The organism is Pseudomonas sp. BP01 (assembly GCF_022760795.1).
Classification (GTDB): Bacteria; Pseudomonadota; Gammaproteobacteria; order Pseudomonadales; family Pseudomonadaceae; genus Aquipseudomonas; species Aquipseudomonas putida_Q.
The window spans coordinates 1-56803 of record NZ_JAFBKA010000014.1; the positions used below are offsets into that span (position 1 = coordinate 1).

Annotated in this window: 51 protein-coding genes and 1 pseudogene (1 of these 52 cut by a window edge); 26 read left to right on the forward strand and 26 right to left on the reverse strand. The window is 62.9% G+C overall.

Going from position 1 to position 56803, the window contains the following annotated elements; all coding sequences use genetic code 11:
* Positions 1-165: 165 nt before the first annotated feature.
* The 4 genes from JOY50_RS14205 to JOY50_RS14220 all read right to left on the reverse strand — a co-directional run bounded on the left by JOY50_RS14205 (position 166) and on the right by JOY50_RS14220 (position 5480).
* The gene (locus JOY50_RS14205; RefSeq protein WP_132842347.1) at positions 166-1503 is read right to left on the reverse strand and encodes an imelysin family protein; all 1338 of its coding nucleotides are present in this window, start codon (positions 1501-1503) and stop codon (positions 166-168) included.
* 158 nt (positions 1504-1661) lie between these two features.
* Positions 1662-3716, reverse strand: coding sequence for a bifunctional diguanylate cyclase/phosphodiesterase (locus JOY50_RS14210; RefSeq protein ID WP_019473880.1), 2055 nt, complete (start codon positions 3714-3716; stop codon positions 1662-1664).
* 329 nt (positions 3717-4045) lie between these two features.
* Positions 4046-4642 (reverse strand): superoxide dismutase, encoded by a 597-nt coding sequence (locus JOY50_RS14215; RefSeq protein ID WP_019473881.1) that lies wholly within the window; start codon positions 4640-4642, stop codon positions 4046-4048.
* 238 nt (positions 4643-4880) lie between these two features.
* Positions 4881-5480, reverse strand: coding sequence for a LysE/ArgO family amino acid transporter (locus tag JOY50_RS14220; RefSeq protein ID WP_132842342.1), 600 nt, complete (start codon positions 5478-5480; stop codon positions 4881-4883).
* 100 nt (positions 5481-5580) lie between these two features.
* On the opposite strand from JOY50_RS14220, the gene JOY50_RS14225 reads away from it, so the two are divergent.
* The 3 genes from JOY50_RS14225 (at position 5581) to JOY50_RS14235 (ending at position 8473) form a co-directional block, all read left to right on the forward strand.
* Positions 5581-6471 carry a LysR family transcriptional regulator ArgP gene (locus JOY50_RS14225; RefSeq protein WP_132842340.1) on the forward strand — a complete coding sequence of 297 codons (891 nt, stop codon included), beginning with the start codon at positions 5581-5583 and terminating at the stop codon, positions 6469-6471.
* Positions 6472-6520: 49 nt separating this feature from the next.
* Positions 6521-7516 (forward strand): NAD(P)-dependent oxidoreductase, encoded by a 996-nt coding sequence (locus tag JOY50_RS14230; RefSeq protein ID WP_243055442.1) that lies wholly within the window; start codon positions 6521-6523, stop codon positions 7514-7516.
* Positions 7517-7603: 87 nt separating this feature from the next.
* Entirely contained in the window at positions 7604-8473 is an 870-nt protein-coding gene (locus tag JOY50_RS14235) for an ATPase (protein ID WP_132842336.1), read from the forward strand.
* A 130-nt stretch (positions 8474-8603) separates the two neighbouring features.
* Here JOY50_RS14235 and JOY50_RS14240 read toward each other — a convergent pair whose 3' ends face one another.
* Entirely contained in the window at positions 8604-9653 is a 1050-nt protein-coding gene (locus JOY50_RS14240) for an alkene reductase (protein ID WP_132842334.1), read from the reverse strand.
* 17 nt (positions 9654-9670) lie between these two features.
* Positions 9671-9973 carry a helix-turn-helix transcriptional regulator gene (locus JOY50_RS14245; protein ID WP_016488913.1) on the reverse strand — a complete coding sequence of 101 codons (303 nt, stop codon included), beginning with the start codon at positions 9971-9973 and terminating at the stop codon, positions 9671-9673.
* Positions 9974-10123: 150 nt separating this feature from the next.
* Between JOY50_RS14245 and JOY50_RS14250 the strand changes: the two genes are divergently transcribed.
* On the forward strand, positions 10124-10705 hold the full coding sequence (locus JOY50_RS14250; protein ID WP_132842331.1) for an ACP phosphodiesterase: 582 nt from the start codon (positions 10124-10126) through the stop codon (positions 10703-10705).
* 132 nt (positions 10706-10837) lie between these two features.
* Here JOY50_RS14250 and JOY50_RS14255 read toward each other — a convergent pair whose 3' ends face one another.
* Positions 10838-11626: a lysophospholipid acyltransferase family protein gene (locus tag JOY50_RS14255; protein WP_132842327.1), complete on the reverse strand. Its 789-nt coding sequence runs from the start codon at positions 11624-11626 to the stop codon at positions 10838-10840.
* Positions 11626-12381: an L-ornithine N(alpha)-acyltransferase gene (gene olsB / locus JOY50_RS14260; RefSeq protein WP_016488910.1), complete on the reverse strand. Its 756-nt coding sequence runs from the start codon at positions 12379-12381 to the stop codon at positions 11626-11628. The genes JOY50_RS14255 and olsB overlap by 1 nt, the downstream gene beginning before the upstream one ends.
* 161 nt (positions 12382-12542) lie before the next feature.
* Here olsB and JOY50_RS14265 point away from each other — a divergent pair, with 161 nt between their 5' ends.
* From JOY50_RS14265 to JOY50_RS14290, 6 genes are all read left to right on the forward strand, one after another.
* A complete protein-coding gene (locus JOY50_RS14265) occupies positions 12543-13430 on the forward strand; it encodes an acyl-CoA dehydrogenase (protein WP_138737415.1) in 888 nt (295 codons plus the stop codon).
* A 425-nt stretch (positions 13431-13855) separates the two neighbouring features.
* Entirely contained in the window at positions 13856-14938 is a 1083-nt protein-coding gene (locus tag JOY50_RS14270; protein ID WP_132842323.1) for a serine hydrolase, read from the forward strand.
* Positions 14935-15231, forward strand: a complete 297-nt coding sequence (locus JOY50_RS14275) for an amidase (protein ID WP_132842321.1) — start codon at positions 14935-14937, stop codon at positions 15229-15231. The genes JOY50_RS14270 and JOY50_RS14275 overlap by 4 nt, the downstream gene beginning before the upstream one ends.
* A 44-nt stretch (positions 15232-15275) precedes the next feature.
* On the forward strand, positions 15276-15857 hold the full coding sequence (locus tag JOY50_RS14280) for a YceI family protein (RefSeq protein ID WP_019471184.1): 582 nt from the start codon (positions 15276-15278) through the stop codon (positions 15855-15857).
* Position 15858: 1 nt separating this feature from the next.
* Positions 15859-17016 (forward strand): phosphatidylserine/phosphatidylglycerophosphate/cardiolipin synthase family protein, encoded by a 1158-nt coding sequence (locus JOY50_RS14285; protein ID WP_132842319.1) that lies wholly within the window; start codon positions 15859-15861, stop codon positions 17014-17016.
* Between the two features lie 44 nt (positions 17017-17060).
* Positions 17061-17639: a DJ-1/PfpI family protein gene (locus JOY50_RS14290; RefSeq protein ID WP_132842316.1), complete on the forward strand. Its 579-nt coding sequence runs from the start codon at positions 17061-17063 to the stop codon at positions 17637-17639.
* Positions 17640-17678: 39 nt separating this feature from the next.
* Here the strand turns inward: JOY50_RS14290 and JOY50_RS14295 are convergent, their stop codons facing one another.
* Positions 17679-18077, reverse strand: coding sequence for a nuclear transport factor 2 family protein (locus JOY50_RS14295; RefSeq protein ID WP_019471181.1), 399 nt, complete (start codon positions 18075-18077; stop codon positions 17679-17681).
* A 115-nt stretch (positions 18078-18192) separates the two neighbouring features.
* Here JOY50_RS14295 and JOY50_RS14300 point away from each other — a divergent pair, with 115 nt between their 5' ends.
* Both JOY50_RS14300 and JOY50_RS14305 read left to right on the forward strand, forming a co-directional pair.
* Entirely contained in the window at positions 18193-18783 is a 591-nt protein-coding gene (locus JOY50_RS14300) for a GNAT family N-acetyltransferase (RefSeq protein WP_243055443.1), read from the forward strand.
* Positions 18780-19652 (forward strand): carbon-nitrogen hydrolase family protein, encoded by an 873-nt coding sequence (locus tag JOY50_RS14305; RefSeq protein ID WP_243055444.1) that lies wholly within the window; start codon positions 18780-18782, stop codon positions 19650-19652. Before JOY50_RS14300 ends, JOY50_RS14305 begins: the two co-directional genes overlap by 4 nt.
* Before the next feature lie 43 nt (positions 19653-19695).
* Here JOY50_RS14305 and JOY50_RS14310 read toward each other — a convergent pair whose 3' ends face one another.
* On the reverse strand, positions 19696-21219 hold the full coding sequence (locus tag JOY50_RS14310; protein ID WP_016498103.1) for a fumarate hydratase: 1524 nt from the start codon (positions 21217-21219) through the stop codon (positions 19696-19698).
* 373 nt (positions 21220-21592) lie between these two features.
* Between JOY50_RS14310 and JOY50_RS14315 the strand changes: the two genes are divergently transcribed.
* Positions 21593-22513, forward strand: coding sequence for an iron-sulfur-binding ferredoxin reductase (locus JOY50_RS14315; protein WP_132842312.1), 921 nt, complete (start codon positions 21593-21595; stop codon positions 22511-22513).
* A gap of 35 nt (positions 22514-22548) precedes the next feature.
* Here the strand turns inward: JOY50_RS14315 and pyk are convergent, their stop codons facing one another.
* Positions 22549-24003 carry a pyruvate kinase gene (gene pyk, locus JOY50_RS14320; protein ID WP_019471177.1) on the reverse strand — a complete coding sequence of 485 codons (1455 nt, stop codon included), beginning with the start codon at positions 24001-24003 and terminating at the stop codon, positions 22549-22551.
* Positions 24004-24182: 179 nt separating this feature from the next.
* On the opposite strand from pyk, the gene JOY50_RS14325 reads away from it, so the two are divergent.
* The 3 genes from JOY50_RS14325 to sbcB all read left to right on the forward strand — a co-directional run bounded on the left by JOY50_RS14325 (position 24183) and on the right by sbcB (position 26528).
* Positions 24183-24569, forward strand: coding sequence for a tol-pal system YbgF family protein (locus tag JOY50_RS14325; RefSeq protein ID WP_132842310.1), 387 nt, complete (start codon positions 24183-24185; stop codon positions 24567-24569).
* A 123-nt stretch (positions 24570-24692) separates the two neighbouring features.
* The gene (locus JOY50_RS14330; RefSeq protein WP_016498107.1) at positions 24693-25052 is read left to right on the forward strand and encodes a PilZ domain-containing protein; all 360 of its coding nucleotides are present in this window, start codon (positions 24693-24695) and stop codon (positions 25050-25052) included.
* A 42-nt stretch (positions 25053-25094) separates the two neighbouring features.
* A complete protein-coding gene (gene sbcB, locus JOY50_RS14335) occupies positions 25095-26528 on the forward strand; it encodes an exodeoxyribonuclease I (protein ID WP_132842305.1) in 1434 nt (477 codons plus the stop codon).
* A gap of 73 nt (positions 26529-26601) precedes the next feature.
* Here sbcB and mvaT read toward each other — a convergent pair whose 3' ends face one another.
* Positions 26602-26979, reverse strand: a complete 378-nt coding sequence (mvaT, locus tag JOY50_RS14340) for a histone-like nucleoid-structuring protein MvaT (protein ID WP_012273998.1) — start codon at positions 26977-26979, stop codon at positions 26602-26604.
* A gap of 284 nt (positions 26980-27263) precedes the next feature.
* On the opposite strand from mvaT, the gene purU reads away from it, so the two are divergent.
* Positions 27264-28115: a formyltetrahydrofolate deformylase gene (gene purU, locus JOY50_RS14345; protein WP_016488894.1), complete on the forward strand. Its 852-nt coding sequence runs from the start codon at positions 27264-27266 to the stop codon at positions 28113-28115.
* 187 nt (positions 28116-28302) lie between these two features.
* Here the strand turns inward: purU and JOY50_RS14355 are convergent, their stop codons facing one another.
* From JOY50_RS14355 to JOY50_RS29285, 5 genes and pseudogenes are all read right to left on the reverse strand, one after another.
* Complete coding sequence (locus JOY50_RS14355; RefSeq protein WP_019471173.1) at positions 28303-29295, reverse strand: lysylphosphatidylglycerol synthase transmembrane domain-containing protein; 993 nt, start codon at positions 29293-29295, stop codon at positions 28303-28305.
* On the reverse strand, positions 29292-30056 hold the full coding sequence (locus JOY50_RS14360; RefSeq protein ID WP_019471172.1) for a DUF2334 domain-containing protein: 765 nt from the start codon (positions 30054-30056) through the stop codon (positions 29292-29294). The genes JOY50_RS14355 and JOY50_RS14360 overlap by 4 nt, the downstream gene beginning before the upstream one ends.
* Positions 30049-31170, reverse strand: a complete 1122-nt coding sequence (locus JOY50_RS14365) for a glycosyltransferase family 1 protein (RefSeq protein WP_132842301.1) — start codon at positions 31168-31170, stop codon at positions 30049-30051. Before JOY50_RS14365 ends, JOY50_RS14360 begins: the two co-directional genes overlap by 8 nt.
* Before the next feature lie 225 nt (positions 31171-31395).
* Entirely contained in the window at positions 31396-32160 is a 765-nt protein-coding gene (locus JOY50_RS29280) for a methyl-accepting chemotaxis protein (RefSeq protein WP_371262295.1), read from the reverse strand.
* A 93-nt stretch (positions 32161-32253) separates the two neighbouring features.
* Positions 32254-33270 (reverse strand): annotated as a pseudogene (locus tag JOY50_RS29285) (cache domain-containing protein); the annotation flags it as partial.
* Positions 33271-33440: 170 nt separating this feature from the next.
* On the opposite strand from JOY50_RS29285, the gene JOY50_RS14375 reads away from it, so the two are divergent.
* The gene (locus JOY50_RS14375; protein WP_243055446.1) at positions 33441-34916 is read left to right on the forward strand and encodes a helicase HerA-like domain-containing protein; all 1476 of its coding nucleotides are present in this window, start codon (positions 33441-33443) and stop codon (positions 34914-34916) included.
* Between the two features lie 169 nt (positions 34917-35085).
* Here the strand turns inward: JOY50_RS14375 and JOY50_RS14380 are convergent, their stop codons facing one another.
* Together JOY50_RS14380 and JOY50_RS14385 are read right to left on the reverse strand one after the other, a co-directional pair.
* Positions 35086-36558, reverse strand: coding sequence for an inorganic phosphate transporter (locus JOY50_RS14380; RefSeq protein WP_026034661.1), 1473 nt, complete (start codon positions 36556-36558; stop codon positions 35086-35088).
* Positions 36559-36869: 311 nt separating this feature from the next.
* Positions 36870-37070, reverse strand: a complete 201-nt coding sequence (locus tag JOY50_RS14385; protein WP_016488886.1) for a hypothetical protein — start codon at positions 37068-37070, stop codon at positions 36870-36872.
* Positions 37071-37612: 542 nt separating this feature from the next.
* On the opposite strand from JOY50_RS14385, the gene pcaR reads away from it, so the two are divergent.
* The 7 genes from pcaR (at position 37613) to pcaC (ending at position 45703) form a co-directional block, all read left to right on the forward strand.
* Positions 37613-38422 (forward strand): pca regulon transcriptional regulator PcaR, encoded by an 810-nt coding sequence (gene pcaR, locus JOY50_RS14390; protein WP_033732052.1) that lies wholly within the window; start codon positions 37613-37615, stop codon positions 38420-38422.
* Between the two features lie 424 nt (positions 38423-38846).
* Complete coding sequence (locus tag JOY50_RS14395; RefSeq protein WP_016498119.1) at positions 38847-40193, forward strand: MFS transporter; 1347 nt, start codon at positions 38847-38849, stop codon at positions 40191-40193.
* A gap of 261 nt (positions 40194-40454) precedes the next feature.
* Positions 40455-41657 (forward strand): 3-oxoadipyl-CoA thiolase, encoded by a 1203-nt coding sequence (gene pcaF, locus JOY50_RS14400; protein WP_019473392.1) that lies wholly within the window; start codon positions 40455-40457, stop codon positions 41655-41657.
* A gap of 185 nt (positions 41658-41842) precedes the next feature.
* Entirely contained in the window at positions 41843-43132 is a 1290-nt protein-coding gene (locus JOY50_RS14405) for an MFS family transporter (RefSeq protein WP_243055447.1), read from the forward strand.
* A gap of 9 nt (positions 43133-43141) precedes the next feature.
* The gene (locus JOY50_RS14410) at positions 43142-44494 is read left to right on the forward strand and encodes a 3-carboxy-cis,cis-muconate cycloisomerase (RefSeq protein ID WP_243055448.1); all 1353 of its coding nucleotides are present in this window, start codon (positions 43142-43144) and stop codon (positions 44492-44494) included.
* Positions 44495-44505: 11 nt separating this feature from the next.
* The gene (gene pcaD, locus JOY50_RS14415; RefSeq protein ID WP_243055449.1) at positions 44506-45297 is read left to right on the forward strand and encodes a 3-oxoadipate enol-lactonase; all 792 of its coding nucleotides are present in this window, start codon (positions 44506-44508) and stop codon (positions 45295-45297) included.
* A gap of 10 nt (positions 45298-45307) precedes the next feature.
* A complete protein-coding gene (gene pcaC / locus JOY50_RS14420; RefSeq protein WP_019473386.1) occupies positions 45308-45703 on the forward strand; it encodes a 4-carboxymuconolactone decarboxylase in 396 nt (131 codons plus the stop codon).
* A gap of 113 nt (positions 45704-45816) precedes the next feature.
* Here the strand turns inward: pcaC and JOY50_RS14425 are convergent, their stop codons facing one another.
* From JOY50_RS14425 to ttgA, 6 genes are all read right to left on the reverse strand, one after another.
* On the reverse strand, positions 45817-46341 hold the full coding sequence (locus JOY50_RS14425; RefSeq protein ID WP_132842285.1) for a DUF962 domain-containing protein: 525 nt from the start codon (positions 46339-46341) through the stop codon (positions 45817-45819).
* Positions 46342-46517: 176 nt separating this feature from the next.
* Positions 46518-47441, reverse strand: coding sequence for a LysR family transcriptional regulator (locus JOY50_RS14430; RefSeq protein WP_243055450.1), 924 nt, complete (start codon positions 47439-47441; stop codon positions 46518-46520).
* A 202-nt stretch (positions 47442-47643) separates the two neighbouring features.
* The gene (locus JOY50_RS14435; protein ID WP_243055451.1) at positions 47644-48900 is read right to left on the reverse strand and encodes an OprD family porin; all 1257 of its coding nucleotides are present in this window, start codon (positions 48898-48900) and stop codon (positions 47644-47646) included.
* A gap of 317 nt (positions 48901-49217) precedes the next feature.
* Positions 49218-50672, reverse strand: coding sequence for an AdeC/AdeK/OprM family multidrug efflux complex outer membrane factor (locus JOY50_RS14440; RefSeq protein ID WP_243055452.1), 1455 nt, complete (start codon positions 50670-50672; stop codon positions 49218-49220).
* Complete coding sequence (ttgB, locus tag JOY50_RS14445; protein ID WP_016498129.1) at positions 50669-53821, reverse strand: multidrug efflux RND transporter permease subunit TtgB; 3153 nt, start codon at positions 53819-53821, stop codon at positions 50669-50671. The genes JOY50_RS14440 and ttgB overlap by 4 nt, the downstream gene beginning before the upstream one ends.
* A 3-nt stretch (positions 53822-53824) precedes the next feature.
* Positions 53825-54979, reverse strand: a complete 1155-nt coding sequence (ttgA, locus tag JOY50_RS14450; RefSeq protein WP_132842277.1) for a toluene efflux RND transporter periplasmic adaptor subunit TtgA — start codon at positions 54977-54979, stop codon at positions 53825-53827.
* 258 nt (positions 54980-55237) lie between these two features.
* On the opposite strand from ttgA, the gene ttgR reads away from it, so the two are divergent.
* A complete protein-coding gene (gene ttgR / locus JOY50_RS14455; RefSeq protein WP_016488872.1) occupies positions 55238-55870 on the forward strand; it encodes an efflux transport transcriptional regulator TtgR in 633 nt (210 codons plus the stop codon).
* 74 nt (positions 55871-55944) lie between these two features.
* On the opposite strand, the gene JOY50_RS14460 is transcribed toward ttgR, so the two are convergent.
* A protein-coding gene (locus JOY50_RS14460) for an MDR family MFS transporter (protein ID WP_243055453.1) crosses the window boundary here: on the reverse strand, positions 55945-56803 show its 3' portion. Its footprint extends 593 nt past the window's final position; the window shows 859 of its 1452 coding nt (coding positions 594-1452); its start codon lies beyond the right edge, outside the window; it ends in the stop codon at positions 55945-55947.

Genomic DNA, 56803 nt, shown 5'->3' on the forward strand with positions numbered 1-56803 from the left:
TCGGCGGCGCAGTATGTTCTACCGCATCGGCGACCGGATCGATGGTTTCCGCGGGTGGTGAAACAGCGACCAGCAAAATACCCGACCCGAAAATAAAAATGCCAGTCAGCTTAACTGACTGGCATTAACCCGAAGGCCGCCTTGTTCAGCACCGCTACAGCAGGATCAGAATTCGTGATCTGCGGTGTCCGGGTTCAGGTTGGCAATGCCCAGCTTGCCTGCAGCCTGCTCGATCGAACCGGTCTGCTTGACCAGGGCGGCGATGGCGTCACGCACGATCTGGTTGCCGGCTGCGTTGTCGGCAGCGATCAGCTGGTCGTAGTGCTCGCCTTTGAGGGCGTGGTCGACGATCACCTGAATCTTGGCTTCGGTGGCTTCCAGGTCGGCCTTGAGGGTGGCGTCGGCGGCCGGGTCTGCCTTGGCTACCAGCGACGACAGGCTCGGCCCGCTTACCTTGGTGCCGTCCGGGCGGGTGTACTCGCCCAGGTAGACGTTGCGGATGCCCTTGGCGTCGTAGAAGTGCGAGTAGTGAGTGTTGTCGCTGAAGCAGTCCTGCTCGTCTTCCGGCGAGTTGGCTTCCAGCGAAACCTTCATGCGCTCACCCGCCAGTTCGCCCAGCGACAGGCTGCCCATGCCGAACAGCATCTTGCGCAGGCCGTCGTTGACAGGCTCGGCTTCCAGCTTGGCGCGGTAGTTGTCGGCGACGTTCGGCGCCCAGTTGCCGACCATCTCTTCGAGGTCGGTGACCAGCAGGTCGGTGACCGCTTTCAGGTAGGCACGGCGGCGGTCGTTGTGGCCGCCGGTGGCGCCTTGGCCCTCCAGGTAGTCGGATGCCGGGCGGTTGCCAGCGCCCGGGCCGGTGCCGTTCAGGTCCTGGCCCCAAAGCAGGAACTCGATGGCGTGGTAGCCCGTGGCAACGTTGGCCTCGGAGCCCGCCAGTTCGTTCAGGCTGGCCAGTTTTTCAGGGGTGATGTCTTTGACGTCGACCTTTTCTTCGCCCACCTGGATCTCGGTGTTGGCGATGATGTTGGCACCAGCAGCCGGGTTACCCAAGGCGTGCTCGTAGCTCTTGTCGACGTAGTCGATCAGGCCCTCGTCCAGCGGCCAGGCGTTCACCTGGCCTTCCCAGTCGTCGATGATGGTGTTGCCGAAGCGGAAGGCCTCGGTCTGCAGGTACGGTACGCGCGCGGCGACCCAGGCTTGCTTGGCGGCTTTCAGGGTTTCGTCATTGGGCTTGGCCAAGAACGCATCGACTGCGGTCTGCAGGGTCTTGGCGGTGCTCAGCGAGTCGCTGTACACGGCATGGACCATTTCGGCGTAGTGCTTGACCACGGCTTTGCCGGCAGCTTCGTCGACAACCCCTGGCGCAGCAGCAGTGGTGCTGGCAGCAGCAGGTGCCTGGGCTTGCGGCGCGGCGGCTTTGTCGTCCTTGCCTTCACCGCAACCGGCGAGAGCGATGGCAATGGCCAGCAGACTGGCGGAGGCCAGAGGCATTCGAATCATTGTTGGTTTTCCTGCGTCGTGTGGTTGGACCAAGGGGTAGACCGTGCGCCGGGGCACGCGAAACCGCAACATCATGCGAAAGATTTGCATTTGCTGTAAAGGGGCGGGTGCGCAATTCATGTAAATGCCGGTCACAGCCTGTAACCGGGCCAATCGGCTCAGAGCATCGAAACCTGGTTACGCTGCGCCTGCTTGAGGAAACTGGTCAGCTCACGGGCCGACAGCGGCTTGCTGTAGTGATAGCCCTGGCCCTCGTGGCAGCCCTGGGCAACGATGTAGGTTTCCTGTTCGGCGGTTTCCACGCCTTCGGCGATCACCTGCATGCCCAGGCTCTTGCCCAGCTGAATGATGGCGCGAACGATGGTGGCGTCGTCATCGTCGTCCAGCAGGTCCTGGACGAAGCTCTTGTCGATCTTGATCTTGTCCAGCGGCAGCGATTTCAGGTAGCTGAGCGACGAATAGCCAGTGCCGAAGTCGTCGATGGCAATCAGCGCCCCAGAGCGGCGCAGGCTCAGCAGGTGCTGGGCGGCAGTGCTGATGTCTTCCATCAGGCCGGTTTCGGTGACTTCCAGCTCCAGGCTGCGTGGCGGCAGGCGGTAGGCCTGCAGCAGGTTGTTGACCACCCGTGGCAGTTCACTGTGGTGCAGCTGCACGGTGGACAGGTTGACCGCCATGCGCAGCTCGCTGAAACCTTGGTCGTGCCATTCGCGCAGTTGCCGGCAAGCCTGGTCCAGTACCCATTCGCCGATGCTGATGATGCTGCCGTTCTGTTCGGCCAGCGGAATGAACTGGTCCGGCGGCACCATGCCCAGCTCTGGATGCTGCCAGCGCAGCAGCGCCTCGACGCCGACCACGCGGTGGTCGCGGTAGCTGATCTGTGGTTGGTACACCAGGTACAGCTGGTTGCGCGGCAGGGCTTCGCGCAGGTCCTTTTCCAGCTCGCGGCGGCGGCGCATCTCGCTGTCGACGCTGGCGATGTAGAACTGGTAGCGGTTGCGCGAACGGGCCTTGGCCAGGGTCATGGTCTGTTCGGCTTTCTGCAGCAGCTTCTCGGTGCTGTCGCCGTCTTCGGGGAACAGGGTAATGCCGATGGTAGCGCGTAGGCGGATCTGCTGGTGGTGGTCGAGGTCGAATGGCACTTCCAGGTCGTCGAGGATGCTCTGCGCCAGTTCTGCCGCTTCGTAGGGTTGCTCGATATTGGCCTGCACCAGGGCAAACTGGTCGCCGCCCAGCCGCGCCAGGGCGCCCAGCCGGCCGCTGTGGGCGCGCAGGCGGTCGGCCAGGGCCAGCAGCAGCTGGTCACCGACCTGGTAGCTGAACTGCTCGTTGATGCCCTTGAAGTCGTCCAGGCCCACGCACAGTACCGCCACACGGTGTTGCAGGCGACCGCCATCGACGAGGATCTTGTCCAGTTGCTGCTGCAGTTGCTGGCGGTTGGGCAGGCCGGTGAGGAAATCGTACTGGGCCATGCGCTGCAGGCTGTTTTCGGCTTCATGGCGCAGGTGGGTGTTGCGCTCGATCGACGCCAGCAGCTGGTTGGCAGTGTTGACCCACAGGCCCAGTTCGTTCTTCTCGTGACCCTTGAGCAGCGGTATCTGGTGTTGGCTTGGGCGATCGGGGTTGATCTGGGTGAGGTGCTCGATGATCTTGGACAGCGGTTTGGTCAGCAGCCAGTGGTAGACCAAGTACAACACCAGGCCCATGGCCAAGGCGCGCAGTACGCCGGAAATGAAGATGATCACCGCATTGATCAGGAAGTCTTCGCCGTAGGACGAGGTGTCGAGGGTAATGCTGAGGTCGCCGTAGTATTCGCTGTAGGGGCCGCGGCCGACCAGTTGCGTGGTGTAGGTGCGTTCCTGGCCCAGGATCGGGTCGGTCAGCCAGCGCATGGACATGTCCCGCAGCGGGCGGGACTTTTCGGCCAGCATGGTTTCGTTGGGGTGGCCGATGGACGCCATGCGCACTGATTCGTCCTGGAACAGGCCTTCCATCACCTGCATGCCCATTTCGCGGTCGAGGCTGTACACCGCCTGGGTGGAGGGGTCGCGGAACATGTCGAGGATGCGCTGCGCATCGTTGTTCACGGCCTGGCGGGTCTTGTAGGTGTCGTAGACAATTTGCGCACAGCTGAGCACGACGCCAACCGCCAACGCCGACAGCAGCACGACCCTGAGCAACTTGACCGACAAGCTGTTCCGCAATTCCAGCTTCAATGGGGTTTCCTTAATCCATGCGCATGGCATCATTTTGCCATCAACGATGACGATACACTATCGGCCGATCATGAGCAGTGTATCGGTTGCCTGACCCCGCAACTTGAGTGCGCTGTATCAATCTTCCAGAGCTTTGATGTTAGCGCGCTATGCGGGCTGAGCAAGCAAAACCGTGCAGGCCTTTTCGCGGGCACGCCCGCTCCCACAGGGATAGCATCAAGGTCACGGGTGGCGCCATATCTGTGGGAGCGGGCATGCCCGCGAAAAGGTTTGCACAGGCACAAAAAAACCCGGCACATGGCCGGGTTTTTTGATCAAGGCTGGATGACTCAGGCCTTGAAGGTCTTGCCTTCGAACTGTTCGGCAACGAAGGCCCAGTTGACCAGGTTCCAGAACGCCTCGACGTACTTCGGACGCAGGTTGCGGTAGTCGATGTAGTAGGCGTGTTCCCAGACGTCGCAGGTCAGCAGCGGGGTGTCACCGCTGGTCAGCGGGCAGCCGGCGCCGATGGTGCTGGCCAGTGCCAGGGAACCGTCAGCTTTCTTCACCAGCCAGCCCCAGCCGGAACCGAAGGTGCCAACCGAAGTCTTGGTGAACTCTTCCTTGAACTTGTCGAAGGAACCGAAAGCGGCGTTGATGGCCTCAGCCAGTGCACCGGTAGGCTGGCCGCCGCCGTTTGGCGACAGGCAGTTCCAGTAGAAGGTGTGGTTCCAGACCTGAGCGGCGTTGTTGAAGATGCCGCCCGAAGAGGTCTTGACGATCTCTTCCAGGGTCTTGCCTTCGAATTCGGTGCCTGGGACCAGGTTGTTCAGGTTCACGACATAGGTGTTGTGGTGCTTGTCGTGGTGAAACTCCAGGGTTTCCTTGGAGATGTGCGGCTGCAGGGCATCGTGGGCGTACGGCAGCGGCGGCAATTCAAAAGCCATGGTGGATCTCCTGATTCAGGTCTAGTTCGCGGTTTGCGCAGGGCCGATCACGGGCGGCCCTATGAGCGTCGGCGAGTTTGTACTCTTTGCGACGCAAGGGGTCGATCATAGCACCAGCCCCGGCGCATAACCACGCAACAAACATAGGGAATAGAGGTTCCGCAGCGGTTGGCGGGTACCGACCAGTGGTGGTCGTTTCCAGGCCAACCGATGTGGGCCGGGCCATGCAGGCCAGAGGTCAGTTGAAGATCAGCTGCGCCGCCACCGCGAACATCATCACCGCCACCATGAGGTCGAGCATGCGCCACGTCGCCGGCCGTGCCAGCCACGGTGCCAGCCAGGCCGCACCAATCGCCAGGGTCGAGAACCACAGCAGCGAGGCACTGGCTGCCCCGGCCACGTAGGCACCAGGCTCGGTCTGCTGGGCGCCCAGCGAGCCGATCAGCAACACTGTATCCAGGTAGACATGCGGGTTCAGCAGCGTCACCGCCAGGGCACTGAGCAGCACCGCACGCCGCGAGCGTACGCCCTGGCCCTGCTGGTGCTTCAGGCTCTGGCTGGAACAGGCGCTGCGCAGGGCCTTGGCGCCGTACCAGATGAGGAACACCGCACCGCCCCAGCGCGCGACCGCCAGCAAGGCCGGGTTGTGCGCCAGTACCGTGGCCAGGCCGAACACCCCGGCAGCCACCAGCAGGGCATCACAGACGATGCACAGCGCTGCCACCGGCAAGTGATGCTCACGGCGCAGGCTCTGGGCGAGGACGAAGGCGTTCTGGGCGCCGATGGCCATGATCAGGCCGAAGGCCACCAGCATGCCGTTGAGATAGCTTTGCCACATGGCGCGCGCTCCATATATGAACCCGAAAGATGCTGGCCATTGTGGTTGTTCACGCTGTATAAGAAAAACAAATAAAGCTGATCCGTCATTAGGAAAATCGATGTTCGACTACAAGTTGCTGGCCGCCCTGGCGGCGGTGATCGAACAAGGTGGTTTCGAGCGAGCCGCGCAAGTGCTGGGCTTGTCGCAGTCGGCCATTTCCCAGCGCATCAAGCTGCTCGAAGCGCGGGTCGGGCAACCGGTGCTGGTGCGTGCCACGCCGCCCAGCCCGACCGAAGTCGGCCGCCAGTTGCTCAACCATGTGCAGCAGGTGCGCCTGCTTGAACGCGACTTGCAGCGTCAGGTGCCGGCGCTGGACGAGGAAGGCATGCCGGAACGCCTGCGCATCGCCCTTAACGCCGATAGCCTGGCCACTTGGTGGGCCGGTGCGGTAGGCAACTTCTGTGCGCAGCAGAACGTGCTTACCGACCTGGTGGTAGAAGACCAGGAAGTGGGCCTGAAACGCATGCGTGCCGGCGAAGTGGCGGCCTGCCTTTGTGGCAGTGAACGCCCGGTAGCCGGGGCCCGCAGCCTGCTCCTTGGGGCCATGCGCTACCGGGCGTTGGCCAGCCCAGGGTTCATGGCGCGGCATTTCCCTCAGGGCTTTGTCGCCAGCCGCCTGGCCCGCACCCCGGCGATCGTGTACGGCCCGGATGATTTCCTGCAGCACCGCTACCTGGCATCACTGGGCATCGAGGACGGCTTCCTGCACCACCTGTGCCCGTCGTCCGAAGGCTTCCTGCGCATGACCGAGGCAGGGCTGGGCTGGGGGCTGGTGCCCGAATTGCAGGCTCGGGAGCAGCTGGCCAGCGGGCAGTTGGTGGAAATCTGCAGCGATACCCCCATCGACGTGCCGCTGTACTGGCATCATTGGCGCAATGGCGGGCAATTGCTCGCGCAACTGACCGACCACCTGCGGCACACCGCACGGCAATGGCTGGTGCCCTTGTAGCCACGGTTGGCGTCAGTTGCATCTGAAATCTGGCAAGACGGAGTCTTACATGCGAATTCTGGTCACCGGCGCGAGTGGCTTCATTGGCGGGCGCTTTGCGCGCTTCGCCCTGGAGCAGGGCCTGGACGTGCGGGTCAGCGGCCGCCGCGCCGAAGGGGTCGAGCACCTGGTCAAGCGCGGCGCCCAGTTCATTCCCGGCGACCTGGGCGATCCCGAGCTGGCCCGCCGCCTGTGCCAAGGCATGGAGGCTGTGGTGCACTGCGCCGGCGCAGTGGGCAACTGGGGGCGCTACCAGGACTTCTACCAAGGCAATGTGGTCGTCACCGAAAACGTGGTCGAAGGCTGCCTGAAGGAACATGTGCGGCGCCTGGTGCACCTGTCGTCGCCGTCGATCTATTTCAACGGCCGTTCGCGCCTGGACATCCGTGAAGAGCAGGTGCCGCGCCGTTTTCACGATCACTATGGGCAGACCAAGTACCTGGCCGAGCAAAAAGTGTTCGGTGCCCAGGAGTTCGGCCTGGAAGTGCTGGCGCTGCGCCCGCGCTTCGTCACCGGCGCCGGCGATGCCAGCATTTTTCCGCGGCTGATGCAGATGCAGCGTAAAGGCCGCGTGGCGATCATTGGCAACGGCTTGAACAAAGTCGATTTCACCAGCGTGCACAACCTCAACGAAGCATTGCTTAGCGCGTTGTTCGCCGACGACCGTGCGCTGGGTCAGGCCTACAACATCAGCAACGGCCAGCCGCTGCCGCTGTGGGACGTGGTCAACTACGTGATGCGCCAGATGCAGCTGCCGCAGGTTACCCGCTACCGTTCCTACGGCCTGGCCTACAGCCTGGCCGCGCTGAACGAGGCGGCTTGCATGCTGTGGCCGGGGCGCCCGCAACCCACCTTGTCGCGCGTGGGGATGCAGGTGATGAGCCGTGATTTCACCCTGGATATCAGCCGCGCCCGACAGTACCTGGACTACCAGCCCAAGGTCAGCCTGTGGACGGCGCTGGATGAATTCTGCGGGTGGTGGAAGCATTTGCCGCCTGGGCAGTGAAGCCGCTGGAGTGACAATGGTCATCAACGCGCCGCGCTTGCGGTTTATACTCGTGCCTCTTTGCGACTACCGCGGTTGAATGTATCCATGCGTAACCATGCTCACGATGACTTCGATGACGTGCCCAGCTTGCGGGCGGGCACCGTTGATGATGACGAACTGATGCCGGCGCACGTGGTGCGCAGCCGCCAGAAAGCCGCCCGTGGTGCCAGCACGGCGCCGTTGTGGGCGCTGCTCGGCGCTTCGTTCATTGCGTTGGCGGGCCTGGGCTGGTGGAGCTTCCAGCAGATCTCGCTGATGGAGCAGCAACTGGTGGCGACCCAGGAGAGTTTTGCCCGCATCAGTGAAGAAGCAGCCGGGCGTTTGCAGGCGATCAGTGGCAAGGTGGAAGCCAGCGAGTCTGGTGTCACAACCAGCAGCGAGGCGCTGAAGCTGCAGTTGCGCCAGTTGCAGCAAGGCGTAGCCGGGCAGACCGGCGACCTGGGTAAGCGCCTGGAGCAGGTGCTGGCCGATACCCGTGAACAGCAGAAGACTGTGACCGAGCTGCAAAGCCAGCTGCAGGCGCAGTTGAAGCTGGTGAATGGCGAGCTGGCCGCGTTGCGTTCAGGGCAGGTTGATGGCGGCAAGCTGGATGCCCAGTTAAAGGGCCTGAACGAGCAGGTTGCCGCGCTGAAGGCCGCTCAGGTGGATGGCGGCACGCTGGACGGGCAGCTCAAGAGCCTGGGCAACGATGTGGCGGCGCTGAAGAAGCAGGGTAACCCCAGCGCTGCCATTCAGAGCCTGGAGCAGGACATGCTGGTGCTGAAGAGCCAGATCGACAACCGCCCGGCTGCTGCGGCGTCCGGTGGTGCGTCGGTGCAGGAGTTTGATGCGTTCCGGGCGCAGATGACCCGCAACCTGAATACCTTGCAGAGCCAGGTCCAGAACCTGCAACAGCAGATCAACGCTCGGCCGTGACGCCGCAGGGGAGGGCGTTGCCCTCCTATCGCGACACAAGGCCGCTCCCACAATGTACGGTGTACGCCGATCCATTGTAGGAGCGGCCTTGTGTCGCGATAGGGCCGCAAAGCGGCCCCGGCAATCTTGATTACAACCGCGGATAATCGATGTACCCCACCGGCCCCTTGCCATAGAAGGTCTCAGGCCGCGCCTCGTTCAACGGCGCATCCGCCGCCAGCCGCGCCGGCAGGTCGGGGTTGGCGATGAACGGCACGCCAAACGCCACCGCATCGGCCTTGCCACTGGCCAGGGCCGCATTGGCGCTGGCTTTGTCAAACCGCTCGTTGACGATGTACGGGCCGCCGAACGCTTCTTTGATCAATGGGCCGATGCTGTCATCGGCTTCCCGCTCCCGCGAGCAGATAAAGGCAATGCCCCGCTTGCCCAGCTCGCGAGCCACGTAGCTGAAGGTTTTGGCGCGGTCATCATCACCCATGTCGTGAGCATCGGCACGCGGCGCCAGGTGCACCCCTACGCGGTTCGCGCCCCACACTTCGATGGCCGCATCGGTCACCTCCAGCAGCAGGCGCGCCCGGTTTTCCAGCGACCCACCGTAGCGGTCGGTGCGCTGGTTGGTGCTGCTTTGCAGGAACTGATCGAGCAGATAGCCGTTGGCGCCGTGGATCTCTACACCATCGAAACCGGCAGCCTTGGCATTCTCGGCACCGCTGCGGTAGGCCTCGACGATATCGATGATCTCTTCGGTTTCCAGCGCGCGCGGTGTGGGAAAGTCACTCAGCGGGCGCACCAGGCTTACATGGCCCTTGGGCTGGAGCGCGCTGGGGGCGACAGGCAGCTCGCCGTTGAGGTAGCTGGGGTGGGAGATGCGGCCAACGTGCCACAGTTGCAGGAAGATACGCCCGCCGGCGGCATGCACGGCCTTGGTGACGTTGTTCCAGCCGCGCACCTGCTCATCGTTCCAGATGCCGGGGGTATCCGGGTAGCCGACGCCCATGGCAGTGACCGAAGTCGCCTCGCTGAGGATCAGCCCGGCGCTGGCGCGCTGCACATAGTATTCGGCCATCAGCGCATTGGGCACGCGGCCTTCGTCGGCACGGCAGCGCGTGAGCGGGGCCATGATGATGCGGTTGGGCAGTTGCAGGTCGCCCAGTGTGATCGGATCGAAAAGCGTGGTCATAACGGTTACCTGCCTTGTCAAAGTGTTTGGCGCAGTTGTTCGAGGAACGCCTCGATGGTGGCTTCGTTGCGTTTGAAGAAGTGCCATTGGCCAATCTTCTGGCTGCTGATCAGCCCGGCGCGCTGCAAGGTGGCCAGGTGAGCGGAGACGGTCGACTGCGACAGGCCGCAGCGTTGGTCGATCTGCCCGGCACACACACCGTTTTCGGTGCTGTGGTACTGGTCGGGGAATTGCGTTGCCGGGTCTTTCAGCCAGCTGAGGATTTCTCGCCTGACCGGATGAGCCAGCGCTTTTATGATTTCGTCGAGATCGAGAGGCATGGATTGAGGCTCGTTGTAGCGGTATATCGCGATAGGCCGAAATGTAAATCGCCCGATTCCGATATACAAATACGAAGAGGTTCTGAGCTGAGCACCAATCGCTATATCGCGTTATAACGATATACAGGTGAGCGGTGCTAAACTGCGCTCATGAACTACCTCGCACACCTGCACCTGGGCGGCCCGGCGCCGCAACAACTGCTTGGCAGCCTGTATGGCGATTTTGTCAAAGGCTCGCTGGAAGGGCGCTTCCCACCTGCGCTGGAGGCGGCTATCCGGCTGCACCGGCATATCGACAGCTACACCGATCGGCACCCGTTGGTGCTGGCAGCCCTGGCGCGCTTTCCGCGTGAGCGGCGGCGCTTCGCCGGGATTGTGCTGGATGTGTTTTTCGACCATTGCCTGGCGCGGCATTGGGGCAATTATGCCGATCAGCCGCTGGAGCAGTTTACTGGCGCATTTTATCGGGTGCTGCTGGCGGAGCCAGAGCTGCCGGGACGGCTGGCGCGGATTGCACCGTTCATGGCAGCGGATGACTGGCTAGGTGCGTATGGCGATTTTGCCACCCTGGAGCAGGTGTTCAGCGGCATTGCCCGGCGTTTGTCGCGACCTGAGGGCATGGTCGGGGTGATGGTGGAGCTGGAGCGGCTGTATGAGCCGCTGCTGGCGGATTTTCGCGAGTTCTACCCGCAGCTGCAGGCCTTTGCGGCGGCGCGGATGCCTGACAGCTGATTTTATTCGCATGTTCCGGCCCTATCGCCGGCAAGCCAGCTCCCACAGGTTGAGCAACAGCTTCAAGACCTGTGGAGTACCTGTGGGAGCTGGCTTGCCGGCGATAGGGCCAGTACTGACAGCACAAAAGAATCAGGCAGCCCGCGCCTGCCGCCTTGGCACCGCTACAACTTCTTCAACTCCGAACAACGCCAGGTGAATCGCCTGCTGCGCCTGCAACGCCAACACCGCACGTTCCTTACCCACGCTGCCGATGGGTGGCAGCAGGTGAATGCACACCTCGCCCCGCGGCTGGGCAAACAGGCGCATCAGGTGCGACACCAGGTCATCATCGCCAATGAACGGCGCAATCGGGTCGATCTGGCCATCACGCAAATACTGGATAGCCACCGGCTGCACCGCCACGCCGCGGTCGATGGCACCTGCCAGCAGGCGGCCATGGAAGGTGCGCAAGGTGCGACCGCTGGTAGTGGTGCCTTCGGGGAAGATCAGCAGGGGGCGGGCCAGCCCCAGTTGCCCGGCGATCTGTTCGCGCAGGCCCTGGCTGTCGCCACCACCACGGCGAATGAACAGCGTGCCGGCCTTTTCCGCCAGCCAGCCCGCCACCGGCCAATGACGCACCTCGGCCTTGGACAGGAACGACAGCGGCAGCAGCATGCCGAGCAGGGGGATATCGGTCCACGAAACGTGGTTGCTCACCCACAGCATTGGCCGCTGTGGCAACTCGCCCACCACCCGCACGTTGAAGGGCAGGGCGGCGACCAGGCGTTTCATGAACAGGCAGGACCAGCGCTGGCGGCGCTCGATAGGGGCCTTGAAGCCCAGGCGTTCGCCGAGGGCAATAACGCTGGCCATCAACATGCCCAGCACCAGCACCAGCAGCAGTCGGGTCAGGCGGGCGACTACCCGCAGCTTCGTCATCAGACCGCCGCCTTGAAGTGCCGGGCGTAGCGCGGGCAGAGGTTATCGCGCTTGAGCAGGATGAACACGTCGGCCACCTGGAAGTCCTCGTCCCAGCACGGCTCGCCGCAAATCTTTGCGCCCAGGCGCATGTAGGCCTTGAGCAGAGGTGGCATTTCGGCGATGACGTTGCCCGGCAAAGCCAGGCTTGGCAGCGGGTTCTTCGGCTCGGCACGCAGGTGCTCGTTGCACAGGTAGCGGTCACGCAGGCGCTGCATCACGGCATGGGCCTGCACGCCGCCGTCCTGCATGGGGATGCTGGCGCAGCCCATCAGGTAGCTGTAGCGGCCCTCGTTGAGCACCTCGGCCAGTTCACCCCAGAGCACGGCGATGGTGCCGCCGTTGCGGTAGTCGGGGGCTACGCAGGTGCGGCCCAGCTCAAGGATCGGGCCCTGCAGCTGCAACAGGCCGTGCAGGCGAAATTCTTCTTCGCTGTAGAAGCGGCCCAGGCTGCTGGCGGCCTGGTGGTCGAGCAGGCGGGTTGTGGCCACCAGCTCGCCGGTGCTCAGGTCGCGTACACCAATGTGGCGGCAGTGCACGTCGTAGTCGTCCATGTCCAGCCCGTGCTCGGCACCCTTGAGCTTGGCCTTGAATTCTGCGCTGAACACTTTGAAGCGCAGGGCCTGGGCCTCTTGCAGCGCCGCGGCGCCAACCAGGCGTTCGGCTTGCAGACGGCGTTCAGTGCTGTTGTCGCCAGAATGAGCGATCCGAGTCATTACGAGTCTCCATAAGCCAGCCATGAAGGGTTGCGGCCGGTCGGCTTTGTTGTGCAAAGTCAGCCTAGGTAGACGCGGTGTCACCCCTGTGAATCTTTGGTGATGCTTGCGTGACACCCCCCAAACCTCGACCAGAAAAAGCCCCAGCAAGGAGCCGTCCCATGGCCTGGTTGCAACGATTGAACGACCCGCTTCGCCAAGGGCTGGCGGGCACCCTGGGTGAAACCTACGCCGCGCTGCTCGAGCGCCTCGGCCCGGTTGCCCCCTTCGAACTGGCGGCACTGGGCGGGCGCGCGATGGCTACGCCAGGCCTGGCTTTCCTGGTGGGTTACCAGGCCGCCTTGCGCGTGCTGTGGCCCAGTGCACCGCCCAGCCTCGGCGCCCTGTGCGCCACCGAGCGGCGCAGCGTGCGGCCGGCCGACATGCACACGCGCCTGGAGGGCTTGCGGCTGACCGGCAGCAAGGACTTCGTCACCGCCGGGCTGGAAGCGGAGTGGCTGCTGGTGGCGGCGCGCAGTGAAACGGCTGGCGCGGCACCGCAGTTGAACCTGGCAGTGGTCTACCCCGGGGAGCCAGGCGTGACCCTGGAGCCATTGCCGACCCTGCCGTTGATGCCGGAGGTGGGCCATGGGCGCTTGCTGCTGGAGCAGGCGGCGTGCGAGTTGCTGGCCGGTGACGGCTGGGATGCCTATGTGAAGCCGTTTCGCTCGCTGGAGGACTTGTATGTGCTCACGGCGCTGACGGCCTGGTTGTATGGCGTGGGGCAGGAAAGCGCCTGGCCACAGGATTTACGCCTGCAGCTGCTTGGGCTTCTGGCAGGGTGTGCCGAGGGCAGCCGGCAGTGTGCCGATAGCGTGGGTTGCCATTTGTTGCTGGGCGGGTTGTTTGCGCAGTTCCAGGCATTGCGGGGGGCGATCGATGCGGCCCTGGCGGCAGGGCCGGTGCATTGGGCGCAAATCTGGCAGCGTGACCAAGGGGTGATGGCGTTGGCTGCGGCGGCGAGAGAGAAGCGGCTGAACAAGGCTTGGGTGGCTGCGGGATTGTCATGAATGCCTAATAGGTTTTTGTGAACCGATCAATCCTGGGGCCGCTTTGCGGCCCATCGCCGGCAAGCCAGCTCCCACATGGATCGCATAATGCCCAAGGTGTGTGCAGTACCTGTGGGATTGTCATGAAGGCCTGATAGTTATTGTGAACCGATGAATCCTGGGGGCCGCCTTGCGGCCCATCGCCGGCAAGCCAGCTCCCACATGGATCGCATAATGCCCAAGGTGTGTGCAGTACCTGTGGGATTGTCATGAAGGCCTGATAGTTATTGTGAACCGATGAATCCTGGGGGCCGCTTTGCGGCCCATCGCCGGCAAGCCAGCTCCCACATGGATCGCATAATGCCCAGGTGTGTGCAGTACCTGTGGGAGCTGGCTTGCCGGCGATGGGCTGCGCAGCAGCCCCAAAATTGCGAGCCTGAAACGCGATGCTGAAAGGTCTGCTATTGGTTCTTTGCCTGGCCTTGGCAACCGCCGAAGCCGAGGACGGGCCTGACCCTGACTGGCAGAACGACCCTGCCACCTTCGACTGGCAAGCCGTCGACGCCTACGCCTTCCCCCCTCGCACCGCCCCCGACCGCAGCGGCATCCGTACCGACGCGCTGCTGATCATCCGCGACGGCCGCATCCTCCACGAGCGCTACACCGCCCCTACCACCGCCGCCACCGCCCACCTGACCTGGTCGGTAAGCAAGAGCGTACTTGCCACGCTGCTGGGCGTGGCCCAGGGCGAAGGGCGCTTCCAGCTGCAAGATCCGGTCACCCGTTTCTACCCTGCCATGCACGGCCATCCCGGCATACGCATGGCTGACCTGCTGCACTGGGCCAGTGGCCTGGACTGGCAGGAAGACTACGAATACGCCCCGGTCAAGTCCTCGGTGGTGGCCATGCTGTATACCCGCGGCCGTGAGGACATGGCGGCCTATACGGCGGCGCGGGGTGCGTCTGCCAGCCCCGGCGAGCGGTTTCTCTATTCCAGCGGTGATAGCAACCTGCTGGCCGCTGCACTGCGCGGCATGCTCGATGCCGGGCAGTACCCCGATTACCCCTGGCACGCGCTGTTCACCCCGTTGGGTATCGACAGCGCGGTGTGGGAGCGTGACCGGGCGGGCACCTACGTGGGCTCTTCCTATCTGTACCTCAGCGCCCGTGACCTGGCGCGTATCGGCTTGCTGATGCAGCGCGACGGCCGTTGGCAGGGCCGGCAACTGCTGCCCAAGGCCTGGGTGGCCTTCAACCGCACAGCGTTTGACCATGCCGAACCTGCGCCGGGTGAGGCCAACCCTGGCGGCCACTGGTGGCTCAACCGGCCGCTGGCCGGCGCCGCGCGGCCTTGGCCAGGTGCGCCCGAAGACACCTACGCCGCCCTTGGCCACTGGGGCCAGGCGTTGTACGTATTGCCCGCGCAAAAGCTGGTGATCGTGCGCTATGCCGATGACCGCGACGGCAGTTACCAGCACGACGAACTGCTCAAGCGGGTACTGGCGGCATTGGCCGGGGAGGGCACATGAAGCGGGCCTTGTTGCTGGTGCTGCTGGGCCTGTTGTTCTGGGCCTGGCAGGAGCGTCAGGCGCTGGCGGATTTCCCCGGTATCCTCTCGGCCTACTCGGCCAAGGAATACTGCTCGTGCCGCTTCGTCATGGGCTTCGAGAAGGCCTACTGCCAAGGCTATGTAAAGCAATGGCTGCCGTTGAGCCTGCTGGAGGAAAACGGCCAGCAACGGCTAATCACCGCCGAGGGGCTTGGGCGGCGCAACCAGGCTGCCTGGCAAGGCCGGCGCGAGGGCTGCCGCTTGCTGCCATGAAGGCGTGCGGGTAAGGTTGGCGGCTTGGTTTCACGAGATCTGTCATGTTCAAACTGTCCCGTCTACTGCCCGCCTTGTTGCTGGCTTTGTGCCTGCCCGCCCACGCCAACTGGCACCTCGATGGCGAATCGTCGCGCCTGTCGTTCATTACCGGCAAGAACGGTGACACCGCCGAAGTGCACCGCTTTCTGGTGCTGCATGGTACGGTCGACCGCAAAGGCGTGGCGGGGCTGAGCATCGAGATGGACTCTGTCAGCAGCGGCATCCCGCTGCGTGATGAGCAAATGCGCGACAACCTGTTCGAGGTCGGGCGCTTCGCCGAGGCCACGGTAAAGGCGCAGATCGATCTGCGGCCTATCAATGACCTGGCCGATGGTGCACAGATCGAGTTGCGCCTGCCGTTGACGGTCACGTTGCATGGCCAGTCGCACAGCTACAACGCCCTGCTGCTGGCCACTCGTCTGGATGCGCGGCGCTTCCAGGTCGTGACCCTGGAACCGCTGCTGCTGCGCGCCGAGGATTTCGGTTTGCTGCCGGGGCTGGAAAGCCTGCGCAAGTTTGCCGGGCTCAAGTCCATCAACCCGTCGGTGCCGGTTAGCGCGGTGCTGATTTTCACCGCCCGCTGACATGCCGGGGCCGGTCTTCCCCTGGCGGGATGGCAACCAGTTCGAATTGCTGATCGACGGCCCCGAGTTCTTTCCGCGCATGCTGGCGGCAATCGTGGGTGCCGAGTTTCAGGTTGACCTGGAGCTGTACCTGGTGGAGGCCGGCGCCTGTGCCGAGGCCGTGGTCGAAGCGCTGGAGCAGGCCGCCCGGCGTGGCGTGCGGGTGCGTTGCCTGTTCGATGATTATGGCTCGCTGGCCTTCAACAGCGCCCTGCGCCAGCGCCTGCTGGACGCCGGTGTGTACCTGCGCTGGTACAACCGCCTGCGCTGGAAGCGGGGCCTGCGCAACCTGTACCGCGACCACCGCAAGCTGCTGCTGGTGGACGAACGCTGGGCGGTGGTGGGCGGCACGGGCGTTACCGACGAGTTCTGGAAGCCGGGCGACGCGACCAGCGAGTGGCATGAGGTGATGGTGCAGATCCAGGGGCCGGTGGTGACCGACTGGCAACTGCTGTTCGACCGCCAGTGGTCCGCCAACAACCGCCGCACCGCCTGGCGCCCTGCCGAAGGCTTCGGCCTGCCGCGCCTGCCCAAGGCCCCTGCCCATGGGCAGGGCATGGGCCGGGTGGCCTATGCCGACGCCCGCCAGCACCAGGACATCTTGCATTCGCTGGTGCGTGCGCTGAACAGTGGCAAGCAACGGGTATGGCTGGCCACGCCGTACTTTCTGCCAACCTGGAGCGTGCGCCGTTCGTTGCGCCGCGCCGCCAGCAAGGGGCTTGATGTGCGGCTGTTGCTAACCGGCCCGCGCACAGACCACCCGTCGGTCCGCTACGCCGGGCACCGCTACTACCCACGCCTGCTGCGCGCCGGGGTGCGAATTTTCGAATACCAACCGTGCTTCCTGCACCTGAAAATGGCTGTGGTAGACGACTGGGTCAGCGTAGGTTCGTGCAACTTCGATCACTGGAACCTGCGCTTCAACCTTGAAGCCAACATCGAGGCGCTGGACCCGCCGTTGACGGCGGCGGTGGTGGCCAGCTTCGAGCGCGACTTTGCCTTGAGCGAGGAAGTCGACCTCGACCACTGGCATGCCCGCCCCCTGTGGCGCCGGGTGAAGCAACGGATATGGGGCTGGATCGACCGACTGGTCGTCAACGTGCTCGACCGCCGTGACTGACAGCAGCTATCGTGCATTGACAGTTAACCGAAGGAGTGGGTGCGATGACGGCGAAGAAGATTCTGATGCTGGTGGGCGACTACGTCGAGGATTACGAGGCGATGGTGCCGTTCCAGGCCCTGAGCATGGTGGGCCACACGGTGCACGCCGTGTGCCCGGAGAAACTGGCGGGGCAGACCGTGCGCACTGCCATTCATGATTTTGAGGGTGAGCAGACCTACAGCGAAAAGCCGGGGCACAATTTTGCCCTGAATTATGACTTTGTGCGGGTACGGGCCGAGAGTTACGACGCGCTGCTGATCCCGGGCGGCCGTGCGCCGGAGTACCTGCGCCTGGATGATAAAGTGCTGGCGCTGGTGCGGGCATTTGACCAGGCTGGCAAGCCGATTGCGGCGGTGTGCCATGGTGCCCAGCTGCTGGCGGCGGCGGGTGTGCTGGAGGGGCGCGAATGCAGCGCATACCCGGCGTGTGCGCCGGAGGTGCGTCTGGCGGGCGGCACGTTCATCGACATCGCGGTGGACCAGGCGCATGTGGATGGCAACCTGGTGACCGCACCGGCATGGCCAGCGCACCCGGCGTGGCTGGCGGCCTTCCTGAAAGTGCTGGGCACCCGTATCACCTGACTCGGCAGGTATGCAGTGCTTTTGTAGGAGCGGGAGGCTTCAGGCTACCTGCTCGACCCAGTCATTGAGGTTGTAGTAATTGGTTACCCGGGCAATCTTGCCGCAGTGGATATAGAAGAAAGCCCCCGCCGGCAGCACATAGGTCTGCCCGTTTGCTGCCGGCAACCCTTCGTCATCGCCCAGATATTCGCCGTGCACGGTGAACTCCGCCGCCGCGCGACTGCCCTCGGCGTTCTGCATCACCACGATATCGGCCAGGCGTTCGCGGTAGCAGCGGTTCATCTTGTCCATGAACGTGGCAAACCGGGCCTTGCCCATCTGCCGCTCGCCCTGGTTGATGTCGTGGATCACGTCCTCGCTGAGCAGGGCGAGAAAGCCCGGCATGTCACCGGCGTTGAACGCGGCGTAGTAAGCATTTACCAGTTCGGTAGCGGTCATGGAACAATACCTGTCGTGTAGGGAAAAGGCGGGTCGCTGCCTCGGATGATAGGGTTTCCCCTCAAGCCCGGCTTAGCCGAGCGCGTCATCCACATCGACAAAACGACCGCCAAGCATGGAAATACGCCTGTTGCACGGCGCCGCTATTGCGCCATACATCGATGACCTCGCTCGCCTGCGCCTTAGCGTGTTTCGCGAGTTTCCCTACCTGTACGACGGTACCCCGGAGTATGAGGCTGACTACCTGGCCGCCTATTCCCGCTCCGGGCGTAGCCTGGTGGTGCTGGCGCTGGACGACGGCAAGGTGGTTGGCGCGTCCACTGGCCTGCCGCTGGTGGATGTCGCCCCCGAGTTCCAGCAACCGTTTCTGGCCCAGGGGCGCGACCCGGCCAGCGTGTATTACTTTGGCGAGTCGCTGGTGTTGCCGGAGTACCGCGGCCAGGGTCTGGGCGTGCGCTTTTTCATCGAACGCGAATCCTACGCGCACAAACTGGCCGAGTTCGATTATTGCGCGTTCTGCGCGGTGGAGCGGCCAGGCGTGCACCCGCGAAGGCCAGCGGACTACAAGCCATTGCACGGCTTCTGGCGCAACCGCGGCTTCCTGCACGACCCGTCATTGCGCACCACCTACGCCTGGCGCGACCTGGATGAACAGGAAAGCTCCGACAAGCTGATGTCGTTCTGGCTGAAGGAACTGCCGATATGATCCGCCTGGCGGCCTGCCAGTACGCCATCGAACTGCATGAAACCTGGAACGCCTACGCCGACCACCTGCAGGGCCTGTGCGCCGAGGCCGTGGAGGCGGGCGCACGCTTGCTGCTGCTGCCCGAATACGCCGGTCTGGTGTTGAGCGGCCAGCTGAGTGCCGAGCAACGGGGTGACCTGAAGGCTTCGATTGCCGGCATCCAGCCGTTGATCGAGCCATGGAGGGCGCTGTGCGAAAGCCTTGCCCGGCGCTGGGGGATCTACCTGCAACCGGGCAGCGTGCCGGTCCTGGACAGCGATGGGCGGTACCGTAATCGAGCCTGGTTGTTCGGCCCCAAGGGTGTGCTTGGCTATCAGGACAAGCTGATGATGACCCGGTTCGAACGCGAACAGTGGGGCATCGCTGCGGGCCAGGGGCTGCAGGTATTCGACACCGAGTTGGGGCGCCTGGGCATCCTGATCTGTTATGACAATGAATTCCCCATGCTGGCCAGGCGCCTGGCCGAGGCGGGTGCCGACCTGATCTTGGCCCCCAGCTGTACCGATACCGAGGCGGGTTACCACCGGGTACGCATCGGCGCCCAGGCGCGGGCTTTGGAGAACCAGATTGCGGTGTTGCAGAGCCCTACGGTGGGGCATGCGCCGTGGTCGCCGGCGCTGGACGAGAATATCGGACGAGCAGGGTTGTTCGTTCCGCCGGACCACGGGATGCCGGGGGATGGAGTGGTGGCGTTGAGCGAGGCACTGAGCCCGGCGTGCAGCCAGTGGCTGGTGTGTGAGGTGGACCTGGAGGAAGTGCGGCGGGTGAGGCGGGAAGGGCAGGTGTTTACCCGCAGGGACTGGCCGGAGCAGTTTGACAGAGTCTTGTGAAGACAGTGGCGCCCGCAAAGCAGGCGCCGCTGTTACATCAGGTTTACTTCACTTCGACGGCCAGGCTTTCGGCAATCTTGCTCTGCCACAGGGCAGGGCCAGTGATGTGTACCGACTCACCGTTGCTGTCTACGGCAACGGTAACCGGCATGTCCTTGACGTCGAACTCGTAGATCGCTTCCATGCCCAGCTCGGCGAAGGCCAGGACCTTCGACTTGCGGATGGCCTGGGCCACCAGGTAGGCAGCGCCGCCAACGGCCATCAGGTACACGGCCTTGTTGTCCTTGATCGCTTCGATGGCGGTGGGGCCACGCTCGGACTTGCCGATCATGCCCAGCAGGCCGGTCTGCTCGAGGATCTGGCGGGTGAACTTGTCCATGCGGGTAGCGGTGGTCGGGCCAGCTGGGCCTACCACTTCGTCACCGACCGGGTCGACCGGGCCTACGTAGTAGATGAAGCGGCCTTTCAGGTCCACCGGCAATTCTTCGCCACGGTTGAGCATTTCGACCATGCGCTTGTGCGCGGCGTCGCGGCCGGTCAGCATCTTGCCGTTGAGCAAAATGGTTTCGCCCGGTTTCCAGCTGGCAACTTCTTCCGGGGTGATGTCGTCGAGGTTGACGCGGCGGGCACTTGGGCCGGCTTCCCAGACGATTTCCGGGTAGGCGTCCAGCGACGGCGCTTCCAGTTCGGCCGGGCCGGAGCCATCAAGCACGAAGTGGGCGTGACGGGTGGCGGCGCAGTTGGGGATCATGCACACCGGCAGCGACGCGGCGTGGGTCGGGTAGTCCATGATCTTGACGTCGAGCACGGTGGTGAGGCCACCCAGGCCCTGGGCGCCGATGCCCAGCTGGTTGACCTTCTCGAACAGCTCCAGACGAATTTCTTCCAGGCGGTTCTGCGGGCCACGGGCTTTCAGTTCGTGGATGTCGATGGATTCCATCAACACTTCCTTGGCCATGACGGCGGCTTTTTCGGCGGTACCGCCGATGCCGATGCCGAGCATGCCAGGCGGGCACCAGCCAGCACCCATGGTCGGGACGGTCTTCAGTACCCAGTCGACGATCGAGTCGGACGGGTTGAGCATGGCCATCTTCGACTTGTTCTCCGAGCCGCCGCCTTTGGCTGCGACATCGACCTCGACCTTGTCGCCAGGGACGATGGAGTAGTGGATCACTGCCGGGGTGTTGTCCTTGGTGTTCTTGCGCGCACCGGCCGGGTCGGCCAGGATCGAAGCACGCAGCACGTTTTCAGGCAGGTTGTAGGCGCGACGCACACCTTCGTTGATCATGTCGTCGACGCTCAGGGTGGCGCCGTCCCAGCGTACGTCCATGCCCACGCGCACGAACACGGTGACGATACCGGTGTCCTGGCAGATCGGGCGGTGGCCGGTGGCGCACATGCGCGAGTTGATCAGGATCTGGGCGATGGAATCGCGCGCAGCAGGCGACTCTTCACGCAGATAGGCCTCGTGCATGGCCTGGATGAAATCGACGGGGTGGTAGTACGAGATGAATTGCAGGGCGTCGGCGACGCTCTGAATCAGGTCGTCTTGCTTGATCACGGTCATGCAGCGCGCTCCTCTTAAAGACGGGAACATTCATAAAGACGCTCGACGGTGCCGACCAGCATGTCGAAACGCCTTGCAAGGCGCCGGCAGGTCAGGCCGACGGAAAAAGGCGCGGCAGTATAGCGCGCATCTGTGCCGGGCACACCTTTGGCCTGTCTGGACCATGGTCGGCCGCGGGCAGGCACTGTTCTTGCTGTCTGGCTGAAGAGATAGGATGCTTGACGGGGGCTGCCTTGCAGCCCAATCGCCGGCAAGCCAGCTCCCACAGGGTTGCACCAGCCTGTCGCTTGCACTGATCTGTGGGAGCTGGCTTGCCGGCGATTGGGCCGCAAAGCGGCCCCGCAAGATAAAGAGCCAGGAGAGATAGCTGACAATGCCCGAAATTTGCGTGGGCGAGCGCCGCTGGGCGGTGCCGACTGGCAGCAACCTGCTCGATGCCCTGAACGAGGCTGGGTTGAATGTGCCCTACAGCTGCCGCGCCGGCAGTTGCCATGCCTGCCTGGTGCATTGCCTGGACGGGCTGCCAGCGGACGCCTTGCCCGAGGCGTTGGCGCTGGAGAAACACGCCCAGGGCTGGCGACTGGCTTGCCAGTGCCGGGTAGTGGGTGACCTGCGTGTGGCGGTGTTCGACCCGCAGCAGGATGGCATTCCCGCACAGGTTTGCGCACTGGACTGGTTCGGTGACGTGCTGCGCCTGCGCCTGCGCCCGGTGCGAGCGCTGCGATACCAGGCGGGCCAGCATGTGGTGTTGTGGAGCGGGGCGGTAGCGCGGCCCTATTCGTTGGCAAGCCTGCCGGGGGAAGACGACTTCCTTGAATTTCATATCGACTGCCAGCGGCCAGGTGCTTTTTGCGCCAAGGCCCGGGGGTTGAAGGTTGGCGACGCGATGCGCCTGGGGGAGCTCAGGGGCGGAGCGTTGCATTATGACCCGGACTGGCAAGGGCGACCGCTCTGGTTGCTGGCGGCGGGTACCGGGCTTGCGCCCTTGTGGGGCATTTTGCGCGAGGCGATGCGCCAGGGGCATCGGGGGGAGATCAGGGTGATGCATGTGGCGCATGGCCACGTTCAACATTACCTGGCTGAGCCGTTGCAGGCGATGGAGGGTGTGAGTGTCGAGTTGGTGCAGGCAGAGCAGTTTGATCAAGCGCTCGCGGCATTACGGCCGTCATCACGGCAGACGGTTGCACTGGTGTGTGGCTCGCCGACAAGTGTGGAGCGGTTTGCGCGGCGTCTATTTATTGCAGGTGTGCCAAGGAACCAGGTGTTTGCCGATGTGTTTGTCGAGCATGCCTGAATGAGAAGGGGCCGCAACGCGGCCCCCGGGGTAGATCAGCCGACCAGCGGATCACCGACATGCAGGATTTTCATGCCGTTGGTGCCACCGATGGTGTGGTAGCTGTCACCTTTGGTCAGGATCACCCAGTCACCCTGTTCCACCAGGCCACGCTTGAGCAGTTCGTCGACTGCCGCCTGGCTTACCTTGTCGGCCGGCAGCGAGGCCGGGTCGAAGGCGATCGGGTAGACCCCGCGGAACATCGAGACGCGAGCCTGGGTAGCGCGGTGCGGCGACAGGGCGAAGATCGGCACGTGCGAACGCAGGCGCGACATGATCAGCGGGGTGTAGCCGCTTTCGGTCAGGGCGATGATCGCCTTCACGCCCGGGAAGTGGTTGGCGGTGTACATGGCCGCCAGGGCGATGCTTTCGTCGCAGCGCTCGAAGGTGGTGTGCAGGCGGTGGCTGGACTTCTGGTTGGTCGGGTGCTTTTCGGCACCTTGGCAAATCCGCGCCATGGCCTGTACGGCTTCGATCGGGTAGGAACCGGCAGCACTTTCGGCCGACAGCATCACCGCATCGGTGTTGTCCAGCACGGCGTTGGCCACGTCGGACACTTCAGCGCGGGTCGGCATCGGGTTCTGGATCATCGACTCCATCATCTGGGTCGCCACGATCACCGCCTTGTTGTTGCGGCGGGCGTGCTGGATGATCTTTTTCTGGATGCCGATCAGCTCGGCGTCGCCGATTTCCACACCCAGGTCGCCACGGGCAACCATCACCGCGTCGGAGGCGGCGATCAGCTTGTCGAGGGTCTCGTCGTCGGCAACCGCTTCGGCGCGTTCGATCTTGGCCACCAGCCAGGCGCTGCCGCCGGCCTCGTCACGCAGCTTGCGTGCGTATTCCATGTCGCTGGCGTCACGCGGGAAGGAAACGGCCAGGTAGTCCAGGTCCATTTCCGCAGCCAGCTTGATGTCGGCCTTGTCTTTTTCGGTCAGGGCCGGCGCGGTCAGGCCGCCACCTTTACGGTTGATGCCTTTGTGGTCCGACAGCGGGCCACCGATGATCACCACACAGTGCAGGGCATCTGCAGTGGCGGTTTCGACGCGCATGACCACACGGCCATCGTCGAGCAGCAGTTCGTCACCGACGCCGCAGTCCTTGACCAGGTCGGGGTAGTCGATACCGACGATGTCCTGGTTGCCTTCGGTCAGCGGGTGGGCGGTGGAGAAGGTGAACGTGTCACCGATCTTCAATTCGATGCGCTTGTTGGCGAACTTGGCGATGCGGATCTTCGGACCCTGCAGGTCGCCCAGCAGCGCGACATGGCGGCCGTTCTTGGCGGCGATGTCACGGATCAGGCGAGCGCGGGCCTTGTGCTCGTCCGGGGTGCCGTGGGAGAAGTTCAGGCGTGCCACGTCCAGGCCGGCAAGGATCAGTTGCTCGATCACTTCCGGCGAGTTGCTGGCGGGGCCAAGGGTTGCGACGATTTTGGTACGGCGGATGGTCATGCACAGACTCCTATAGTGAAGCGCAGCGAAAGGCTACTCCTGAATCTCGCTGTAGTCATTGTTCCGTTGCACTACCTGCGACCAAGGCAGGGTGGCATTTGAACGGTCGGGGTATGCTTGCAAAAGCCTGTGAAGATTTGTGGGCGTTGGCCGATACACAGGCATCAAAGGAGATACCCATGCGAGCCCTGATCGTTTTAGCCCTGGCGGCCAGCGCCGTCGGCTGCACCCGCTGGTCCATGGACCACCACCTGAACAATGCCTACCGCGCCTACGACCGTGGCGACTGCGCACGGGTCATGCTGGAGCTGTCGCAGGTCGACCGCACCAGCCGTTCGCGGCCGTTCATCCATCCGGAGGTGTCGCTGCTGCGTGGCCAGTGCCTGGAGCGCCAGGCGCTTTACGTGGACGCCGCGCAGACTTACCAGTACCTGATCCAGAAGTACCCGGGCAACGAGTACGCCTATCGTGCCTGGGCGCGCCTGCAGACTCTTGAAAAACTTGGCCATGCCCGTAGCGGCGAAGCGGCTGTGGCCAACCCGGTGACGACCACACCTTGGCGATAACACCAAGGTGTGGTTTATTTCACGAGATTTGCGGCGCGCCCTGCGCTAATCTGTAACTCAGCTGTTACAACAACCGCCAGTACCTTGTATTCCTGGCATCAGGTACGGAATACACTCGCGATCATGTTCAACAAGCGCCACATCGAACGCCATCAACTGCCTTGCGTCCTCAAGGTATTCAACCGTTTTACCGGTCAAGAAATCGGCCAGCTGGGTAATGCCTCCGAGGATGGCCTGATGGTAATCAGCCAGCTGCCCGTGCTGGTAGGGCCCGATTACGAACTGCAATTACGCTTGCCGCTGGTCGGCGGCGGGCATCAGTTCGTCAACCTGACCGCCAGTTGCCTGTGGTGCCGGGAAGACCAGACGCCCGGGCACTACGATTCGGGCTTCATGCTGTTGCAGGCCCCCCGCGAATTCGACGAGTTCGTGCGCTCACTGCGTGATTATTTCAGTTTCCTTCCTGCCAACGCTTCTGTCTGAGGCTGCGCTAGAATCGGGTCGACCTTGATACAGGACGACCCCGTGACCTCAAGCATTTTCTGGCACGACTACGAAACCACCGGCATCAACCCGCGTTGCGACCGGCCGTTGCAGGTGGCCGGCGTGCGCACCGATTTCGACCTTAACGAAATCGACGAGCCGATCAGCCTTTATTGCCGGCCTTCCGACGACATCCTGCCACACCCGGCGGCTTGCCTGGTGACTGGCATCACCCCGCAATTGCTGGCCGAACAAGGCCTGTGCGAGGCGGAGTTCATGACCCGGGTACATGCGCAGCTGGCACACCCGGGCACCTGTGGCGCTGGCTACAACACCCTGCGCTTCGACGATGAAGTGACCCGCTACAGTTTGTACCGTAATTTTTTCGACCCTTACGCACGGGAGTGGCAGGGCGGCAACAGCCGCTGGGACCTGATCGACATCGTGCGAACCGCCTACGCCTTGCGCCCTGACGGTATTCAATGGCCGCAACAGGATGGGCAAACCAGCTTGCGCCTTGAACTGCTGAGCAAGGCCAATGGCATTGACCATGGGCATGCCCACGAGGCGCTTTCCGACGTGCGGGCAACCATTGCCCTGGCCCGTCTGATTCGGCAGAAACAGCCCAAGTTGTATGAGTGGCTCTTCCAGTTGCGCAGCAAGCATAAAGTGATGGAGCAGATCCATCTGTTGCAGCCACTGGTGCATATATCCGGGCGCTTTTCGGCGGCGCGTAATTACCTGGGTGTCGTATTGCCATTAGCCTGGCACCCGCGTAATCGCAATGCGCTGATCGTCTGCGACTTGCATCAGGAATCTCTACCGTTACTACAGGAAAGTGCTGAGGATCTACGCCAGCGCTTGTATACCCGTCACGAAGCGCTGGCCGAGGGTGAATTACCGGTGCCGCTCAAATTGGTGCAGATCAATCGCTGCCCGGTACTGGCGCCATTGTCGGTATTGCGTCCGGCCGATCAACAACGGTTGGGCCTGGACTTGACGTTGTTACAATTGCGCGGCGAAGAGTTGGCTAATCAACAGGCGCAATGGCAAGACAAGCTGGCGCACATCTACGGCAAGGATGACTTCGCCCCAAGTGAAGACCCGGAACAACAGTTGTATGACGGTTTTGTGGGGGACCGCGACCGCCGTTTATGCGAGCAAGTGCGTACGCTGGAACCCGCGCAGTTGGGCCATGGGCAGTGGATGTTCGATGACCCGCGTTTACCGGAATTGCTGTTTCGCTACCGGGCGCGCAACTTCCCCGACACCTTGACCAGCGAAGAACGCCAGCGCTGGTATGGCTTCTGTCAGCAGCGCCTGACTGACCCGCAGTGGGGGGCACCGAATACGCTGGGCGACTTCGAACAGGCGCGTCAGCAAGCCTGGGAAGGCGCTGACGAGGCTGGCCGGCGTGTGCTGGAAGCTTGGCAAATGCATGCCCGGCAATTGCAGGAACAATTTGCGATTGGCTGACAGCGGGGCAAACAAAAACGCCGGCAATAGGCCGGCGTTTTTGTTGCGTTAAGCAAAAGGCGAATGCGGACAATCAGTCCAGCAGGGTTGCCCAGCTCTCGACCACATCACCACCCCAAGTGGCTTTCCACTCTTTCAGGGTCTTGTGGTTGCCGCCTTTGGTTTCGATCACTTCACCGTTGTGCGGGTTTTTGTATTGCTTGACCTTGCGCGCGCGTTTGGTAGCAGTGGTCTTGACTGCGCCGCGGGGTGCCTTGCTCAGTTTCGACTCTGGGTCGAGCAGGGCAATCACGTCGCGCAGCGACTTGGAGTACTCGCCCATCAGCGTGCGTAGTTTGCCTTCGAACTCCAGTTCTTTCTTCAGCTTGTCATCCTGCGACAGGTTGGCCAGGCGGGCCTGAAGTTCCTTGATGGCTTCTTCGGTAGCGCGGTACTCGTTGATCAGGGACATGGAGAGTTCCTTAATGCGTGTTCAGAAATGTGTGGGGCAATAATAGACAGGCGATACCCGCAAGTAAACATGATATTGGGCAATTAACTGTTAATTAAGCTGTGACAACATTTCTCTACGTGAACAAAAATTTACTTAAAACCCCTGTATTTCGTCATGTCTGTCAGACAATGCCTGCGCCGCGTATGGCGACCGGCATACGTCATCGTGCCTGCGATCAATACTGCGTTTTTTCGGGCGGGCCGCTAGAATAGGCGTCTTTGCGAAGTTCTGGAGTCTCATTCATGCGCACCTATCGTCTGGTGATCGCCTGCCCCGACCGTGTAGGCATCGTGGCGAAAGTCAGTAATTTCCTGGCCTTGTACAATGGCTGGATCAACGAAGCCAGCCACCATTCTGATGAGCAGAGCGGCTGGTTCTTCATGCGCCATGAGATCCGCGCCGAATCGCTGCCGTTCGGTATCGAAGCCTTCCGCGAGGCGTTTGCGCCCATCGCCGAAGAGTTCTCCATGACTTGGCGTATTACCGACTCGGCGCAGAAAAAGCGCGTGGTACTGATGGCCAGCCGCGAGTCGCACTGCCTGGCCGACCTGCTGCACCGCTGGCACACCGATGAGCTGGATTGCGAGATCCCTTGCGTGATTTCCAACCACGACGACCTGCGCAGTATGGTCGAGTGGCACGGCATTCCGTTCTTCCACGTGCCGGTCGACCCCAAGGACAAGGCACCGGCCTTTGCCGAAGTGTCGCGCCTGGTCCAGGAGCACGCCGCCGATGTGGTGGTGCTGGCCCGTTACATGCAGATCCTGCCGCCGCAACTGTGCCGGGACTTTGCTGAAAAGGTGATTAACATTCACCACAGCTTCCTGCCGTCGTTCGTCGGTGCCAAGCCTTACCACCAGGCCGCCCTGCGTGGCGTGAAACTGATCGGCGCGACTTGCCACTATGTTACCGAAGAGCTGGACGCCGGCCCGATCATCGAGCAGGACGTGGTGCGTGTCAGCCATGCCGATAGCATCGAGGACATGGTCCGCTTTGGCCGTGATGTGGAAAAGATGGTGCTGGCCCGTGGCCTGCGTTATCACCTGGAAGACCGGGTCCTGGTACATGGCAACAAGACTGTCGTTTTCGATTGATGATGCAGGGGGCGCAAAGCGCCCCCGGCAATCTTGAAAGGAACACTGATGGCCAAACAACGCAACACCCCCACCGCCTCACCGCCTCCCACTCTCGGCGAAGGTTGCCTGGCCCGCTACGACCCCGAAGCCCTGGATGACACCGACGGCACCGACTTCCCCGGCGCTGCCGAACTCTGGCAACAGCTCAACCCGCCTGACGCCGCCAGCGCTCCAGCAACGGACGCGCCAGCAGGCACACGAACACAGGCCCACCCGCCAGCAGATAAAAGTAGTAAGTAACCGCCCGCCATATCAGGATCGCCGCCGCTGCGGTCGAACTGCCCACCCATGGCGTCAGCAGGCTGGCCGAGGTCAGCTCGGCGGCACCGGCGCCGCCTGGCAGCAGGCTGAACTGGCCGGCACTGAGCGACAGCATCTGCACCAGGAAACTGGGGATCCAGGCCAGGTCCACCCCCAACCCCCTCAAGACCAGATACAACACGCTGTAACGCAGACCCCAGTGGGCGCAGGTCAGGGTGAACACGAGGGTGAGCGTGCGCTTGGGCAGTTGCCAGGTCTGCGCCAGGGCGTGGATGAAGTGCAACAGTTTGCGTGCCCAGTGGCGTTTGCGCTGCTGGCTCATGCCCAGGCGCCGCAGCAGCCTGCCGTTCAAGCGCATTACCTGACGGCGGTAGCGCAGCAGCCCCGCCAGCCCGGCCAGTGCAGTGCACAGTAACAGCGCACTGCCCAGCAACATGCTTTCCTGGCTGCGACCCAGGCTGTGGAACAGCGCGTAGCCGGCTATCGCCAGCATGGCGCAGAAGAAGAACACCAGGTCGTTCAACTGGTCCATGGCGAATACAGCGCCGCTGCGTGCCGGGCTGATGCGGTCACGCGCCAGCAGGGCCATGAGGGTCAAGGGCCCGCCGCTGCCGCCGGGGGTGGTGCAGATGGCAAATTCGGTGGCCATTACCACGCCCAAGCTACGCAGGGGCCCAAGCCTGGCACCTTGCTGGCCGAGCAACAGGCGCAAGCGGATGGCGTTGATGGCCCAGCACAGCAGGATCATGCCCAGCAGGGTGAGCATCAGCACAGGGTCGAAGCGTTGTAGCCTCGGCAGCAGCTCGCTGCCACCGAGCAGGATCGGCACCAGCATGGCAGCGAGCAGCGCCAGGCCCAGCCAGGCCAGGCGGTTCATGCGTTGGCCTTGCGGTCCAGCCAGGCCGACTTGGTCAGTGGCTCGCGGCCTTGAGCCAGCAAGCTGCGCAAGGTGTTCAGCCAGTAGTCACGCGATGTACGGTGGCGCATGTCCACCGGGTGCAGGCCCAGACGCAGGGTCTCGGCGTTGCGCCAACGGTGGCATTGCCAGTCGCACAGTACCCTGGAAAGCCCACGGCGCCAGGCGCTGCGGGCACTCCAAACCAGCCCCGGGGCTTCGATCGCGGTGAAGTCCGGCAAGCGGTACAGGTGCTGCGGTGTGCTGGTGTAACGCAGGGGCAGGCGGCGCAGGGCCTGGCGGGTGCCTTCGCTCATCAGCCAGGCTGGCGCGACAAAGCCGGCTACAGGCCAACCGTGCTGGTGGAACAGTGCCAGGCCGCGTTCCAGCCGTTGCAGGGCCTGCTGCTGGTCAAGGCCGTAGAACTCACCTTCGTGGGTGTAGATACGGCGCATGAAGTAATCGCCGGGCGTGCGTGGCGGAGGGCCGTTGTCAGCATGGTAATAACCGTGCAAGGCCAGTTCGTCGCCTTGGGCCAGGCGCCGGTCAAGCAGGCGACAGAAGGTGGGTGAACGCAGCAGCAGGTTGCGCTGGTGAAAGTCCGGCACCACCAGCCAAGTCATGGGGATGCCACCGAGGGTGTCAACGGCCTCGACGAAGGGTTGGTAGTCTGGCCAGGTCTCGGGCGCAACATCATGCAGCACCAGCATCAGGCTGCGTGATGCCGGCCGTACCTCAGCCATGGGCACGCACCTGCAGTGGATGGCCGAGCACCGCGTGGTAGTGCTGCAGCAGGCCGCAGACTACGTTGTCCCATGAATAATGCTGCTCCACGTGGTGGCGGGCCTGCGCCCCGAGTTTGCGTACGCCGGCTTCGAACGCCTCGCGCACGGCCGCCGCCATGGCCTGGCCATCGTTGGGACGGCACAGGCGCCCACACTGTTCGTTGACGATTTCGCCGAAGGCACCGGCGCGCACAGCGACCACGGGGGTGGCGCTGGCCATCGCTTCAAGAATGACCAGGCCAAAGGTTTCCTGGTCCCCGGCGTGTACAAGCAAGTCGGCACTGGCCAGCAGTCGGGCAACTTCCGGCGCAGGGCAGAAGTGGTTGATCACGCTGACGTTGCGCGGCACGTTGGCCGGCATGTTCGAGCCCACCAGCAGCAGGTGGTAAGCGCCACCCAGCTGTTGCATGCAGTCGAGCAGCACTGGCAGGTTCTTTTCCCGCGAGCCGCGGCCTGCATAGATCAGCAGGCGGGTGGTGTCGGCTATGCCCAACTCCGCGCGCAGGTGCGGGTCGCGCTGGTCAGGGTTGAAGGTGGCCAGGTCCACGCCCAGGCGCTGCACATGCACATCGCGTACACCCAGGCGGCGCAGTTTGTCGGCCATGACCTGGCTGGGTGCCAGTACCCGGTCGAAATTGCCGTACAGCTTGCTGACATAGGCCTCGACATTGGGTGTGAACCAGTTGCCCATGCGGTTGCTGACCAACAACGGCAGGTCGGAATGGTAGAAGCCGATTACCGGCACATCGAGTTGACGGCGTGCCTCCAGGGCTGCCCAGGCGGTCAGGTAGGGGTCGCCGACTTCGATCAGGTCAGGCTTGAGCCGGCGTAGTTCACTGCACCAGGGGGCCAGGCGCACCGGGAAGCGGTAACCCTTGCCGAATGGCAGCGGCGGGGCGGGTACCTGATAGATGCCATCGGCGTGCTGGGCACTGGCACCGGGGATCAGCAGGCTGTGGCGTACGCCGTGAATGGCGTCGAGGCGGCGGTGTTTGGCATCAAGATAGGTACGTACGCCGCCGCTGGCCGGGGCGTAGAACATGGTGATGTCGGCGATGTGCACGATCAGCATCCCTCCAGGATCATCTTCGGTCTGTCATCCGGCGATGACGCGCCTACAGGTTGACCTGTGTGAAGGATAGTTTGTTCGATCGGGGTTTGACGGCCCAAGGCTGGGGAGTGGTGTGGGTTTGTTCGCGGGCACGCCCGCTGCCAAAAGGGCTGCACAGACCTTGAGGTTTGTACGAGCCTCTGTGGGAGCGGGGCGTGCCCGCGAAACAGGCCACGCGGTCTGCCCTTAGATGCGGAAACTGCCCACCAGGTGCTTCAGGCGGCCGGCCTGCTGCTCAAGGTCCGAGCAGGCGCGCAGGGTGGCTTGCAGGTTCTCTACGCCTTCCTGGTTGAGCATGTTTATCTCGTTGATGTCCATGTTGATCGCTTCGACCACGGCGGTCTGCTCTTCGGTGGCGGTGGCCACCGACTGGTTCATGCCGTCGATCTCGCTGATGCGCACGGTAACGCTGTCCAGCCGTTCACCGGCCTGGTTGGCGATCTGCACGCTGTCCTGGCTGTGGCGCTGGCTCTGGTCCATGGTCTCGACCGACGCGCGGGCACCAACCTGCAGCTCTTCGATCATGGTCTGCACTTGCTGCGCCGATTCCTGAGTGCGGTGTGCCAGGTTGCGCACTTCATCGGCCACCACGGCAAAGCCGCGGCCGGCTTCACCGGCACGGGCCGCTTCGATGGCGGCGTTCAGCGCCAGCAGGTTGGTTTGCTGGGAAATACTGGTGATCACTTCGAGGATCTGGCCGATGTTGACGGTCTTGTTGTTCAGCGTCTCGATGTGCCCGCTGGAGCTGACGATCAGGTCGGACAGGCGGTTCATTGCCGCAATGTTGCGCTCGACCACCTGTTGCCCCTCTTCGGCCAGCAGGCGAGCCGAACTGGCATGCTGCGACGCCTGAGCGGCGTTGCCGGCGATTTCCTGAGCGGCGGCGCCGAGTTCGTTGATGGCGGCGGCCACGCTGTTGGTACGGTTGGACTGTTCGTCAGAGTTGGTCATCGACGAGTTGGAGGCGCTGATGACACGCAGGGCCACTTCGTTGACCTGCTCGGTGGCCGAGGACACCTCGCTGATCGAGCTGTGGATGCGCTCGACGAAACGGTTGAAAGCGGTGCCCAGGATGCCGAACTCGTCGTGGTTGTGAATGCGCAGGCGTTTGGTCAGGTCGCCTTCACCCTCGGCGATGTCTTCCATGGCGCGGGTCATGGTGTGCAGCGGCTGCATCAGCACGCTGATCAGCAGGCCGAGCAGGCCGATGATGATCACCACTGCCACCACCGTGGCGATCACCGCCGAGGTGCGGAAGGTGCTGAGCATCGAGAAGGCCTTGTCCTTGTCCACCGACAGGCCGATGTACCAGTTGGCCGAAGGCAGGCCGGTGATCGGGGTGAAGGTCAGCAGGCGGGCCTGGCCTTCGCTTTGCACTTCGGTCAACTCACCGGTCAGTTTTGGCGTGTGCTGCGGGAACAGGTCCGACAGCGACTTCATCACCAGGTCTTTGTCAGGGTGCACCAGGATTTTGCCCTGGTCGTTGACCAGGAACGCGTAGCCCATGCCGCCGAAGTTCAGCGAGTTGATGATCTGCACCAGGCCGTCCAGGGCCAGGTCGCCACCGACCACCCCGACACTGCTGGAAACCTTGCTGAGGATGCCAATGACCATCTTGTTGGTGGTCATGTCGATGTACGGTTCGGTCAGCGTCGCGCCGGCGGCGTTCATGCCGTCCTTGTACCAGGGGCGGGTGCGCGGATCGTAGCCCTCGGGCATTTTTGCGTCCGGGCGCACGCTGAAGCCGCCGTCCACCTTGCCCAGGTAAACGGTAAGGAAGCTGGAAACCAGCGCATTCTGGCCCATCAGGGTTTCAGCGTTGGTTGGGTCCTGGGCTATGTTCTGTGCCAGGTTTTCCACCAGCTTGATACGGCCGTCGAACAGGTTGCGGATGTTGGTCGAAGTGGAGGCGCCCATTTCAGCCAGATAGTTTTCCAGGTCCTCGCGGATCGCATTACGCTGGAGGTAATCGTTGTAGAGCGTGAACAGGCTGAAGGCGAGTATCACGATCAATGATGCTGCCAAAAGAATCTTGTGGCTGAAACGAAGGCTTTTGTTCATGGCGTAATCGGTTCCGCTAAGGTGTTATATCAGGCGTTCGCACGGGTGGAGCCGCAAAGCAGTGCAACATCCCGAAAAGTCCCTTTTCGGTTGTTCCTCTCTAATTAAGGCGAATATCACCCAAAGGTATCGGCCGAATTAAGGCAAAGCTTGAGCAGAGGATTACAGAGATGTCGGAAACTTCGACCATAGTTGTGGGTGCTGGCCCAGATGGCCAGCCAGTCGGGCAGGCGATGCGGCTGGCCAACCGCCATGGCCTGGTGGCGGGCGCGACGGGTACCGGCAAGACCGTCACCTTGCAACACCTGGCAGAAACGTTCAGCGACGCAGGGGTGGCCGTATTCGCAGCCGATGTAAAAGGTGACTTGTGCGGGCTGGGTGCTGCCGGCGCGCCGCAGGGCAAGGTGGCCGAGCGAATCGCCGGCATGCCCTGGCTGGGGCACACGCCCCAGGCCTACCCGGTAAGCCTCTGGGACATCGCCGGGCAGTCCGGCCATCCGCTGCGCACTACCCTCAGTGAAATGGGGCCGTTGCTGCTGGGCAACCTGCTGGAGCTGACCGACAGCCAGCAGGCGGCGCTGTATGCGGCATTCAAGGTGGCCGACCGTGAAGGCCTGTTGCTGCTGGACCTCAAGGACCTCAAGGCGTTGCTCGCGCACCTGAAGGACAACCCACAATTGCTGGGTGAAGACACTGCACTGATGACCACGGCTTCGACCCAGGCGTTGTTGCGGCGGCTGGCGACCCTGGAGCAGCAGGGTGCCGAGGCGCTGTTCGGCGAGCCGGCATTGCAGCTCGAAGACCTGCTACGGCCGGACTCGGGGGGCCGTGGGCGCATCCACCTGCTTGACGCCAGCCGGCTGGTGCATGAAGCGCCCAAGGTGTATGCGACCTTCCTGCTGTGGCTGTTGGCCGAGCTGTTCGAGCAGTTGCCCGAGCGTGGCGATGCCGACAAGCCTGTGCTGGCTTTGTTCTTCGATGAAGCGCACTTGCTGTTCAACGGCACGCCCAAAGCCCTGCAGGACCGCCTGGAGCAGGTGGTGCGGCTGATCCGCTCCAAGGGTGTGGGGGTGTTTTTTGTCACCCAGTCACCGGGTGACTTGCCGGATGCGGTGCTGGCCCAGTTGGGTTTGCGCATTCAGCATGGCTTGCGGGCGTTTACCGCCAAGGAGCAGAAGTCGCTGAGGGCGGTGGCCGATGGCTTTCGCCCGAACCCGGCGTTCGACACCCTGGCGGTGCTGACCGAACTGGGGATTGGCGAGGCGTTGGTGGGGACGCTGGAGGAAAAGGGCACGCCCGCCATGGTGCAGCGGGTGCTGGTTGCTCCGCCGCAATCGCGTATCGGGCCGTTGAGTGCGGCCGAGCGCGCTGCGCTGATTGCTGCCTCGCCGCTGGCGGGGCGCTATGACAAGCCGGTGGACCGTGAGTCGGCCTATGAAATGCTGACCCAGCGCAAGGGCGAGGCGGTGGAGCCGGCGCCGCAACCCAAGGCGGATGAAGAGAGCTTTACCGACAAGGCCGGCGACTTCTTGCAGGGGGCGGCGGGGCAGGCGATCAAGTCGGCCGTGCGCCAAGCTGCCAACCAGTTGGGGCGGCAACTGGTGCGCGGGTTGATGGGATCTTTGCTGGGGGGCAAGAAAAGGTAGTTTGCCTGTACCGGCCCTATCGCCGGCAAGCCAGCTCCCACAGGTACTGCACAGGCCAGGTGGGCGGTGCGGTACCTGTGGGAGCTGGCTTGCCGGCGATAGGGCCGGTACAGGAATGACTCCTATGAAAAAGGCGCCCATGAGGCGCCTTCTTCTATTGCGGTGTCACTCAGCCAATGGCTTTTGATGCCAGCCAGAACAGGCCGGCGGCCAGGCCCATCGAGGCCGGCAGGGTCAGGACCCAGGCCAGCAGGATGGTCTTCACCGTGCCGCCTTGCAGGCCGCTCTTGTTGGCGACCATGGTGCCGGCCACACCGGACGACAGCACATGGGTGGTCGATACCGGCAAGGCGAACACGTTGGCCATGCCGATGGCGCAGGCCGCAGTGATCTGTGCCGACATGCCCTGGGCATAGGTCATGCCCTGTTTGCCGATCTTCTCGCCAACGGTCAGTACCACACGCTTCCAGCCAACCATGGTGCCCAGGCCCAGGGCCAGTGCAACGGCCACGATCACCCAGAACGGCGCGTACTCAGTGGTGGCGGTAAGGTCTTTACGCAGTTTTTCCAGGTCGGCCTTTTCACGCGCGTCGAGGCCTGGCAGCTTGCCAACCTTCTTCGCGGTGTCATCCAGGCACAGCAGGTAGCGGCGCACTTCAACGCGTTTGTCGGCATCCAGGCTGTGGTAGTCGGTCACGCCCTGAAGCGAGGACTGCAGCGCGGCGATGGTCGGCTCGGTCTGCTGCGGGTTGCAGCTGAACTTCTCCGGCAGGTCGCTGGACTTGGCCTTGCCCAGTGCCAGGAAGTCGCCCAGGGTGGCGGCGTTGCGCTGGTAGAACTGGCTCATGTGCAGGGTCGCGTCGCGGGTACGCTCGATCTGGTAGGTGGTGCTGTTCAGGTCGAGTACGAACTTGGCCGGGACAATACCGATCAGCACCAGCATGATCAGGCCGATGCCTTTCTGGCCGTCGTTGGAACCGTGCACGAAGCTCACGCCCATGGCCGAAACCACCAGGACCATGCGGTTCCAGAATGGCGGGTGCTTCTTGTCGTCGAGCTTGCGGCGCTGGTCGGGGGTCTTGTGCATCTTCGACAGCGGGCGCCACCACTTCAGGCCGATCAGCACCAGGGCTGCAACGGCAAAGCCGGCCATTGGTGAAACCACCAGCGACATGGCGATGTCGATCGCCTTCTGCCAGTTGACGCCATCACCCAGCGGGATGTCGTTGATCAGGGCGTTGGCCAGGCCGACACCGAGAATGGAGCCGATCAGCGTGTGCGAGCTGGAGGCGGGGATGCCGAAGTACCAGGTACCCAGGTTCCAGGTGATGGCCGCAGCCAGCAGCGAGAAGACCATGGCCAGGCCGTGTCCGGTGTTCACATTGATCAGCAGCTCTACTGGCAGCAGGTGCACGATGGCATAGGCCACCCCCACACCGCCGAGCAGAACGCCAAGGAAGTTGAACACGCCGGAGAAGAACACGGCGAGGTGCGGCGGCATGGCTTTGGTATAGATGACTGTAGCTACCGCGTTGGCGGTGTCATGAAAGCCATTGATGAACTCGAAGGCGAGTACGAAGGTCAAGGCGAGCAGCAGGCTCACCAACACCCAGGCATCCAGTCCGCTGAATAAATCGATCATGAAGGTTGTCTGGCGGGTATAGGGGGGCGGGATTATGCCAGAAAACCTTGGCAATCGATGCACCTGCTACAGACCGAAGGCAATCTTCATGGCGTGACCACCCGGTGTGAGCAGGGGTATTCAGGCTGGGAAATGTCAGCTAAAAAGCGCAAAGCGTGGCTAAAACAGCCTAAAAATCAAAGAAATGGCCGTGCCGTCAGCATTCAAACGAGCGTATGAAATTTGTGTAATTCCATTTCATCATCGGTCAGGCGGTAAAGATCGACCGCGCCCGGGCTGGCCGGGCGGCGACGCGCTGGCGTGGTCCCAGGTCAGGGATTGTCGCTGCGCAGTTCCTTTTCGATGCGTTCCAGTTCCTGGTTGAACGCTTGGTCGCGCACGCTGGCACGCTTGCGCCAAGGTTTGCGTTCCGGATCCGGTTGTGCGGCGTAAGTGGTGACTTCGCCACCGTAAACATCCTTGTAACGTTCAGCCTGGCGCTCGAGTTCTGCGCGCAGTTCATCTTTCGTCACATGCAGTACCTGAATTAAGTGTGATGACTGTTGTTATGCGTCGTGCAACATGCACATGCCCTGCAGGCCGCAACGGCTAGATAGCGGGAAGGTTCCATTACCCTGCCCGTGTCGGGGCCTGCGCCCTCGATTATAGCAACCGATAATTCGCCGAACATTGTTATTTACCCAACCCTGACAGCATCTGACGCAACTAGTGGCAGGTGCGGGGAACAGTTCGGACGCTTCGTACAAGTTTGAAAGGCATTGCGGATAAAAGTTCGCTGCAATGCCGGGGGCAACGCCCGAATGAAAAACGGCCTCGCCAAAAGGCGAGGCCGTTGCCTGGGGACTTCTACGGTGGGTACCTGACCAGTCTCTCCAAAGAAGCCACAAGTGGCATGAGAAAGGTATAAGCAAAAGTGTCAGCGGTCAATTGCGATTATCGGCCGTTTGTTCGATAATCGCACGAGTGGGCGTTTTTTTTGAGGTGTGCGATGAGTGACGAAACCCTAGTCAACGATTCGGTCAATGCAGAGCCGGCGCGACCCGCCTCGGCGGCCATGGCGCCGCCGATCGTGGCTTCCCCAGCCAAGCGCATCCAGGCATTTACCGGCGATCCAGACTTCATGACTTCCCTGGCGCGTGGCCTGGCCGTGATTCAGGCCTTTCAGGAGCGCAAGCGCCACCTGACCATCGCCCAGATCAGCCACCGCACCGAAATCCCCCGCGCAGCGGTGCGCCGTTGCCTGCACACGCTGATCAAGCTGGGTTACGCCACCTCTGACGGGCGTACCTATTCGCTGCTGCCCAAGGTGCTGACGCTGGGGCACGCCTACCTGTCTTCGACGCCACTGGCGATCTCGGCCCAGCCTTATCTGGACCGCATCAGTGACCAATTGCACGAAGCCGCCAACATGGCCACTCTTGAAGGCGACGACATTCTTTATATAGCGCGTTCGGCCACGGTGGAGCGGCTGATATCGGTCGACCTGTCGGTGGGCGGGCGCCTGCCGGCCTATTGCACATCGATGGGGCGCATCCTGCTGGCGGCGATGGACGACACCAGCCTGCGTGAATACCTGGAGCGTGCCGACCTGAAGGCACGCACCAGCCGTACCCTGCATGACCCCGAGTCACTGTTCGCCTGTATCCAGCAGGTGCGCGCCCAAGGCTGGTGCGTGGTGGACCAGGAGCTGGAGCAAGGGCTGCGGTCGATTGCCGTGCCGATCTATGACGCTTCGGGGCAGGTGTTGGCGGCATTGAACGTGAGCACCCATGTGGGGCGGGTGACACGCAGTGAGCTGGAACAGCGCTTCCTGCCGATCCTGCTGGCGGCCAGCCGGGACCTTTGCCATCAGTTGTTTGGCTGAGATTGCAGGGGGCCGCAAAGCGGCCCAATCGTCGGCAAGCCGAACTCCCACGGAAACTGTGAAAGCTGCGAATGCGCAATGCCTGTGGGAGCTGGCTTGCCGGGGAATGGGGCGCGGAGCGCCCCCTTTCACATTTAGAACAGGCAAAACAGTTTCTTGTGCGATAAACGCACAGTGTCGCTCCGGGCGAATTGCGCCACCGCCGCCCGCTGATTAATGTCTCTCGCAACGGTCGGCCAAGCCGACCGAACAAAAAATACAAGAGGCACTTACCATGAATACTGTCCACTTGCTGCTGCGGCCGCACCCGCACGCAGCACCGTTATATCCAGGCTGACGCAGGCCATATTTCCCAATCATCGTCCTCTGTGCCGGTTGCCCGTGTGCAGTGGTCTGGCTGTGCCCTACATTCTGGATAACAACAATGAACCAAGCGCAAAACAGCGTCGGCAAAAGCCTCGACGTCCAGTCGTTCATCAATCAGCAGCCGCTGTCCCGCTACCAGTGGCGGGTCGTGTTGCTGTGCTTCCTGATCGTCTTCCTCGATGGCCTGGACACTGCCGCCATGGGCTTCATCGCCCCAGCGCTGTCGCAGGAGTGGGGTATCGACCGGGCCAGCCTGGGCCCGGTGATGAGCGCCGCATTGATCGGCATGGTGTTCGGTGCCTTGGGCTCCGGACCGTTGGCTGACCGCTTCGGCCGCAAAGGCGTGCTGGTGGGCGCGGTGCTGGTGTTTGGCGGTTTCAGCCTGGCCTCGGCCTATGCCACCAACGTCGACCAGTTGCTGGTGCTGCGCTTCCTGACCGGCCTGGGCCTGGGTGCCGGCATGCCCAATGCCACCACGCTGCTGTCCGAATACACCCCCGAACGCCTCAAGTCGCTGCTGGTGACCAGCATGTTCTGCGGCTTCAACCTGGGCATGGCCGGTGGTGGCTTCATTTCCGCCAAGATGATCCCGGCCTATGGCTGGCACAGCCTGCTGGTAATCGGCGGCGTGCTGCCACTGCTGCTGGCGCTGGTGTTGATGGTGTGGTTGCCGGAGTCGGCGCGGTTCCTGGTGGTGCGCAACCGTGGTACCGACAAGATCCGCAAGACCCTTTCGCCCATTGCGCCGCAGGTGGTGGCCGAGGCGGGCAGCTTCAGCGTGCCAGAGCAAAAGGCCGTGGCCGCGCGCAGCGTGTTCGCGGTGATCTTCTCCGGCACTTATGGCCTGGGCACCATGCTGCTGTGGCTGACCTACTTTATGGGCCTGGTAATCGTCTACCTGCTGACCAGCTGGCTGCCAACCTTGATGCGTGACAGCGGTGCGAGCATGGAGCAGGCCGCGTTCATCGGTGCGCTGTTCCAGTTCGGCGGCGTGCTGAGTGCCGTGGGTGTGGGTTGGGCCATGGACCGCTACAACCCGCACAAGGTAATCGGCATTTTCTACCTGCTGGCCGGGGTGTTCGCCTACGCCGTAGGGCAGAGCCTGGGCAACATCACCGTGTTGGCCACCCTGGTGCTGATTGCGGGTATGTGCGTGAACGGTGCGCAGTCGGCGATGCCGTCGCTGGCAGCACGCTTCTACCCGACCCAAGGCCGTGCCACGGGTGTATCGTGGATGCTGGGTATCGGCCGCTTCGGTGCGATTCTCGGGGCCTGGAGCGGCGCAACGCTGCTGGGCCTGGGCTGGAACTTCGAGCAGGTACTGACGGCGTTGCTGGTGCCTGCGGCGCTGGCTACCGTAGGTGTAATCGTGAAAGGGCTGGTGAGCCACGCCGACGCGACCTGAGACGCGGGGGCCGCTTTGTTGGCCATTCGCAGCACAAGGCTGCTCCTACAGGGAGCGGCCTTGTGTCGCGATAGGGCTGCGCAGCAGCCCCGGCATGCAGATAAGTAGCAACGCAACAAATAGTTCGATAATCGCACAGATAGTCGATTATCGGATTGTAAGCCTACCGCCAGTCTCCTTAATCTGAGCTCATCGAAGCACCCTGACCAGTAGCCTCCAAACGTACCGCCGCGGCCTATGGCCAGTGGCAGGAGAAGCCTAATGCGCGACGTATTTATCTGTGACGCCATCCGCACCCCGATCGGCCGCTTTGGCGGCGCCCTGGCGGGTGTGCGTGCCGACGACCTGGCTGCCGTGCCACTCAAAGCGCTGATCGAGCGCAATCCTGCTGTGCAGTGGGACCAGGTTGATGAAGTGTTCTTCGGCTGCGCCAACCAGGCCGGTGAAGACAACCGCAACGTGGCGCGCATGGCGCTGCTGCTGGCCGGCCTGCCGGAAAGCATCCCGGGCGTCACCCTGAACCGCCTGTGCGCGTCGGGCATGGATGCCATCGGCACCGCCTTCCGTGCCATCGCCAGCGGCGAAATGGAGCTGGTGATTGCCGGCGGCGTCGAGTCGATGTCGCGCGCACCGTTCGTCATGGGCAAGGCTGAAAGCGGTTATTCGCGCAACATGAAGCTTGAAGACACCACCATCGGCTGGCGTTTCATCAACCCGCTGATGAAGAGCCAGTACGGTGTGGACTCCATGCCGGAAACCGCCGATAACGTAGCCGATGATTACCAGGTTTCGCGCGCTGACCAGGACGCTTTCGCGCTGCGCAGCCAGCAGAAGGCTGCAGCCGCCCAGGCTGCTGGCTTCTTCGCCGAAGAGATCGTGCCGGTGCGTATTGCACACAAGAAGGGCGAAACCATCGTCGAGCGTGACGAGCACCTGCGTCCGGAAACCACGTTGGAGGCGCTGACCAAGCTCAAGCCGGTCAACGGCCCGGACAAGACTGTCACCGCCGGCAACGCGTCGGGCGTGAACGACGGTGCTGCGGCGCTGATCCTAGCGTCGGCAGAGGCGGTGAAGAAGCACGGCCTGACCCCGCGTGCCCGGGTACTGGGCATGGCCAGCGGCGGTGTTGCACCACGGGTGATGGGCATTGGCCCGGTGCCGGCGGTGCGCAAGCTGACCGAGCGCTTGGGTGTGGCGGTGAGTGATTTCGACGTTATCGAGCTTAACGAAGCCTTTGCCAGCCAAGGCCTGGCGGTGCTGCGTGAGCTGGGTGTGGCCGACGATGCGCCGCAGGTCAACCCTAATGGCGGCGCAATCGCCTTGGGGCACCCGCTGGGCATGAGCGGTGCGCGCCTGGTGCTGACTGCGCTGCATCAGCTGGAGAAAAGCGGCGGGCGTAAGGGCCTGGCGACCATGTGTGTGGGTGTCGGCCAAGGTCTGGCGCTGGCCATCGAGCGGGTTTGACCTGTACCGGCCCTATCGCGGGCAAGCCCGCTCCTACAAGGAACCACGCTCTCCCTGTAGGAGCGGGCTTGCCCGTAATAGGGCCTGTAGCTTCGACATAAGGCCAATTGCCAGCCAGGTAGCGGAACGAGTGTGTTACCAGGTATGTCTAGACTTACCTAGGACCCTCCAGGAGTAAAACCGTCATGACCTCAACCTATTACACCGGCGAAGAACGCAGCAAGCGCATCTTCGCTATCGTCGGTGCCTCATCAGGCAACCTGGTGGAATGGTTCGACTTCTACGTCTACGCCTTCTGCGCTATCTACTTCGCCCCGGCCTTCTTCCCCTCCGACGACCCTACCGTGCAGCTGTTGAACACGGCCGGTGTGTTCGCCGCAGGCTTTTTGATGCGCCCCATCGGTGGCTGGATCTTCGGTCGCCTCGCTGACCGCCATGGTCGCAAGAATTCCCTGATGATCTCGGTGCTGATGATGTGCTTCGGCTCCCTGATGATCGCCTGCCTGCCCACCTATGACAGCATCGGCACCTGGGCCCCGGCGCTGCTGTTGCTGGCCCGCCTGATCCAGGGCCTGTCGGTGGGTGGCGAATACGGCACTACCGCCACCTACATGAGTGAAGTGGCCCTGCGGGGGCAGCGCGGCTTCTTCGCTTCGTTCCAGTACGTCACCCTGATCGGCGGGCAGTTGCTGGCGGTGCTGGTGGTGGTGATCCTGCAGCAACTGCTGACTGAAGATGAACTGCGGGCCTGGGGCTGGCGCATTCCATTCGTCGTAGGGGCCATCGCCGCGCTGATCTCGTTGATGTTGCGCCGCTCGCTGCACGAGACCAGCAGCGCCGAAACCCGCAATGACAAGGATGCAGGTTCGATTGGCGGCCTGTTCCGCAACCATGCGGCTGCCTTCATTACCGTGCTGGGGTACACCGCCGGCGGCTCGCTGATCTTCTACACCTTCACCACCTACATGCAGAAGTACCTGGTCAACACCGCCGGCATGACGGCGAAAAACGCCAGTTACGTGATGACCGGCGCGCTGTTCCTGTTCATGGTGCTGCAGCCGTTCTTCGGCATGCTGTCCGACCGCATCGGCCGACGCAATTCGATGCTGCTGTTCGGCGCGCTCGGTACCCTGTGCACTGTGCCGCTGCTGATGGCGCTGAAAACAGTCACCAGTCCGTTCATGGCCTTCGTGCTGATCAGCCTGGCGTTGTGTATTGTCAGTTTTTACACCTCGATCAGCGGCCTGGTGAAGGCCGAGATGTTCCCGCCACAGGTGCGTGCGCTGGGTGTGGGCCTGGCCTACGCAGTAGCCAACGCGGCATTCGGCGGCTCCGCCGAGTACGTGGCCCTGGGCCTGAAGACCCTGGGCATGGAAAACACTTTCTACTGGTACGTGACGGCCATGATGGCGATTGCCTTCCTGTTCAGCCTGCGGCTGCCGAAGCAGGCCGCGTACCTGCACCACGATGACTAAGGACGTGGCATGACCAACCAATTGTTCGACGCCTACTTCACCGCGCCGGCCATGCGCGAGATTTTCTCCGACCGTGGCCGCTTGCAGGGCATGCTCGATTTCGAAGCCGCGCTGGCCCGTGCCGAAGCCGCTGCCGGGCTGGTCCCGCACAGCGCCGTGGCCGCCATCGAGGCGGCATGCCAGGCCGAGCGCTATGACGTGGGGGCGCTGGCCAATGCCATCGCCACCGCTGGCAACTCGGCAATCCCGCTGGTGAAGGCGTTGGGCAAGGTGATTGCCAGTGGCGTGCCTGAGGCCGAGCGCTATGTGCACCTGGGCGCCACCAGCCAGGACGCGATGGACACCGGGTTGGTCCTGCAGTTGCGCGATGCCCTCGACCTGATCGAAGCCGACCTGGGCAAACTGGCCGATACCCTGGCCCAGCAGGCCTTGAAGCATGCCGATACGCCAATGGTGGGCCGCACCTGGCTGCAACACGCTACCCCGGTGACCCTGGGCATGAAACTGGCTGGCGTGCTGGGGGCATTGACCCGCCACCGTCAGCGCCTGCAGGAACTGCGCCCGCGCCTGTTGGTGCTGCAGTTCGGCGGCGCCTCGGGCAGCCTGGCCGCTCTGGGCAGCAAGGCGATGCCGGTGGCCGAGGCCCTGGCCGAGCAACTGAAGCTGACCCTGCCCGAGCAACCCTGGCACACCCAGCGTGATCGCCTGGTGGAGTTTGCCTCGGTGCTGGGCCTTGTGGCTGGCAGCCTGGGCAAGTTCGGCCGCGATGTCAGCCTGCTGATGCAAACCGAGGCGGGGGAGGTGTTCGAGCCTTCCGCACCGGGCAAGGGCGGCTCTTCGACCATGCCACACAAGCGCAACCCGGTGGGCGCTGCGGTGCTGATCGGTGCCGCGACCCGCGTGCCGGGGCTGGTATCGACGCTGTTCGCCGCCATGCCCCAGGAGCACGAGCGCAGCCTGGGCCTGTGGCATGCCGAATGGGAAACCCTCCCGGACATCTGCTGCCTGGTCTCCGGCGCGCTGCGCCAGGCCCAGGTGATCGCCGAGGGCATGGAAGTGGACGCAGCGCGCATGCGCCGTAACCTCGACCTGACCCAAGGGCTGGTGCTGGCAGAGGCGGTGAGTATTGTCCTCGCCCAGCGCCTGGGCCGCGACCGTGCCCACCACTTGCTGGAACAATGCTGCCAGCGCGCCGTCGCCGAGCAGCGCCACCTGCGTGCAGTACTGGGTGATGAACCGCAGGTCAGTGCCGAGCTGTCTTCCGAAGAACTTGATCGCCTGCTCGACCCTGCCCATTACCTGGGCCAAGCCCGCGTCTGGGTGGCGCGCGCTGTATCCGAACATCAACATTTCACTGCCTGAAGGAGACTGCTGTGGCGCATTTGCAACTGGCCGATGGCGTTTTGAATTACCAGATCGATGGCCCGGAAAACGCCCCGGTGCTGGTCCTGTCCAACTCGCTGGGCACCGACCTGGGCATGTGGGACACCCAGATTCCGCTGTGGAGCCAGCACTTTCGCGTGCTGCGCTACGACACCCGTGGCCATGGCGCATCGTTGGTCACCGAAGGCCCATACACCATCGAACAGCTGGGCGGTGACGTGCTGGCCCTGCTCGATGGCCTGGACATCCAGAAAGCGCATTTCGTCGGCCTGTCGATGGGTGGCCTGATCGGCCAGTGGCTGGGTATCAACGCCGGCCATCGCCTGCACAGCCTGACCCTGTGCAACACCGCCGCCAAGATCGCCAGTGACGAGGTGTGGAACCCCCGTATCGACACCGTGCTCAAGGGTGGCCAGCAGGCCATGGTCGACCTGCGCGATGGCTCTATCGCACGCTGGTTCACCCCAGGCTTTGCCCAGGCCCAGCCTGAGCAAGCCCAGCGCATTTGCCAGATGCTGGCGCAAACCAGCCCGCAAGGTTATGCCGCCAACTGCGCAGCGGTGCGTGATGCCGATTACCGTGAGCAACTGGGCCGCATCCAGGTGCCCGCGCTGATCGTTGCTGGCACCGAAGACGTGGTCACCACCCCTGAACATGGCCGCTTCATGCAGGCCGGTATCAAAGGTGCCGAATATGTCGACTTCCCGGCAGCGCACCTGTCCAACGTCGAAATCGGTGAGGCGTTCAGCCGCCGCGTGCTCGACTTCCTGCTGGCTCACTGAGGACAACGCCATGGATGAGAAACAACGTTACGACGCCGGCATGCAAGTGCGCCGTGCGGTGCTTGGCGATGCCCACGTGGACCGTAGCCTGGAAAAGCTCAATGACTTCAACGGCGAGTTCCAGGAGATGATCACCCGCCACGCCTGGGGTGATATCTGGACCCGCCCGGGCCTGCCGCGTCACACCCGCAGCCTGATCACCATCGCCATGCTGATCGGCATGAACCGCAACGAGGAACTGAAACTGCACCTGCGCGCCGCAGCCAACAATGGCGTGACCCGTGAAGAGATCAAGGAAGTGCTGATGCAGAGCGCGATCTATTGCGGCATCCCGGCGGCCAATGCCACGTTCCACTTGGCTGAGTCGGTGTGGGATGAACTGGGTGTAGAGTCTCGACAGCAGTAATGCCTGCACTGGCCCTCTCGCCGGCAAGCCAGCTCCCACAGGGATTGCATCAGGCCTGAGGGCAGTGCAATCCCTGTGGGAGCTGGCTTGCCGGCGAGAGGGCCATGGAATGTTTACATGACCGTGTTCTTCTGACGCATGGCTACCGGGCCTGCGTTGTTTTCTACGGCCTGTTTCAGGGCCGGGCACAGGCCCAGCATGAACGCGGCTTCCGCCACCACGAACAGCGGCCCGATGATCAGGCCGCTGACATCGTCGACAAATGCAGGTTTGCGGCCTTCGTAGTAATGGCCGACGAACTGGATGATCCAGCCCACCAGGAATGCCCCCAGCCCGGCGCTGAGCCACAGCGTTGTTGTCTGTACGGCCAGCACCTGGCCGACCCACAGGCACAGTCCCAGCAACAGCCCCATCACCAACCCGAAGCGCAGGTCCAGGCGCAGGTAGAACCACACCGAAGCCGCCGCTGCCAGCAGGGCAGGGGATAGCCACATGCCAGCTATTTCCCAGCCTGGGCGTGACAGCAGGATGGTGACTGCCAGCACGATTATCGGGATGCCTACGAAGTGGGTGGCGATGTTGCGTGGGTCGCGGTGGTAGCTGGCGTATTGGCTCAGGTGGTCGACGAGGGTTTTCATTGTTGTGCCTCCCTGGTGTGCCTGATCTAGGTGTATTGCCTGTACCGGCCCTTTCACGGGTGAACCCGCTCCCACATGGATCCACGAAATCCTGTGGGAGCGGGTTCACCCGTGAAAGGGCCGGCACTGGCAACCCATATAGCTCAGGATAGCCCGCAGCCACCACTATCATCAGCTCAGCGAATGGCAGCAGCCCGCACTGGCGTATCCAGCCCCACCAGCGTCTCGATCATCGCCCGCGCCGCCGGCGACAATCGGTAGCCGCTACGGCTGACCACCCCGCAACGCACGCTCAACACCTCCAGCGCCGGCGGCAGGTTGCGCCAGTGCAGGCGCACCAGTGTGCCCGCGGCCAGGTCCTCGGCCACTGCCTCCTCGCTGGCCGTGCCGATGGCGTCGCTGGCCTGCACCACGCTGCGCAGTATGGCCAGGTGCTCGGTCTGCAGGTGCGGGATGAAGTCGCTGCGCCCGCTCAGGTTGGCCAGGCGCTTGCGCACGCCGGGGGCGAGCAGGGCGCTGGCCAGTGGGTAGCTGAACAGGTCGTTGGTCGACAGGCTGTTCTTGGCCAGCAATGGGTGGCCCGGGCGGCAGAAAAACAGGCCGGGGCGTGGCGACAGAGGCTCGGTGTGGAAGTTGGGGTCGGCTTCGAACGGGCGGATATCGTCGACAAAAAACTCGATCTGTTCACGACGCAGGGCTTGGCCGAGGCGTTCGGCATTGTCCACCAGCAACGAGGTGCGGATGCCGGGGTGGTGCTCGATGAAGTGGCGCAAGGCGTCGGGGACCAGGCGCACCGCCAGCGCCGGGCCGCTGCCGAAATGCAGCTCGCCGGCGTCGAGCTTGGTCATTTGCAGCACCTCGTTGCTCAGTTGCGCAGCGCCCTGCACCAGGCGGCGTGCGTGTTGGAGTACCACCAGGCCCTCGGGGGTTGGCAGTAGGGCCTTGCTGGCGCGGTCTACCAGCGGGCAGCCGAATGTGTGTTCCAGGCCCTGGATGGCGCGGCTGAAGGCGGGTTGGGTGATGCCCATGGCCTCGGCGGCACGGACGAAACTGCGGTATTCGGTGAGGGCGATGAAGTAACGCAGCTGGCGGAGGTCCATGTCACGGCTCTGGGGCGGGAATCAGGGCCCTATTCAAGCTGTTACAGCTTATGTCGTCAAAGAAGGTTTATGGATTTGGTTATTTCTTTTGGTTATTTGCAAGGGCTTCTGGCCTCTTCGCGGGCATGTCCGCTCCCACAGGTAGGGCGCAGAATTCAAGGCTGGTGCAATCCCTGTGGGAGCGGGCGTGCCCGCGAAGCATTCAAAGGAGATTCAGCGGGTAACTCACGATCAGCCGGTTCTCGTCAAAGGCGTTGGTACTGAAGTCCCGGCGCATGGTGGAGTTGCGCCATTTCACCGACAGGTCCTTCAAGCTGCCCGACTGCACCACATAGGCCAGTTCGGTCTCGCGAGCCCATTCCTTGCCGTCATCCACGCTGCCTACGGTGACGTTTTCACCCTTGATGTAGCGGTTCATCAGGGTCAGCCCAGGCACGCCAACGGTAGCGAAGTTGAAGTCATGGCGCAGCTGCCAGGAACGCTCCTTGGCATTGTCGAAGCTGGAGTTGTAGCTGTCGTTGGCCAGGGTGCCGCCACTGGTACCGTTGACCCGCATCCAGGCATCGTCGCCGCTGACCTTCTGCAGGCCCACGTAGAAGGTGTGGCCCTGGTAGCGCGCCGAAAGCATGGCCGAGGCGGTGCGGTTGTCCAGCTCGCCGGCGCGCTCTGCGCCGTCTTCCTTGCCGATGAAGTAGCCCAGATTGGCGCCCAGGGTCCAGTCGCCCAGCGGCTGGCTGTGCGTCAGGTTGAGGTATTGCTGACGGTAGATGTCTTTGAGCTGGGCATCCCACAGGCCGATCATGGTGCGCTTGTCGTTGAAGGTGTACTCGCCACCGCCGAAGTTGAAACGATCGGAGGTGAACGCGCCTTTGCCGTTCATCGACATGTCTTCCATGCTGGCGTCGTTGCGCGGGCTGTTGCCGCGGAACTGGCCGGCGTACAGCGTCAGGCCGGCAATTTCTTTGGAGGTCAGCTGGCCACCGCGGAAGGTTTGCGGCAGTGAGCGACCATCGTCCGAGCGCAGGATGGGCAGTACCGGCATCCATTCACCCACTTTCAGCTCGGTTTCCGACAGCTTGGCTTTCAGCGCCACACCCAGGCGGCCGAAGTCATCGGCCGGGCGGCCGTCGTCATGCACGGGTAGCAGGTGTGTGTTGGTGGTGCCTTTGCCGCCGTCGAGCTTGACCGAGTACAGGCCCAGCACGTCCACCCCGAAACCGACGGTGCCTTGGGTGAAGCCGGAGCGGGCGTCGAGAATGAAGCTTTGCGTCCATTCTTCGGCCTTGCCCTGCGCGTTGGCCGGGTCGACGAAATTGCGGTTGATGTAGAAATTGCGCAGGTTGAGGGTGGCCTTGGCGTCCTCCATGAAACCACCTTCGTTGGCGGCGAACACGGGGAGGGCGCAGGACATGGCCAACAGGCCGGGCAGCAGCTGGCGTGCGGGTTGCAAAGTGCTCATCTGTCGTGGATCTCTTGTTTTTATGGGGCGAGCCGGTGCACTGCTGGATCGAGCCTGCAGGTGCGGGTCTTTTTTTGATGAACTTGGGCAACGTTGCGTAAGCGGATGTTGCGGGGTAGTGCGGGGGTGAGGCAATTCGCCGCAAACGGAACGGGGCGATAATCGAACGGAATGTTCCAGTTGGTTAATTATTTTGCTTTGACAGGCTCGTCGCAGCACTAGGCTGCTCCCGCAGGTCGAGCGTCCGAAGCAACAACAGCCCTCGGCAAAACAAAAAGCCCACCGTAAAGGTGGGCTCGATGCTGCTACGAACTCAATCAGCCTTTCGGTGCTTGCACCGATGCCTGCTGGTTGGCCTGCCCGGTCTGCTCATACCAGCCACCGCCGAGCGCCTTGTACAGGTTGACCTCGCTGGTCAGCTGCGAAAGGCGGTCGGTAATCAGCGACTGTTGGGCGCTGAACAGGTTGCGCTGGGCGTCGAGGAAGGTCAGGTTGCTGTCGATCCCGATGCGGTAGCGGCGCTCGGCCAGGCGGTAGTAATCCTGGTTCGCCTGCACCAGGTCGCGCTGGGCCTGCAGCTGCTCTTCGAAGGTCTTGCGCGCCGCCAGGCCATCGGAGACTTCCTGGAAGGCGGTCTGGATGGTTTTTTCGTACTTGGCGACGTTGATGTCCTTCTGGATCTTCGAGTAGTCCAGGCTGGCCCTCAGGCTGCCGGCGTTGAAGATCGGCAGGTTGATCTGCGGCTGGAACAGCCAGGTGCCCTGGCCACCGGCGAACAGGTGACCCATGTCGGGGCTCAGGCTGCCAGCGTTGGCGGTCAGGCTGATGCTCGGGAAGAACGCTGCACGGGCGGCACCAATGTTGGCATTGGCGGCCTTGAGCAGGTGCTCGGCTTCCTGGATGTCCGGGCGACGCTGGAGGATGTCCGACGGCAGGCCGGCCGGCACTTCGGCCAGCTGGTCGGCATTGAGCTCCAGTGGCTTGGCCAGGTTGGCCGGAATGCCGGTGCCCAGCAGCACGGTCAGGCTGTTGACGTCCTGGGCGACCAGGCGCTGGTACTGCGAGTACTTGACCCGGGCGCCTTCCACGGCGGTGCGCGCCTGGCTGACGTCGAGGGCCGAAGCCACGCCGACTTCATTGCTGCGACGGGTGAGGTTGTAGCTTTCCTCGTAGGTCTTCAGCGTTTCTTCGGTCAGCTTGAACAGGGCCTGGTCGGCCTGCCAGGTGTAGTAGGCGTTGGCCACGCTGGCGACCAGGGCAATTTGCGTGGAGCGACGCGCCTGCTCGCTGGACAGGTAGGTTTCCAGCGCCTGCTCGGTCAGGCTGCGCACACGGCCGAACAGGTCCAGCTCATAAGCGCTGACGCCCAGGGTGGCCGAGTACTGGCTGGTGATGCCCGATTCGCCGGTTTGCGACATGTTCGCCGGTACGCGCTGGCGGCTGCCGCTGCCGGTGGCCGAAACTGCCGGGAACAGATCGGCACGCTGAATGCGGTACTGCGCGCGGTAGGCGTCGAGGTTCAGCGCCGCGACGCGCAGGTCGCGGTTGTTGACCAGCGAAGTCTGGATCAGCTGTTGCAGCGCCGGGTCGTGGAAGAACTGGCGCCAGCCCTGTTCGGCGGCAGCAACGTCTGCCGATTGCGTCGGCGAGTACGCAGGGCCTTGCGGCCACTGCGCTGCCACCGGCGCGTCCGGGGTCTGGTAGTCAGGGATCAGCGAGCAGCCGCCAAGAATGAAAGCGGTTACTGCCAGGGACAACAAAGACTTGGTCATTGCCCAGCCTCATAACGTGGAGTTTCAGGGGTGGCGTCTTTTTCCGGCTCTTTGCTGCCGAACAACGACGACACTGCGACGAAGAACAGTGGTACCCAGAAGATAGCCAGCACGGTCGCACTGATCATGCCGCCGATCACGCCAGTACCAATGGCGTGCTGGCTGCCGGCGCCGGCGCCGCTGGCGATGGTCAACGGTACCACGCCGAGGATGAACGCCAGCGAGGTCATGATGATCGGGCGCAGACGCATGCGGCACGCCTCAATGGCTGCGTCGTACAGGCTGCGGCCTTGTTCGTGCAGTTCCTTGGCGAACTCGACGATCAGAATGGCGTTTTTCGCCGCAAGACCAATGGTGGTCAACAGGCCGACCAGGAAGTACGTGTCGTTGGACAGCCCGCGCAGGCTGGTGGCGATCAGTGCACCGATGATACCCAGCGGTACTACCAGCACGACGGCGATCGGGATCGACCAGCTTTCATAGAGTGCAGCCAGGCACAGGAACACGAACAGCACAGAGAGGGCGAACAGTGCCGGCATCTGCGAGCCGGAGAGTTTTTCCTCGTAAGACATGCCGGTCCAGGAGAAGCCGATACCGTCCGGCAACTCGCCCGCGATGCGTTCCACCTCGGCCATGGCATCACCGGTGCTGTAGCCCGGGGCCGGAGCACCCAGGATTTCCATCGCCTCGACGCCGTTGTAACGGGACAGCTTGGGCGAACCGTAGGTCCACTCGCCTTTGGCGAACGACGAGAACGGGACCATTTCGCCTGCACCGTTGCGCACATACCACTTCTGCAGGTCTTCCGGGCTCATCCGCGCGTTTGGTTCGCCCTGGATGTACACCTTCTTGACTCGGCCACGGTCGATGAAGTCGTTGACATAGCTGGCACCCAGTGCAATCGACAGGGTGTTGTTGATGTCGGCAATGGTCACGCCCAGGGCGCTTGCACGTTCGTCATCGATAGTCAGCTGGTACTGCGGCTCATCGTTCAGGCCGTTCGGGCGCACGGCACTGAGTACCTTGCTTTGTGCGGCCTTTGCCAGGAACTGGTTGCGCGCTTCCATGAGTTTGGCATGGCCGACACCGCCGCGGTCCTGCAGGAACACGTCGAAGCCGGTAGCGTTACCCAGTTCGAGTACCGCAGGCGGCGCGAAGGCGAACACCATCGCGTCGCGGAAGGTGAAGAAGTGCTGCTGGGCACGCTCGGCCAGGGCGAACACACTGTTCTCCTTGGAGCGCTCGCCCCACGGCTTGAGCATGATGAACGCCATACCCGAGCTCTGGCCGCGGCCGGCGAAGTTGAAGCCGTTGACGGTGAACACCGATGCCACGGTGTCGGCCTCTTCCTTCAACAGGTACTCACGCATCTGGTCAACCACAACCTGCGTACGTTCGGCACTGGAGCCGGCCGGGGTCTGTACCTGGGCAAACAGTACGCCCTGGTCTTCTTCCGGGAGGAAGGCAGTAGGGATGCGGGCGAACAGCCAGATCATGCCGACCACGATCAGCGCGTAGCCGAGCAGGAACGGCACCTTGTTGCGCAGGATAGTGCCCACGCTGCGCTCGTAGCCGTTTACGCTGCGGTCGAAGTTGCGGTTGAACCAGCCAAAGAACCCGCCTTTGGCGGTGTGGTGCTCACCTTTCTTCAGCGGCTTGAGCATGGTGGCGCACAGTGCCGGGGTGAAGATAAGCGCTACCAGCACCGAGAGGCCCATGGCCGACACGATGGTGATGGAGAACTGCCGGTAGATCACACCTGTGGAACCACCGAAGAACGCCATGGGCAGCAGTACCGCCGACAGTACCAGGGCAATACCCACCAGGGCGCCCTGGATCTGTTCCATCGAACGTTTGGTCGCCTCCTTGGGCGGTAACCCTTCTTCGGACATGACCCGTTCGACGTTCTCCACCACGACGATGGCGTCGTCCACCAGCAAGCCGATGGCCAGGACCATGGCGAACATGGTCAGGGTGTTGATACTGAAGCCTGCGGCGGCAAGGATGCCGAACGTACCCAGCAACACCACCGGTACGGTCATGGTGGTGATGATGGTGGCGCGGAAGTTCTGCAGGAACAGGTACATCACCAGGAACACCAGGACCACGGCTTCAATCAGGGTGTGGATCACACCGCTGATCGATTCGGTGACCACCGGGGTGGTGTCATACGGGAATACCGCTTTCACGCCAGGTGGGAAGAACGGTTCCAGGCTTTTGATGGTCTCGCGCAGTGCCTTGGCGGTGTCCAGGGCGTTGGCGCCGGTAGCCAGTTTTACGGCCAGGCCGGAAGCCGGCTTGCCGTTGAACTGGGCGCTGACCGCGTAGTTTTCACCGCCCAGGCCCACTTGCGCGACGTCACCCAGACGCACTTGGGAGCCATCCTTGTTGACCTTGAGCAGGATCTTCTCGAACTGCTCGGCGGTTTGCAGGCGGGTCTTGCCGATGATGGTGGCGTTCAGCTGGGTGCCAGGCAGCGCTGGCAGGCCGCCGAGCTGGCCGGACGACACCTGCACGTTCTGCGCGGCCACGGCGGTCTTGACGTCGACCGGGGTCAGCTGGAACTTGTTCAGCTTGGCCGGATCGAGCCAGATACGCATGGCGTACTGCGCACCGAACACCTGGAAGTCACCCACACCCGCAGTACGCGAGATCGGGTCCTGCATGTTGGAGACGATGTAGTTGGCCAAGTCGTCCTTGGTCATGCTGCCGTCTTCGGACACCAGGCCGATCACCAGCAGGAAGTTCTTCACTGCCTTGGTAACGCGGATACCTTGCTGCTGCACTTCCTGCGGCAGCAATGGGGTGGCCAGGTTCAGCTTGTTCTGAACCTGGACCTGGGCGGTGTCGGGGTTGGTGCCCTGTTCGAAGGTGGCAGTAATGGTCATGCTGCCGTCGGAGTTGCTTTCCGACGACACATAACGCAGGTTGTCGATACCGTTGAGCTGCTGCTCGATCACCTGTACCACGGTGTCCTGCACGGTTTGCGCCGAAGCACCCGGGTAGGTCACGGCGATGGCGATGGCCGGCGGCGCGATGCTTGGGTACTGGTTGATCGGCAGCTTCAGGATCGACAAGGCGCCGACCAGCATGATAACCAAGGCGATCACCCAGGCGAAGATCGGGCGATCGATAAAGAACTTCGACATGGTTTACTCCGCTTTGGCGTCTGCTTTGGCAGCGTTGGCCTGATCAGGGCCGCCTGGCTTCTTCACGTTGGTGGCATCGCTTACCTTGACTTCGACGCCCGGGCGCACGTACTGCAGCCCTTCGGTGATCAGGCGGTCGCCGGGGTTGAGGCCTTCCTCGATCAGCCAGTCGCTGCCCAGGGTACGGCTGGCCTTGAGCTGGCGCAGTTCGACCTTGTTCTCCTGGTTGACCACCAGGGCGGTCGGTGCGCCTTTGAGGTCGCGGGTCACGCCTTGCTGCGGTGCCAGGATGGCTTGGCTGTTGACCCCGGCCTTGAGCCGCGCATGCACGAACATGCCTGGCAGCAGGGTGTGGTCCGGGTTGGGGAAGATGGCGCGCAGGGTCACCGAGCCGGTGGTCTCGTCGACCGCGACTTCGGAAAACTCAAGGCGACCTTCCTGCTTGAACAGGCTGCCGTCTTCCAGCACCAGCTGAACCGATGCGGTGTTGGCGCCAGACTTCTGCAGTTGGCCGCTTTCCAGTTCACGGCGCAGCTTCAGCAGCTCGGCAGTGGACTGGGTGACGTCGACGTAGATCGGGTCGAGCTGCTGGATGGTGGCCATGGCGTTGGTCTGGCCATTGCTCACCAGCGCGCCTTCGGTAAACGACGAGCGGCCGATGCGACCACTGATGGGCGCCAGCACCTTGGTGTAGCGCAGGTCGATCTGGGCGCTTTTCAGCGAAGCATCGGCCTGCAATCGTTTGGCATTGGCGTCGTCGTATTCCTGCTTGGACACCGCCTGTTCGTCGATCAGCTGCTTGTAGCGCTCGGCCAGGGAGCGGGTAGCTTGCAAGTTGGCCTGGGCGTTGGCCAGGTTGGCTTCGTACACGGCAGGGTCGATCTGGTAAAGCTGCTGGCCTTCCTTCACCTCACTGCCTTCCTTGAACAGGCGCTTGAGGATGATGCCGTTGACCTGCGGGCGCACTTCGGCGACGCGGTAGGCACTGGTACGCCCCGGCAATTCCGAGGTCAGGGTGAAGGCTTGCGGCTGGATGGTCACGACGCCGACCTGAGGAGCCTGCGCCGCTGGCGCTGCTTCTTCTTTCTTACAGCCACTGAGCAGGGTTGCCAGGGCGACGGCGGAAACCAGAGCGGTAACGGCTGGCTTGAATTGCATGAGGATCCTCGGGTCGCTGGAGCAGGGAGACGCTCAAGAGTAATGGAAGAGATCTTGATCTGGAAAAATTGCTATCCGGTGGATAAATAGCTTGCTAAGGAATATACTTACATTCATGGTTGTTTGTAAATACCGCTGGGTTGTACTCAGGTACTGCCACAGCTCTTGATTAGCTCATCCGCGAGGCTCCCTGCAGAGGTGCCCCCGGAGCGTCCCCCGCACGCGCCGCGCGTTCGGGCCAGATGAGGTTGTACTGCCATGGTCCGTCGAACCAAAGAAGAAGCCCAGGAAACCCGCGCCCAGATCATCGAGGCGGCGGAAAAGGCCTTCTACAAGCGCGGGGTTGCGCGAACCACCCTGGCCGACATCGCCGAACTGGCGGGTGTGACGCGGGGGGCTATCTACTGGCACTTCAACAACAAGGCAGAGCTGGTGCAGGCGTTGCTCGACAGCCTGCACGAAACCCATGACCACTTGGCGCGGGCGAGTGAAAGCGAGGACGAAGTCGACCCGCTTGGCTGCATGCGCAAGCTGCTGTTGCAAGTGTTCAACGAGCTTGTGCTTGATGCCCGAACCCGGCGTATCAATGAAATCCTGCATCACAAGTGCGAGTTCACCGATGACATGTGTGAAATTCGCCAGCAGCGCCAGGGCGCAGTGCTGGATTGCCACAAGGGCATTGCCCTGGCGTTGGCCAATGCCGTTCGCCGGGGCCAGTTGCCTGGCGAGCTGGATGTCGAGCGCGCGGCGGTGGCCATGTTTGCCTATGTCGATGGCCTGATCGGGCGCTGGCTGTTGCTGCCGGACAGTGTCGATCTGTTGGGTGATGTCGAAAAATGGGTCGACACCGGGCTGGATATGCTGCGCTTGAGCCCGGCCCTGCGCAAATGACACTTTGTTAAGGATTGTGAGGGAGTGTTTCCCATGTGTATTAACAGGGGATTAAGCCCTGAGCGCTTGATCCTTTAGCGTCCGCGTAGTTGTCGATCTGGCAATGCCACTGCGGCAACCAGCCCGAGCAGTGCAACCAGCCCACTCCCGATCAACATCTGCCGGAACGTCTCCGTCAACCGCCCCTGCGTGACCAGGTCCACCTCGCCTGCCTTCAGGCTCCCCAGCAATGGATTCCCCAGCATTTCGAAACCGCCCTGGTGCAAAAGCCCCAGTAACAGGCTGGACATGCAGGCCACGCCCATGGCCCCGCCCAGCGAACGGAACAGGTTGGTGGTGCTGGTGGCCACCCCGATGTCCTTGCTGTCCACCGCGCTTTGCGTGCCCACCAGCGATGTCGGGAACTGCAACCCGCAGGCAATGCCGGTCAGCAGCATGAACAATGCACTGAGCCACCCCGACTGCGGCGGGGTCAGCGCCATGGCAAAAATGGCCACTGGCATCAGCACTGCACCGGCCAGAATTTGCGGCTTGTAGCGCCCGGTGCGGCTGGTCATGCGCCCGCCGGTAAAGGCACCCAGGGGTAGCCCCATCGCCAGTGGCAGCAGGTGCAGGGCGGCGCTGTCGGCACCGGCGCCGGTGATGCCCTGGTAGCGCAAAGGCATCAGCATGGTCAGGGAAATCGACTGGAAACTGGCGAAAAAGATCACGCCCCAGCACAACACCGCGACCCGGTTGCCAAACAGGCCCAAGGGCAGCAGCGGTTCCGGGCAGCGGCGCTCATGAATGATGAACAGCGCCAGGCCCAGCACGGCGCAGGCGAACAAGGCCAGCACGGCCGGGTCGACCCAGGCGTGGCCCTGGCCGACCAGGGTGATGCCCAGTAACAGGCTGCCCAGGCCGACGATCAGCAGCACGGCGCCCATGTAGTCC

Bases quoted from the DNA above. Each gene is read 5' to 3' on its own strand.
- JOY50_RS14205 (WP_132842347.1), bottom strand. From the start codon at position 1,503: ATGATTCGAATGCCTCTGGCCTCCGCCAGTCTGCTGGCCATTGCCATC.
- JOY50_RS14225 (WP_132842340.1), top strand. From the start codon at position 5,581: ATGTTCGACTACAAGTTGCTGGCCGCCCTGGCGGCGGTGATCGAACAA.
- JOY50_RS14285 (WP_132842319.1), top strand. From the start codon at position 15,859: ATGCCGGGGCCGGTCTTCCCCTGGCGGGATGGCAACCAGTTCGAATTG.
- JOY50_RS14290 (WP_132842316.1), top strand. From the start codon at position 17,061: ATGACGGCGAAGAAGATTCTGATGCTGGTGGGCGACTACGTCGAGGAT.
- JOY50_RS14310 (WP_016498103.1), bottom strand. From the start codon at position 21,219: ATGACCGTGATCAAGCAAGACGACCTGATTCAGAGCGTCGCCGACGCC.
- ttgR (WP_016488872.1), top strand. From the start codon at position 55,238: ATGGTCCGTCGAACCAAAGAAGAAGCCCAGGAAACCCGCGCCCAGATC.
- JOY50_RS14430 (WP_243055450.1), bottom strand. From the start codon at position 47,441: ATGGACCTCCGCCAGCTGCGTTACTTCATCGCCCTCACCGAATACCGC.
- JOY50_RS14230 (WP_243055442.1), top strand. From the start codon at position 6,521: ATGCGAATTCTGGTCACCGGCGCGAGTGGCTTCATTGGCGGGCGCTTT.
- JOY50_RS14280 (WP_019471184.1), top strand. From the start codon at position 15,276: ATGTTCAAACTGTCCCGTCTACTGCCCGCCTTGTTGCTGGCTTTGTGC.
- mvaT (WP_012273998.1), bottom strand. From the start codon at position 26,979: ATGTCCCTGATCAACGAGTACCGCGCTACCGAAGAAGCCATCAAGGAA.
- JOY50_RS14315 (WP_132842312.1), top strand. From the start codon at position 21,593: ATGCCCGAAATTTGCGTGGGCGAGCGCCGCTGGGCGGTGCCGACTGGC.
- JOY50_RS14300 (WP_243055443.1), top strand. From the start codon at position 18,193: ATGGAAATACGCCTGTTGCACGGCGCCGCTATTGCGCCATACATCGAT.
- JOY50_RS14440 (WP_243055452.1), bottom strand. From the start codon at position 50,672: ATGACCAAGTCTTTGTTGTCCCTGGCAGTAACCGCTTTCATTCTTGGC.
- JOY50_RS29280 (WP_371262295.1), bottom strand. From the start codon at position 32,160: ATGACCAACTCTGACGAACAGTCCAACCGTACCAACAGCGTGGCCGCC.
- JOY50_RS14220 (WP_132842342.1), bottom strand. From the start codon at position 5,480: ATGTGGCAAAGCTATCTCAACGGCATGCTGGTGGCCTTCGGCCTGATC.
- JOY50_RS14265 (WP_138737415.1), top strand. From the start codon at position 12,543: ATGGCCTGGTTGCAACGATTGAACGACCCGCTTCGCCAAGGGCTGGCG.
- JOY50_RS14410 (WP_243055448.1), top strand. From the start codon at position 43,142: ATGACCAACCAATTGTTCGACGCCTACTTCACCGCGCCGGCCATGCGC.
- JOY50_RS14435 (WP_243055451.1), bottom strand. From the start codon at position 48,900: ATGAGCACTTTGCAACCCGCACGCCAGCTGCTGCCCGGCCTGTTGGCC.
- JOY50_RS14330 (WP_016498107.1), top strand. From the start codon at position 24,693: ATGTTCAACAAGCGCCACATCGAACGCCATCAACTGCCTTGCGTCCTC.
- JOY50_RS14425 (WP_132842285.1), bottom strand. From the start codon at position 46,341: ATGAAAACCCTCGTCGACCACCTGAGCCAATACGCCAGCTACCACCGC.
- JOY50_RS14305 (WP_243055444.1), top strand. From the start codon at position 18,780: ATGATCCGCCTGGCGGCCTGCCAGTACGCCATCGAACTGCATGAAACC.
- ttgA (WP_132842277.1), bottom strand. From the start codon at position 54,979: ATGCAATTCAAGCCAGCCGTTACCGCTCTGGTTTCCGCCGTCGCCCTG.
- pyk (WP_019471177.1), bottom strand. From the start codon at position 24,003: ATGACCATCCGCCGTACCAAAATCGTCGCAACCCTTGGCCCCGCCAGC.
- JOY50_RS14235 (WP_132842336.1), top strand. From the start codon at position 7,604: ATGCGTAACCATGCTCACGATGACTTCGATGACGTGCCCAGCTTGCGG.
- JOY50_RS14395 (WP_016498119.1), top strand. From the start codon at position 38,847: ATGAACCAAGCGCAAAACAGCGTCGGCAAAAGCCTCGACGTCCAGTCG.
- ttgB (WP_016498129.1), bottom strand. From the start codon at position 53,821: ATGTCGAAGTTCTTTATCGATCGCCCGATCTTCGCCTGGGTGATCGCC.
- JOY50_RS14275 (WP_132842321.1), top strand. From the start codon at position 14,935: ATGAAGCGGGCCTTGTTGCTGGTGCTGCTGGGCCTGTTGTTCTGGGCC.
- JOY50_RS14325 (WP_132842310.1), top strand. From the start codon at position 24,183: ATGCGAGCCCTGATCGTTTTAGCCCTGGCGGCCAGCGCCGTCGGCTGC.
- JOY50_RS14355 (WP_019471173.1), bottom strand. From the start codon at position 29,295: ATGAACCGCCTGGCCTGGCTGGGCCTGGCGCTGCTCGCTGCCATGCTG.
- pcaR (WP_033732052.1), top strand. From the start codon at position 37,613: ATGGCGCCGCCGATCGTGGCTTCCCCAGCCAAGCGCATCCAGGCATTT.
- JOY50_RS14405 (WP_243055447.1), top strand. From the start codon at position 41,843: ATGACCTCAACCTATTACACCGGCGAAGAACGCAGCAAGCGCATCTTC.
- JOY50_RS14215 (WP_019473881.1), bottom strand. From the start codon at position 4,642: ATGGCTTTTGAATTGCCGCCGCTGCCGTACGCCCACGATGCCCTGCAG.
- JOY50_RS14375 (WP_243055446.1), top strand. From the start codon at position 33,441: ATGTCGGAAACTTCGACCATAGTTGTGGGTGCTGGCCCAGATGGCCAG.
- JOY50_RS14250 (WP_132842331.1), top strand. From the start codon at position 10,124: ATGAACTACCTCGCACACCTGCACCTGGGCGGCCCGGCGCCGCAACAA.
- JOY50_RS14255 (WP_132842327.1), bottom strand. From the start codon at position 11,626: ATGACGAAGCTGCGGGTAGTCGCCCGCCTGACCCGACTGCTGCTGGTG.
- JOY50_RS14360 (WP_019471172.1), bottom strand. From the start codon at position 30,056: ATGGCTGAGGTACGGCCGGCATCACGCAGCCTGATGCTGGTGCTGCAT.
- JOY50_RS14380 (WP_026034661.1), bottom strand. From the start codon at position 36,558: ATGATCGATTTATTCAGCGGACTGGATGCCTGGGTGTTGGTGAGCCTG.
- purU (WP_016488894.1), top strand. From the start codon at position 27,264: ATGCGCACCTATCGTCTGGTGATCGCCTGCCCCGACCGTGTAGGCATC.
- JOY50_RS14295 (WP_019471181.1), bottom strand. From the start codon at position 18,077: ATGACCGCTACCGAACTGGTAAATGCTTACTACGCCGCGTTCAACGCC.
- JOY50_RS14240 (WP_132842334.1), bottom strand. From the start codon at position 9,653: ATGACCACGCTTTTCGATCCGATCACACTGGGCGACCTGCAACTGCCC.
- olsB (WP_016488910.1), bottom strand. From the start codon at position 12,381: ATGACTCGGATCGCTCATTCTGGCGACAACAGCACTGAACGCCGTCTG.
- JOY50_RS14270 (WP_132842323.1), top strand. From the start codon at position 13,856: ATGCTGAAAGGTCTGCTATTGGTTCTTTGCCTGGCCTTGGCAACCGCC.
- pcaF (WP_019473392.1), top strand. From the start codon at position 40,455: ATGCGCGACGTATTTATCTGTGACGCCATCCGCACCCCGATCGGCCGC.
- JOY50_RS14245 (WP_016488913.1), bottom strand. From the start codon at position 9,973: ATGCCTCTCGATCTCGACGAAATCATAAAAGCGCTGGCTCATCCGGTC.
- pcaC (WP_019473386.1), top strand. From the start codon at position 45,308: ATGGATGAGAAACAACGTTACGACGCCGGCATGCAAGTGCGCCGTGCG.
- JOY50_RS14365 (WP_132842301.1), bottom strand. From the start codon at position 31,170: ATGCTGATCGTGCACATCGCCGACATCACCATGTTCTACGCCCCGGCC.